Here is a 57,671-nt window from a genome sequence, read left to right as displayed (position 1 = left end):
TTTTGGTCCAATACCTGACACATAACTCAATAGCGGTGCACTTGCCGTATTTATATTTACACCCACGGCATTTACACAGTTTTCTACCGTTTGATCTAGTGATTTTTGAAGTGCGGTCTGATCTACATCGTGCTGATATTGCCCTACGCCAATTGACTTTGCATCTATCTTCACCAGCTCTGCCAGCGGGTCTTGCAACCTACGACCTATAGAAACTGCACCACGAACTGTCACATCATAATTAGGAAACTCATCGCGGGCGATCTTGCTTGCACTGTAAATAGAAGCTCCTGCCTCACTCACTACAAAAACTTCCATCGCATTCTTAAAGTGGATGCGTTTTACAAGTCGCTCGGTCTCGCGGGAAGCCGTACCATTACCGATGGCGATTGCTTCAATTTTATAAGCATCTGTAAGACTAGAGATTTTCTTTATAGCGCCTTTGTCATCGTTTTTTGGTGCGTGTGGATAGATGGTTTCATTATGTAACAACTGTCCCTGTGCATCGAGGCACACAAGCTTACAACCTGTTCTAAAACCTGGGTCTAGCGCAAGAATACGCTTCTCACCTAGCGGCGAACCAAGGAGTAATTGTTTTAAATTTTTTGCAAATACTTGGATGGCGGTTTCATCTGCAGTTTTCTTTGCTTCTGAGAGACGCTCATTGCTCAATGCAGGAAATAATAGTCGCTTGTAGGCGTCTTTTATGGCAAGTTCTATCTGGGTAGCGCTATCGCCACGTGAGCGTATGAGTTTGCGTTCTATTTTCTCTAGCGCGCGCTCATCGTCAATGACAACTTTGACACGAATGTAACCTTCATTTTCAGCTCTTAAAATGGCAAGTAGTCTGTGTGACGGACAGCGGCTCAATGCCTCAGACCAGTCAAAATAATCACGGAATTTCTGCGCTTTCTCATCGTTTGCCATTTTTTTAACCACCTTCGTCTCTATGGTGGCAAAACGTTTTAACTGCTCACGTATATTATTACGTATATCTGCACGCTCATTAATCCACTCGGCTATGATGTGACGTGCTCCTTCTAACGCACTTTGTGCATCTAGTATTTCGCTATTGGTATATCGATGCGCTAGTCCTTCTGGGTCTTGCGCATTTTGAGACATAATGATTTTGGCAAGTGGTTCTAGTCCATTTACACGTGCTGTCTCGGCTTTCGTTTTACGCTTTTTCTTGTATGGTAAATACAAGTCTTCTAGCGTAGTAAGATCTTGCGTTTTTTCAATCTTATCTTTGAGTTCGCTAGTAAGAACGTCTTGCTCTTCTAGTGATTTAAGAATTGATTTTTTACGTTTTTCTAAAGTCTCAAACTGCTCTTTAAGCTCGATAATCTTTCCTATCTCTACCTCGTCTAGTCCACCCGTCGCTTCCTTACGGTAGCGAGCTATAAATGGGAGTGTGCAGTCTTCGTTGAGGAGATCTAGTGTATTTTTTACACCTTTTTCTGATAAGCCTGAGCTTTTGATTACGTATTGTAAAACCTCCACACGCTTAACTTATCATATTCCCATTAACCACTCCTTCAGCAGCAGGATTTACAAACACCAACTTACCAGAGGCATCCTCTGTCATTAAGATCATTCCTTCACTCTCTACACCTCTTAATGCTCTTGGAGCCAGGTTTACAAGTACGGTTACTTGCTTCCCAATTACTTCTTCTGGAGTAAAGCTCTCTGCGATACCAGAAACGATGGTACGCACATCTATACCTGTATCTACTTTTAAGATGAGGAGTTTCTTCGTTTTCTTCATCTTTTCTGCTTCGATAATGGTACCTACTCGCATATCGAGTTTTGTAAAATCGTCAAAGGTAATCGTGTCCTTTTGTGGCTCTACAACTGCGTTTTCTGCAGCGGCTTCTGCTTCGTTTGCTGCTTTGCTTGCTTCTAGCTTATCTAGCTGTACTTGTATCTGGCTGTCTTCTATTTTTGAGAAGAGTAATTGAGATTTATTAATGGTGTGACCTGCAGATAAAGGCATCTCACTTGTAGTTTTACGTACATTCATAGATACCTCATCTCCTTCGATGCTGTTAAAAGGTTCTTCTGACTTTTTATAAAGGTTTAAATCTTGATCAAGATTTAAAATCCCTTTAAGCTTTGAACTAGTAAAAGGTAAGAAAGGCTCACTAAGACTTGCTAGTGCAGCTGCAATTTGTAAGGCTACATACATTACAGTTTTAGTACGCTCTTCATCTGTTTTGATCGTCTTCCACGGCTCTTCGTCTGCTAGGTATTTGTTTCCTAGACGAGCGAGATTCATAAATTCTGTTTGACTTTCGCGAAAGCGGTATTTTTCTATACTGCTACCTATCACTGCTGGATATGCAGCCATCTCTGCAAGAGTCTGTTTATCAAGCTCATTAAGCACTCCTGGGGTAGGGACAACACCATCATAATATTTGTGAGTAAGTACGGTAACTCTGTTAATAAAGTTTCCGAAAATTGCTACAAGTTCGCTATTATTTCTAGTTTGGAAATCTTTCCAAGTAAAGTCGTTATCCTTAGATTCTGGTGCGTTTGCTGTAAGTACATAACGCAACACATCCTGCTGATCTGGAAATTCTTCAAGGTACTCGTGTAACCATACTGCCCAGTTTTTTGAAGTAGAAAGCTTGCGTCCTTCAAGATTCAAGAACTCATTTGCAGGCACGTTATCTGGTAAAATATACTCACCGTGACCTTTGAGCATCGCAGGAAAAATCAAACAGTGAAAAACGATATTATCCTTCCCTATAAAGTGAAGTAGTTTTGTGTTTTCATCTTTCCAGTACGGCTCCCAGTCTTTGCCTTCACGTGCTGCCCACTCCTTTGTAGAAGAGATGTAACCTATAGGCGCATCAAACCAAACGTACAATACTTTACCTTCTGCTCCCTCTACTGGCAATGGGATTCCCCAGTCCAGATCACGAGTTACGGCGCGAGGTCGTAGTCCATCATCTATCCAAGATTTACACTGCCCGTACACATTAGTTTTCCAGTCTTTTTTATGTCCTTTTATAATCCACTCCTTAAAGAAGTCATTGTATTGATCTAGTGGTAAAAACCAGTGTTTTGTTTCCTTAAGTGTAGGTACAGCTCCTGTTATGGCACTCTTTGGGTTGATAAGATCTGTTGCGTTGTGCGACGTACCACAGCTCTCACACTGATCTCCATAGGCTTCTTCAAAACCACACTTAGGGCAAGTTCCCGTCACAAAACGGTCTGCAAGAAACTGGTTTGCCTCTGCATCATACAGTTGCTCGTTAGTCTCTTCTATAAACTTACCTTGATCGTACATATTCTTAAAAAACTCAGACGCAGTATCGTGGTGAATTTTTGCAGAGGTACGTGAGTAGTTGTCAAAAGTGATCCCAAAATCTTCAAAAGATTTTTTGATAATCGCATTGTACTTGTCTACCACATCTTGAGGGGTAACGCCCTCTTTTTTTGCTTTGATTGTGATAGGCACACCGTGCTCATCACTTCCACATATAAAAGCAACATCTGCTCCTTGCATACGCTGGTAACGCGCATAAATATCTGCCGGAACATACACTCCTGCAAGGTGGCCTATGTGTATAGGTCCGTTAGTATACGGCAGTGCCGCTGTAATTGTATATCGTTGTGGATTCTGAGACATATTGTGTTCTTTAAGAAGCGACAAAAATAAAGAAAAACAAGCAAGGAGTATCTATAAAGTATTCTAGCTTTAACTCGGTATTGTTATGCTAGGAGCGCTCCAGTAGTTGTAGGAAGCAGCTACCTCTTCCCGCTATTCATTACAATTCCTCACCTTGCTATCGCTAGGTTGCGGGATTTTCATTGCTATCGGGGCTATAGAGCATCGTTTTTGAGCTGTAGGCGTCTTTAAAAATCACCTATTTTGAAATACTAAGAGATTAAATTTTTCACCAAATTACCAGTTGGTTTAAAATCCAAACTGCCGTTAAGTTAGTATATTGAGGTGTGAAAAATAAATCAATGGTTACACCTCCATATCTTAAAAGCGGCGACAAAGTCGCAATCGTTGCTACGGCTCGTAAAATTTCTAAAGAAGAACTCAAAGACGGCATTGCTTTGCTCAAAAGCTGGGGCTTAGTTCCCGTGTTAGGAAACACCATTGGCCTCGAAGACAATCAGTATGCTGGGACAGATTTTCGGAGAGCACAAGACTTTCAGCAAATGATGGATAATACGGAGATTAAAGCCATCTGGTGTGCTCGTGGCGGCTACGGAACCGTGCGCATAGTAGATGATCTAGATTTTTACAAGTTTGTCAAGTATCCAAAGTGGGTAGTGGGTTACTCAGATGTGACGGTTTTACATACTCACATTCACAAAATAGGGTTCAAAACGATACACGCCACCATGCCTGTTTCTCTTGATGACAATACCGCTTTCGCAAAAGCGTCATTAAAACAATCGCTTTTTGGCGAGCAACCTAACTTTAGTTACAACACCACAAATAAGCTCAACAGACTAGGCACTGCAAAAGGGACGCTTGTGGGCGGAAACCTCTCTATACTTTACAGTCTATGTGGTAGTAGCTCTGATCTAGATACAGCTGGTAAAATCTTATTTATTGAAGACCTCGATGAGTACCTCTATCACATAGATAGAATGGTAGTCAATCTAAAACGCAACGGGATGCTAGATCACTGTGCAGGTATGGTTGTAGGTGGGATGACGAAGATGCACGATAACAGAATCCCTTTTGGGAAAACGGCTCAAGAGATTGTACTAGATGCTATAAAGGAATGTGACTTCCCAGTAGCGTTTGACTTCCCAGCAGGTCACGTAGATAATAATAATGCGTTGAAGTTGGGGAGTGAGATTACGCTTGAAGTAACAGCAACTAAAACAAGTATACAATATGAATAGAATTCTCTCTATACTTATAATGATGTTTTTGTTTTCTTGTGTGGATAAACCTTCTTGCAATTTTATAGAATCCTACTATCAAGATGTTTATCAAGCAGAGCTGGCATTTTATGAAGAAGACTATCAGAAAGCCTATGATATTTTTAAAGAGGTAGAAACTCGTTGTGGTCTATTGAACCAGACGCTCATTAGAGAGCCTGAAATGATGGCAAAACTCTCCATCAAAGTAGGTGAACCTCAAAAAGCCTTTCCTTATATGGAGCGTATGCTTAAGGAAGGAATGAGTTTTGATACTTTTAAAAACAATGAAATATATAATATCCTCAAGGAATATGAAGAGTGGGATTATCTGGCGCGTAACGCTGCTTCTTATGCAGATGAGTTTAACGCAAATATTAACCAAGATTTAAGAGCAGAAATAATTGCAATGAACCGTCTTGATCAAGAAGTAAGACAGCCTCCTATAGATTTTACAGAGATGGAGCGTGTAGATAGCATTCATCAAAAGAGAATCAAAGAGATTTTTAATCAATATGGATATCCTTCAACTCAACTTGTGGGTAAGGATAATTTCAATCAAGGTGAGCGTGTAGATATAAAAACATTGTTTTTTCATTTTGACGACACGATATACTTTAAACCAGTGCTTCTAAAAATGATTGAGGATGGTGAAGCTCCAGCAGACATATTAGGTAAAATGATCGACAGTAGACAGCGCTCTCGTGGTTTTTATGATTATGGGATTTATGACAATGTGGATAGCACCAATATTCTTGATTTTAAAAATGTTGACAAAAGGCGTGTTGCAGTAGGTCTTGCTCCTTGGAAGTTAAAAAAACGAGTTGATGCGCTAAGACGAGCTTATTATGGGTACTAATCACACAACTAAATTATGACCCCAAAAGAACTAGGCGAATACGGCGAAGAACTAGCAACCCTGCATTTAATAAAGCAGGGTTACACTATTCTTGAACGTAATTGGTTTTTTGGAAAAAATGAAGTCGACATTATCTGCCAGAAGGAGGAAGGCGTCCTCGTTGTGGTAGAAGTAAAGGCGCGTAACTCAGATTTCTTTGGCGATCCGCAGAGTTTTGTAAGTCCTGGAAAGCAGAAAACAATTGTCAAAGTAGCAAATGAGTATGTACTAGAAAATGATCTAGATGTCGAAGTACGTTTTGACATTATCGCAGTACTCAAAAACTCAAAGCAAGAACGCCTTGAGCATTTTGAGGATGCGTTTTACTTTTTTTAAAATGACAGTTCTTATTAACCTATTTGCTTTTTGATCATATCAATCGCTTTTAAAATAATAAGAATATTAAATACCTGTGCCACGATACTTAATGGCAGAGCTACAATGACCAGAATTATGGTGCAAAAGAAAACACCTAATATAATATACCCGATACCTGTGCCTTGAGACAAAGCCCCTAACCCTTTGAGCTTATAAAGCGCATAGCCAAAAACGAGAAATGCTATACCGTACAACACTGAGGTTATAATACCAAAAGCAATATCTGAGATATACGTGCCGTGCACATCTATAATGGTAATTAAGTTTGTTATAATCTCTACCGTGATAAAAACTAGTGCAGCCGCTTTTAGTATACTCGCCTTAAAGAGGTTTCCTATTAAAATGAAAGCCCTCATATGAAATATAAAAAATACGATTGCAAAAAGAGCTAGCAGTCTAAAACCTATATCTCCAGCAAAATATACATTTTCAGTCTCGTAGTAATAAGTGTCAAAAATTTGAAATATAAACACAATCATACTCAAAATACCAGCAACCCAGCCTATGTGAAGTTGTTTAAATAGATATGATACATCCTTACTTTCATCTATTTCAAAAAGCATTGCCTTTTTTACTTTGGCCTCAAAAATGGTGTCTTCTTGCAAGTCATCTAGATCTCTATCTAGCGCAGAGAGTATGGTTTTAATCGTATAAACACGTGGCATTGTTTCTCCAGCTTCTATGCGCTGTATGGTGCGCACAGAGATATTACATTGCGCTACAAGTTCTTCCTGCGTTAATCCCTTTTGCTGGCGCAGTTCTAAAATCTTTTGTCCTAATTCTGGTTGTTTCATCATAAATGTTTTGCCTTGTAATGATGCGCATCAAATGTACAAGAAGTTCTACACTGCAATAGTATGGCTCATTTATGATTTGTTTCATTTTTTGAGCAGTATTTAACCCGACATTTGCACGTCACTTCAGCAAATACAACGTTTTGCACGTTTTACGCTTTCGCGAAAGCGTACCCTTTAATACGTATCTAACCACCCAAAATGCTTCTCATTAAGCGCTGTTTTATGCTCCTCGAGGTAACTCACAAATGCTTGTGCGGTGGGAGAAAGCTGCTTGCTTTTTTGCCAGATGAGATTCCAGTGTGTGGTAATAGGCAATCCTTTGCTCGGGATGATTTGAGCATCACCGCTCGTAAGTGCATTTTTAAGTCCTACTAGGGGGAGTATAGAAATCCCTATTCCAGAAATCACTGCTTGCTTTACCGCCTCGTTTGAGGTAAGCTCTATCTTTTTACGAGTAGGAAGTTGTCTGTCTGCAATATAATTTTCCATAGCTGCCCGTGTTGCAGATCCTTTTTCTCTATACACCACAGGTAGTTTATCAAAATCCTTTTTTGAAATGGTTTTACCTGAGTACGTGTGCTGCCTACCTCCTACTAAAAATAGTTTGTTAGGGATGAGTCTCACTTTATCTATCGCGATATGATCTGGAACTACAGATACCAGTGCAAAATCTGTTTCGTTTTTTTCAAGATGACGTACCACTCTGGTCTTGTTTGTCACATCCATCTCTAGATCGACACCAGGATGCATATTCATAAAATCTGTGATGTAATAGGGCATCAAATATTTACCCGTAGAGACGATGGATATCTTTAATTTACCCGAGAGCTGACCTTGATAAGCCATCGTTTTGTAATTAATTGCATCTACTTCGGCAATTATTTTACGTGCTGCAGCTGCAATTTCCTCACCAAAATCTGTTACAAATAATTGTCTCCCCACAACCTCCGTAAGCGGAATAGGAAACTGATTTTGAAAGTTTTTAATCTGTATCGAGACCGCAGGCTGCGTGAGATGTAGCTCCTCTGCAGCTTTTGTGATGCTCTTAAATTCTGTGACCTTCAAGAAGACTTGAAGCTGGTGCAATGTATAATGCATTAAAATTATTTATGTAATTCATTATAAATATAAATAAAAATATATGAACTCTAGCCCACATCTTTGCACCATCAAAACAATGAGAACCTATGTTACAAAAACTAAAAATTGACTCGTTTAGAAATGACAGGTACACACCTCAAGAGATCAAGACCAGTATCACCATAAACTGGACGGCTCTATTTTTTGTCTTAAAAAATTTGATGCTACTTGCTATCCCTATGGTAGCCATTACACTCTCCATTTTTTCAGACTACCTGTTTCTTACAGAAATTCTATCTGCTAGTTTTTTAATAACCCTTCTAGTGTTTATAAACATTGCTAGTAGAGCATCTTAATCTCTTATTCATTTAAAAAAATCATTTACTATGAAAACATTACAAACAGAAACTGCAACAATGACAGATCAAAAAATCAACCTCATAGATGGAGTATTTACAGCAACCGAAGCTGGAGATATCTTACACGCAATGCTTGATAAGAAGATCAACTTTCACAAATTACAACGCTTAAGCCGCACCGAAGGTAACATAGATGATGCCTGTGAGTATGATAGTGGACGTATTATAGAGCTACTAGATGAGAAAGGAAAATTAAAAAGCTTTTTAAGTGACGTGCGTGCAGATCGAGGTAAACTAGAAATAAAAAGCACTGTAGAGATACGCATCAAAAAGTAATTACCACACTAAGACACCTAACTCTCCTTTATGGACTTACATCTACTGGTTGATAACTTGACCAACCCTGCACTCTTGTTTTTCTTTTTAGGATTACTAGCGGTACAACTCAAAAGTGACTTAGCCATACCGCCTAGTTCTTCAAAGTTTATTTCTCTTTATCTCCTACTTTCTATAGGGTTTAAAGGAGGACAAGAGCTCGCCCACTCAGCGTTTAATATGGAGATTGTCTGGTCATTAATTTTTGGAGTAGTCCTTGCTCTTTCAGTTCCCCTGTATGCGTTTTTTACGCTCAAAAAGCGCGTCGGAGTTCAAAATGCCGCGGCTATCGCCGCGGCATACGGCTCTGTAAGTGCTGTAACCTTTGTTACCACAGTCGCTTATCTAGATATGGAGCAAATTGCATATAGCGGGTATATGGTTGCGGTTATGGCCATTATGGAAGCACCGTCTATCATAATAGGAGTGCTTCTTATGATGCTATTTACGGCAAACAGAGACAAGACTGTCTCTATGGGAAGTATTATTAAGCACTCTGTGACTAATGGTAGTGTACTATTAATTATAGGAAGTCTCGTCATAGGTTTTATGGCAAGCGATGCACAAGCACAAGGCATTGCTCCTTTTACCACAGATATTTTTAAAGGTTTTCTAGCTGTCTTTTTACTTGATATGGGAATCTCAAGTGGTAAAAAAATAGGAAGCCTCAAAGAGTATGGCGCTTTTCCTTATGTATTTGCAATTGCCGTTCCTATTGTAAATGGTATTATCGTGAGTTTACTAAGTGGTTTTGTAACAGAATCTGTAGGTAACAGATTGCTCTTTGCCATACTTGCAGCAAGTGCCTCTTATATTGCAGTCCCTGCCGCTATGAAACTCGCTGCGCCTAAAGCAAACGAAGGCCTATACTTACCTATGGCACTTGCCATTACCTTTCCCTTTAATATCACACTGGGAATGCCGCTTTACCTCTGCATTATAAACTGGAGCTAATATATTTTTTAATCACGCTTTCGCGAAAGCGTACTCAAAACCTTACTTTATGATTCTCTCACAAAGCAACACCCTAACAGAAGATATAGCAGCAGCGAGAGTCGCAGGTTTTACCTCAGATTTTATGTATAGAGAGGGGCGTTTATTGTGTAGAACTAATAATCGCTGGTATCAAATAGAAGACCTCACACTTATAGAATATTGCAGGCACGAGGGAATGAATGACCCAGGGGATAGTTCGATTTTATTTTTGATAGAGACTAATGATTCTATAAAAGGTTGCCTTACGAGTGCCTATGGTAAAGATGCAGATACAGACCTCATAAGTTTTGTAATGAGCTTAGAAAAGAAAGAGAAATAGCTATCTTAACATAAAACCAAAAGGTATGGCAAAGATATTAAAATCACTTTCTGAGTATGTACAAATTGCTATAGGTATTGCTCTCGCGAGTATAGGCCTCAAAGCCTTCTTGCTTCCTAATGGGTTTCTGGATGGTGGAGCAACGGGTATCGCTATTTTACTAAGTAAAAAGTTAGATCTAGACATCTCCTTACTGCTCTTTATTGTCAGTATTCCGTTTCTGGTGTTGGGCTTTTATAAGCTTTCGCGAAATATTCTTTTAAAAAGCACGGTGTCCATCTTGATACTAGCAGTCCTTATAGGTGTTGAGTCATTTCCTATTATCACTGAAGACAAATTGCTCATTGCGATTTTTGGCGGTATGTTTTTAGGAGCTGGTATTGGCATCAGTATACGCAACGGTGCGGTACTTGACGGATCTGAAATTCTAGGAATTTATGTCTTTGATCTTTTTGGAATAAGCATAGGTAAGACCATCCTAGCATTCAATATTGTTCTATTTATTATCACTGCATTAGTACTTAGTGTAGAGGTTGCTCTGTATTCCATACTTACCTATATCGTGACCGCAAAGTTTATCGATTTTTTTATAGAAGGGTTTGAAGACTTTATAGGTATTACTATCATATCACCGTCATCTGAAGAAATAGAACAAAAGATTCTTAAAGAACTAGGCACTGGTATCACCGTCTACAAAGCGGCAGCAGGTTACGGCAGTACGGGTCAAAATAGTGAACGCCGCGTGATACAAACCGTGATAAACCGTATACACCTGCGCAAAATACACAAGCTCATAGACTCCTGCGATCCCGATGCTTTTATCGTAGAGTTTGATGTGAATAACGTAAAAGGAGGAGTTTTAAAAAGGTATCTGAATCCTCAAAGTTCAAAAAAGCTGGCTAGTCTTTAGGGTTTCTCCTAATCTCTACATTGTTTTATACCTCAAACACAATATTTTACAATACTAAAAGCATGTTAATTCGCTATTGATTGTGGATTTCCTTTTTTCTACTTCTGTTTTATGTGCTATTTTGCTGACTAACATACAAAATCACGCTATTACAGCTATGTTTTGTAGAGATGAGCTCAATAATCCACTAAATAAAGTCAGATGTTTTTAAAAAAAGTAATTGTTCTATTATCTGTTATTTTCTCTAGTACTTTATTAGCCCAAAACGAACTACATATTTTTGAATATGAAGCCCAGTATAACTTAGGTAAGTCATTAATAAAGAAAGGATATCTTTTTAAACATAATAACCAAGTACGTTATCAAACTAGCGCTCCTATCTTTCTAGAAAACCTACCAAAACTTAATCTAGATACCGCAGATGGAGTTCCAGAAATAAATATAAAGTTTGGTCACTCTAATGAAAACACAATCACAAATCTAGATGATAAAGTACTTCTTAATGTAAACTCTATAGGCAATGATGTGTATGTAACTGAAGAAGTTATAAAACCAAACAATTGGATACCTACAGGCCTTTCTAAAAACATAGCAGATAGAAATTGCACAGAATTTACAACCACTTTTAGAGGAAGAGATTACAAAGCTTATGTGGACCTTTCAGTACCTGTTAACTATGGACCATGGAAATTACAAGGGCTTCCAGGCCTAGTAGTTTATGCTGAGGCAGATGATGGAATTCTCAAATGGCAATTAACTACTATTACTAAGAAAAAGGTAACAGAACTCGAATCCTTTATGCAAGATCAAGATGCATTTATAACCTCTCATGAGGTCATCTCTTTAAAAGAATTTGTTTCACTAGACGATGAGTGGAGAGCAAATGGCTCTCCAGTGATTGCGTCTCGATTACCTAGAGAGTACAGACGCTCTGGTTCAAGAAGATCAAGAAAAAGAGGTGGTAAAGAAATAGCTTATGAATGGGAAGAATAAACACTTTATTATTTCTATTATTCATCCTTTGTACATCTATTACTTCTTTACGAGGACAAACATCTTTGAGAGGTAAGGTTATTGACACATCTGGACTAGAAATAAGTCAGGTTAATTTACTTCTATTTCAAAATGAAAAAATCATTAGTTATACTAGTAGTGACCTTAAGGGTGACTTTACTCTTAAAATCCCTAGCTCTGGCAAGTATATTTTAAAAGCAACTAGTTTGGGCTATAGCGCTTATGAAAAAGAGTTAAATATCACCGCTACAGAGACACTTTCTATTGAAATTTCTTTAATTTCAGAAACTACAAGTCTAGATGAAGTTGTACTTAATGTAGAAAAAAATATAGAAGTACGTAATGACACCCTCATTTTCAAAGCAGATGCCTTTAAAAGGAAAAGCCAAATAGTTCTTGAAGATTTATTAAAAAATATACCTGGGATACAGGTAGGAGATAGTGGTAATATCACTTTTCAAGGAAAAGCGATATCAAAGATAAAGATTGATAATGATGACCTCTTTGGTCAAGGTTATAAAATTTTATCTAAAAACTTAAACTCAGAGGTAGTTGATAAAATAGAAATTCTACAAAACTACAACGATAGCAAAATTTTGAAACAGGTTCAAAAAAACGACGAAGTAGCTATTAACCTCACACTTAAAGACGATAGAAAAAGCAGCTTGTTTGGTAACGTAGATGCTGGAGCAACCTTTAATGGTCGCTATAAAATCAAGTCAAATACAATCTCATTACTTAACAAAAACAAGGCCTATCTTTTTCAAGATTTTAATAATATAGGAGATGAAATAGCAGACAATATTGACGGAATCTTATCGCCTTCTTCCAACAACCGTCTGTATAATTTTGACACAAATGCTAATGCTACATTTTTTATTGATGTGGATCGAGTAAGACCCACCTTTGACGATCGTATTTCAAATAGAAACAATGCTCAATTTTTATCTCTAGCAGATATTTACACCTTTTCAAAAGACCTTAAACTTACCGTAAACGGAGTTCTTACCTATGATAAAAAACGCTATAATCAAGAAGAGTTTACCACATTTTTGGTGGAAAACCCATTTACACTAGAAGAAAGCTATGACATCCAACAAAAAGACAATCTAGCAGCTGGTAAGATAGCGCTAGACTTTAAGCGTAATAATGATGAAATACATTTTGATGCACTATACTATACAGGTGACCAGCGAATCAATAATAATCTAATTCAAAATGAAATAGACATACATGAACACCTTAAAAACAATGCCTCGGTGTTTCAGTTACAAGGAAATTACACCCGAAGTATAGATAGTAATAAAGCTATTGTACTCACCAGCGAATATAAAAAAGACAGTAAGCCTCAAGGATATAATATAAGCCCTAATATATATGGAGATTTTGTCACAGATAATGAAACGGTCTTAGGGATTGGTGCAAGAAGCAAAGAAGTTTCCGAGTTTGCTGGAGTACAAGCTGCTTTTGTGACTAATACTAAGAAGTCCAACTACGAATTTATCTTAGGAATAGACAGCCAAAATCAACACTTAACAAGTGATATAAATAGTGTTAATACTATAGATGAAGAGCAAGCATCAGATGCTATTTTTAATAATAATTTTACGCTAGAAAACCTGCAAACCTATGCCGGACTACGAGCCAACTATGATTTAGATAAGGTAGACATCCAATTTTCTATAGATGCTTCTCTCAAAAAAACAACTCAAAATGACAATGTAACTTCAAACAGTGAGCATTTCTTTCAGGTAAATCCCTTTTTGAAAATAGATCTTACTCCTATCAAAAATCACAAATTTGAAACAGTACTCGCAATTAATCAAAACACAGCTAGCTTAGGGAATTTATATACGGGATATGTCCTGAGAAATTATCGTGCTTTCATTCAAGGAAATGCAAAAAATAACATTATAAACACTTTTCAATCAAGTTTGAAATATACATACGGGAATTGGACCGATAGGTTTACTGCATCTGCCATTGCAGATTATAGTAGTACTAAAAACTTCTACTCGGTAGACGCTTTACTCTCCCCTCAATTTAATACCGTAACTGCCGTATCTGGACAGAAATCTGAACAATTTAAAGCAGAGGTTCACACTGATTACTTCTTAAAGTTTATGAAAACTAACCTCAAGCTTAACGGGCAGTTTTTGACAAATAATTATAACGACATTATCAATAATCAAGAAAGAAATGTCATTTCCCATCAGTTGGGCTATGGATTCTCTTTAAGGTCAGATTTTAATAGTATTTTTAATTACAATCTTGGTGTAAAATGGATTAAGACTGCGTTTGACATAGGCACATTTAAAAATAGCGTGACTAACAACAAAATGTTTTTAGACATTGATTTGAATATTAATGACAAGTTTAACATGTACTTCAAGAATGAAAAGTACTTCTTTGGAAACCTACCTAGAGATTCTAACTTTTACTTTAGTAGTATAGAGGCAGATTATGATATCATTCCAAAAACGTTAAGAGCTCACGGGAGAATTCATAACCTATTCGATAATGATTCATTTAATATTTCATCACTAACCGGAGTATCCACTTTCACATCTCAAACCCAACTTATAGGGAGATATGTAATGCTAGGTCTTGATTATAGGTTTTGACAGTTCTAAGCTCATTTCTCGCAATATCCAGTAATTCCCTTGTAATTCTGTTGATCTTTTTCATCAATTAACATGGAGATATACCGTATGACTATTGACTTTACAAATCCTGGTAACACCTCTGGATATAATAGACTATGATCTTATTAATGAAAGTAAATATTATGTGTTACTTATGCTTTCGCGAAAGCGCAACCCTACAAACTCAAGTAATACCCCAGATTTATCCAGAATCTATGATTTGCAGTAGCTTTAAGAAATGAATCCATACGGTAGTCTACGCCAACCTCTAGTTTATTTGCATCGTTTACATAATACCCCAAAGTAGGCACAAACCTGACTTCCAGATCTGTTGCATCTCCTTGAATGGAATATACATACTCGTTCCCTAGTTTTAAATACACTTCTCCTGGGTCTATAAACTCACCATTGAGCGATATATCTGAAGATAATCTGTATCGCGCTCTAAACTCAACTTTTTGCCTAGCATTAAATGTTTGATCTGTACGGAAGCGATGCCCCAAACGGAAACCAAAATAAGGTACAGTAAATGAGTACTGTTGTATCGCACGGTGTATAAGGTCCTTATCACGAAAACGAGCTAAATATCCTATCCCCACTTTTGCATCTACTCCCACAGTGCGCGTGGCAACCGTGGTGACATCTAGTAATGAGTAAAATACATCTGTATCATTAGCACCCTTAAAATCGCCTTCACTTACTTCAAAACGTGGCGCAAATTCTATATTGATGTTCCACAGCGCATTGATTTTTGTGCCAATGTTCACTTCTGGAAGTATACCCACTTCATAAAGCGATTGCCCGTAAAGCAACGCGCTCGTAAAAAATATGAGGATAAATGATGAGAATTTAAACATACTCAAAAGCGTAGAATATTATCACGTCGTATGCTTATTTGAGACCTACTTATGAAGGCTCCTTTCTCGTTAAAAAGAACTTCATAACGCTTTGATTTTTTACCAGAATTACGTGTTTTTACAACGACCTCATAATGCGGAATGAGTGATGAGGCTACGAGCTTTTTTGCAGTTCTATTTATTATTTCTTTTACCGTATTATTATACTGCGCTTGTATTTTTTCTACCTTAAAATAATCAAATTCTTGCGCAAAATAGCTGGTTATCTCTTGTTTAGTGTCTTCTGGCACATCTCCTAAGCCAATGACAATTTCTACATCTTCTAGCACACCATCTGTTGTAAACTCTACACTGTGACGTTGTCCTTTGTATTTAAACTTTGCTTCAATACTAGCGCCATCATCACCTACTTCTTGTAACCATTTTATAGAACGATTTATCTTAAAGGTGGTAATAAAGTCTTTTGCTTTTTGCGGTACAAGCTCGGGTTTAATTCGGTATTCTCTTTCGGTTTTTACGGCATCTTGTGCTTGCGCACGACTCACTGATGTCAGTAGCAAGACACAGGTACACAATAAGAAAAAAGAATACTTAGTCCACACGATCTTCCTTTTTTGAGTTAAATAACCATCCCAAGGGTAACCAAATCACAAAGAACAGAAACTTCCCAGTTACTAAACCTATAATGGTAATAATTGCAGCGATTACCGCAAGCAAAGTTTTCCAAGATTTACTCATCACCTACTGAGGTCTTTTCGGTTACTTTTTGAGTACTCGCTGGCATTAATGGTCTTAATAAAGCGACAACGTCATTTACAGTTTTTGCATCGTCAGATTTTAAGAGAAGTCTAAGTCCTTTCGACAGTTTCTTTTCTTTGATGCTCACGCGGTATGCATTTTCTTGTACAAACTTAAGCACACGACCAAAGGTAGGACTCTGGTAAAAAGAGCTCTGCTGGTCTGCTATAAAGAAGCCTGTGAGTTTGCCATTTTTCATTACTACTTTCTCTAGGCCTATCTTAGTTGCTACCCACTTAATGCGCACAGAGTCCAGCAAGTCTTCGGCCTCATCTGGTAAGGGTCCAAAACGATCTACAAGTTTTGCCTCAAAGGCATCAAGCTGTTCTTCGGTTTTTACATTATTCAGCTCAGTGTAGAGACTAAGGCGCTCTGTAATGCTATTAACATAATCATCTGGGAAGAGAAGACTAAAGTCGGTATCAAGTACAGTGTCTTTTACGTATTCTCTTTCTTCTTTCGCGAAAGCGGGATCATCTTTATACAGCTCTGCAAACTCATCTTCTTTGAGTTCATCTATGGCCTCATTGAGGATTTTTTGATAGGTATCAAAACCTATTTCATTAATAAAGCCGCTCTGTTCTCCTCCTAATAAATCTCCTGCACCACGTATCTCAAGATCTTTCATCGCGATATTAAAACCGCTTCCTAGTACAGAAAACTGCTCTAGCGCCTGGATACGTTTTCTAGCATCCTCGGTCATTACAGAGTATGGCGGTGTGATAAAATAACAGAAGGCCTTTTTATTACTTCGTCCCACACGACCACGCATCTGGTGTAGGTCTGAGAGTCCAAAGTTATTTGCATTGTTTATAAAAATGGTATTTGCATTAGGTACATCAAGACCACTCTCTATAATGGTGGTTGAGACCAGTACATCAAACTCCCCATTCATAAACGAGAGCATTTTTGCCTCTAGGGCTTTACCTTCCATCTGGCCGTGACCTACGCCTACTTTTGCATCTGGCACAAGACGCTGTATGAGGCCAGCGACTTCCTTTATATTCTCTATACGATTATGAATAAAAAATACCTGCCCACCACGTTGTATCTCATACGAGACTGCATCTCGTATCACCTCTTCTGAGAAGCGCACAACATTACTTTCTATAGGGTAACGGTTAGGTGGTGGCGTGGTGATGGTACTAAGATCACGAGCCGCCATAAGTGAGAATTGTAAGGTGCGAGGTATAGGTGTTGCTGTGAGTGTAAGCGTGTCTACGGTCTCAGAGATAGTCTTGAGTTTATCTTTTACGGCTACGCCAAACTTTTGCTCTTCATCAATTACTAGGAGACCTAGGTCTTTAAAAATAACATTTTTACTAGTGAGCTGGTGCGTACCTATCACAATATCTACCGCACCACTCTCGAGGCCGGCGAGCACTTCTCTTTTTTCTTTGGCTGTACGGAAACGGTTGAGATACTCTACCGTCACAGGGAAACCTTTAAGGCGTTCTTTAAACGTACGTGCGTGTTGATAGGCAAGTATTGTAGTAGGAACCAGTATTGCTACCTGCTTACCGTTATCTACCGCCTTAAACGCGGCACGTATGGCAACTTCTGTTTTACCGAAACCTACATCACCACACACTAGTCTATCCATAGGGCGATCGCTCTCCATATCGCGTTTTACATCTTCTGTAACGCTGCTTTGATCTGGAGTGTCTTCATATATAAAACTGGCTTCTAGCTCGTGCTGCATATGGGTATCTGGCCCAAAGGCATATCCCTTTTGCAGGCGGCGTTTTGCATAGAGTTTTATAAGGTTAAAGGCTATATGTTTTACCTTAGATTTTGTTTTGGCTTTAAGCTTTTTCCAGGCTTGGCTTCCTAGTTTATATACTTGTGGCGGCTTACCGTCCTTACCGTTGTACTTGGTGATTTTATGTAGTGAGTGTATACTCAGGTATAAGATGTCACGCTCACCATAAATAAGCTTGATGGCTTCTTGCATTTTACCCTCAACGTCTATCTTTTTGAGTCCGCCAAATTTTCCTATACCGTGATCTATGTGCGTGACATAATCACCTACACTTAGGTTAGTAAGCTCCTTGAGCGTGATGGCTTGCTTTTTTGCATAGCCATTTTTGATATTAAACTTATGGTAGCGTTCAAAGATCTGGTGATCTGTATACACCACCATTTTTGTATCATTATCTACAAAACCTTGATAAAGTGATAGCACAATGGTTTCATAGGACGATACAATAGCATCTGCATCATCAAAAATGTCTTGAAAACGCTTTGCTTGCTGCTCACTACTACAGGTGATAATATTCTTATAACCACGAGCGTGGTTATCATTTAAGTTTTCTATAAGGAGGTTAAACTGCTTATTAAAAGATGGCTGTGGCGCCACATCAAAGGTGATGCTATGTTCTATCTCACCTACCTCTGCACTACTGCCTAAATCTATAGTGGTAAAAGAGTCAAGTTGTTCTTTTAGATTTTTACCGTGACAAAAAAGCTCTTCTGGTGAGTTGCGTTTTACCTCTTGTGAGAGGTTTTCAAAAGCTTCTTCGGCTTTAGAAAAGTTTTGATCTGTACGGTCGTATAGCAAGGACCTGTTTTTAATAAAAACGACTGTCTTTGCAGAGATGTATTTTAAGAAACTAGCTCTTGTTTCTTCTAATGCCTTGTTCTCCACATTAGGCATTATTGATATTTTCTTTACTTGGTCTAACGACAGCTGACTCTCAACATCAAAGGTTCTAATACTATCTACCTCATCGCCAAAAAACTCTATACGATACGGCCTGTCGTGCGAAAATGAAAATACATCTACAATACCTCCACGCACCGAAAACTCACCCGGCTCTGTTACAAAATCTACTCTTTTAAAACGATACTCAAAGAGCATCTCATTTATAAAATCTAGCGATAACTTATCATTTACAGTAACCTTGAGCGTTTGTCTATCTAGCTCCTTACGTGTCACTACTTTTTCAAATAACGCATCTGGATACGTCACGATGAGAGCTGGCTTTTTACGTGAGTTTACACGATTAAGCACCTCCGCACGCAACAAGATATTTGCATTATCTGTCTCCTCAATCTGGTAAGGACGCCTGTAACTGCCAGGGTAAAAGAGTACGTTTTCTTCCTTGCGCAAGGCTTCAAGATCATTGAGATAGTAAGCCGCTTCTTCCTTATCATTAAGAATTAACAATACAGGGCGCTCTTGGCCTTCAAAAAGCTGACTTACAGCAAAAGATAATGACGATCCCGTGAGACCTTTTGCTTGTATACGTTGAGAATGGGCAATAGCTTCCCCTAGTTTCTGCAGTGGCAGAGACTGTGCAAAGTGCTGTGAGAGTTCTGATTTACTCAAGAAATAAGATTTTTTACAAAGATAGTCTTGAGTACGCTTTCGCGAAAGCTTAAAAAGTAAATGGTTTCTTAAATTAAACAAACGTTTTGAACAGAGTAAATAAAATAAATTAAATTATTTTTCTCTAATTGTGATTTATTGAAATTTCCTGCGAATAATAAGGTATACCCAAAATACGAAACAGCTTGAATAAGCAAATTACATTTATTGACATTGTCAAAAGGCACAGAGGCATTTTATATAAAGTGATCACAATGTACTGTACAAACGATGATGATAAAAAAGACTTAGAACAAGAGATTCTCATCCAGATTTGGAAATCTTTAAGCTCTTATAATGATAGCTATGCAATAACCACGTGGTTGTATAGAATCTCAATGAATGTTGCTATCTCACATTATCGTAAAACGTTCAAGAAAAAAAGTAACACTGTACGACTAGATACAAGTTTACTTGAATTCACTCCAGCTCCTGAGACTAGTGAAGGGAGTTATGAGCAGGAGCGTTTAAGAAAATTGCTAGCTGGTCTCAATGAATTTGATAAAGCCTTAATGTTTTTATATCTGGAGGATAAAGACTATGAGGTCATTGCAGATATTTTAGGTATTACAAAAACAAATGTAGCGACTAAGATTAGTCGTATTAAAAACCGATGGAAGCAGGAGCTTTCATCTGCTAAAAACTAATATTATGAATATAGACGATATAAAAAATATTTGGAAAGAGGATATGAACCAATTGGAGGCTCGTGTACAATTCAATGAAAATAAAATCAAACAACTTGAACTTAACAAATCTCAGAGTAGCTTTAATAAGTTTTTAAACATATCGCTCGCAGGAAAAAATATGGCTCTCATTTATGCGATAGCTTCACTGTTTCTTATGTACAAATTATGGGGGAGTGCTTTTTATGTAGGAATTGTAAGCATTGGTGCAGCAGCAATGATTTTCTCATACATACAACACAGTCCTCTCAAAAAATTAAATATTGAGAGTCTAAGTATAATTGCACTTCAAAAGGAGGTAAGTAAATTTAGAATTCACACTGCAAAGACCGCTATTTATGACCTATCAATAGTGGGTATATGGATGGCTACCGTAGGAGTGGGCTTTTATGCGTGGACTTCTGGAGGTAATCACACCCTTAATCTCGCAAAGGGAATATGGATTAGTGTTGCAATCCTTACTTGGTTCATTGTCGCTTATTTTGGAAGCAAATTCATTTATAAAGACATAGATGAAAAATTAAAAGAAAGTGAAAATATTCTTGCCAATCTGTCTAAGTACGAAACGAGCTAGTGTACTTGAACATATGCTAAAACCCAATACTGACTAGTATTGGGTTTTTTGCTTTCGCGAAAGCGCTATTTACTTTTTACCATTTTCATAACATTACACCTCTCTTCTATTTTCTACTTTTAAAGTATGAAACATTGGACAGATCATCAGCTAGCATTTGTAATCGCGCGTATTACCATAGGAATCAACTTCTTATTGCACGGGGTAGTGCGACTTCCTAAAATGGAAGGCTTTGCTAGCGGACTATCAAAAGGTTTTGAGGGAACAATGTTACCACCCGCTCTGGTGGAGCCTATCGCTTTTGGACTACCTATTGTGGAGCTTGTACTGGGCATCTTATTAATTATAGGGTTTAAAACACGTATTGCCGCAGCACTAAGTTTTGTATTAATCACATTATTAATGGCGGGAACTTCTTTTAAGGAAGACTGGGATCTGGTAGGCTCGCAAATGATTTATGTGATTTTCTTCTTCATCTTTATTAAAAATTTACGTCACAATACGTTTGCCATAGACGGCACTGCTAAAACGGTAGTAGACGGATTTTCAAACCAGCAGTAATAACATTTTTTACAGATTTTATAAGAGTTGTGAGTACGCTTTCGCGAAAGCGTGATTAAGATTTTACAATTTCCATAACACCCAAAGGCAGATTACCGCACTACCTTTATAAAAAAAAGAAGGTATGGGATTTGAACATTATGACGTTTTTGTAATAGGATCGGGCAGCGCAGGTAGACAGGTGGCAACACGTTGTGCTAAAGAAGGAATGAAAGTAGCCATTGCAGATAATCGTGAGTATGGCGGCACCTGCGCAAATAGAGGTTGTGACCCCAAAAAAGTACTCCTTAACGCCAGTGAAATCATTGCTAGAACAAGCGATATGGCAGCGGTAGGCGTGACCGAAATCCCAAAAATAGACTGGCAAGCGCTTCAAAAATTTAAAGAAAAGTTTGTCTCTGCAATGCCCATAAAAACCGAAGAATCGCTAGATAAACTAGGGATTACAATGTACCACCAGTCGCCTCAATTTATAGAGGAAGGTCTTCTAAGCGTTGAGGGTAAAAAAGTAACGGTAGATAAGGTCGTTATTGCCTCTGGTCTTATCCCTAGACCGCTACACTTTGAAGGTGCTGAGTTGTTTAAAACCTCAGACGATTTTCTTGAATTACCAGCCCTGCCAGAGAGCATTATCTTTGTGGGTGGAGGTTATATCGCTATGGAGTTTGCTCATATCGCGGCACGCTGTGGTGTAGATGTAACAATTATAGAACGTGGGGAGCGTGTTTTAAAAATGTTTGATGCTAGTATCACGGGTCTCTTAGAAGAAGAGTCTAAAAAAATAGGAATCAACTTTATTTTTAATGCAGATGTTATCCGCGCCGAAATGCTTCAAAAAAATACACGCGTTTTTTATACACGTGATGGCGAAGAGCAGAGCGTAAAAGCCGAAATGGTTTTTAATACCTCTGGACGTGTACCCTCTGTAGATATGCTTGCGCTTGACAAAGGAAATGTAGCAACTACCCCTAGAGGTATTAAGGTAAATGAGTATTTACAAAGCACTACTAACCCTAATGTATATGCCTGTGGTGATGTAGCAGACTCTGGTTCTCTGCCACTCACACCACTGTCTAGTAAGGAAGGTAGACACGTAGGTGTACAGCTGGCTACTGGAACACATACCAAATATAATTTTCCAGCAATACCGACAGCAGTCTATACAACACCACAGCTAGCAATGGTAGGACTCACAGAAGACGAAGCAAAAGAGCAAGGCATTTCTTATAAAGTATTAAGTGAGCACGTTCCAGACTGGTTTAGTGTAAAGAGATTAAACTCAAAGAACTATTGCTACAAAACGCTTAAGGGTGAAAATGATGAGATACTTGGCGCTGAGATTCTAGCGCCAGAGGCGAGTGAGATGATCAACTTATTTGCAATGGCAATACAGCAAAAGTTAACCTGTACACAGTTTAGAGAGACGATTTTTGCATATCCTACATTTGCAAGTGATATGCAGAGTATGGTTTAATTATCAAGAAACCGTTCCTTGAATTTTAAATGAGGAGCGGTTTCCTTATTCTTAAAAGCGTGTAGCATAGTAATTATTACTAATACTACTGCTCCTAGTAAAGCGTAGTAAGCGATGCTCTCATATTGATCTTTATGTCTTATGAATATCGCTACAAGTGCCCACACAGCAACCAGCGCAAACTCTCTCATATTACGTAACCATACCATAAGTACATTTATAAGTACAGCCACAGTAATCATTACCATAGTCCACACAACCTCGTTAAGCTCTGTACCCTTTAGGTCTATACTAGAAAAGAAAGCAGAGAAGTTTGCAATAGTAGCAACGGCTATCCACCCAGAATAAATACAAATAGGCCACCACACAAGTCCAATGACCTCAATGGGAGCATCCCAACGTTCCATATTAGTGCGCCAGATTACGAGTAATAAGCTCGATAAAATTCCTAGCATAATAAGTACAGATAATCCTATATAATCATACGTAAATGCAACCACCCAAGCTGCGTTAAGAAAATTTGCAATGGCAAACCACCAGCCGGTCTGTATAATAAACGGTGATTCTTTCTTACTAAAAAAGGCACGACGTATTTGAAAAAGCGAATATCCTATGAGCATTAAGAAAATCACCCCCCAGATAGAAAATGCATATCCTGCTGGAGTAAATAAGTTCTCATACTTATCTGAAGCTTCACCTATCGTAGTATTATTCCAGCGCTGGGCTTGTGAAAGTCCGTTTACTGCGAGGACTAATAACACAGAAAGAAAATTAACAATCGCATAGGTCTTTTTCATAATCACTGATTTTTAGTAAAGTTACATAGGCTACTATGTTCAAACACCCCTAGCTACTGCTAAAATATTCACAAAACCGAAGCTTTCCTTATCCTAAGATCTCATCTGCAAATTTTTCGCAAAGTGCTAGAGTATCTTTTACATCGTCAAAAGTAGTACGTGGATTAATCAAACACATACGAAGCACTACTTGCTTATTGAGAATTGTAGTTACAAGTTGAGCCTCTCGAGATGCCGTCACCATCCCAGAAATTTTCTGATTAAGTTCATCTAATTTCTTCTCTGAAAAATCAGTACCTAAAGGATTATATCTAAAATTAATAATCGCTAGCGTAGCTGGTGATACAATCTCCCATTTTTTACTTTTACGAAGTAGCTTCTCGGTCTTTTCGGCTATTTTGATGTTATATGTGATAGCGTTTCTAAATCCTTCTAGGCCAAATGTTTTTAAAGACATATAGAATTTAAGTGCTCTAAAACGTCTTGTAAGCTGGACACCGTGATCATAAAAGTTAATCTCAGATTCATTGCCTTCTATATCTCTTAAATACTCTGGCTTCTCAAGAAAGGTACTTTTCAAGTATTTGTGATTGCGTATTAATAAACAACCCATCTCGTAAGGTTGGAAGAACCACTTGTGCGGATCTACAGTGAGAGAATCTGCTTTAGAAATTCCTTTTAAAAGTTCTTTGCCATTTTTTGCAAGAATTGCTGCTCCTCCGTATGCTCCATCTATGTGAAACCACAGTTTCTCTTCTTTACAGATTTTTGAAATTTCAGTAAGAGGATCTACTGTTCCCGTATTTGTAGTTCCTGCAGTAGCAATTACACAAAACGGATTGTAACCTTCCAGTCTATCACGAGCAATAGCACTACGAAGTTTTATAGTAGAAAATTTAAATTCTGAATCTGTTGGTATTAATCGTATTTGATCTTTTGTAAAACCTACGATACGTAGCGCCTTAATATTTGAAGAGTGCGCTTGATCTGAAAGATAAATGACTGCATTTGCAAAGTCTTCTCCGCACATCACGCGACGAGCAGTAACAATGGCAGTAAGGTTTGCCATAGATCCACCACTGGTAAAGAGACCTCCTCCTTTTTTTACTGGTAATCCAAAGATTTTAAGCAACCAACTTATCGTTACGATCTCAAGCTCTGCTGCTGGTGGTGACTGTGACCATCCGCCAGAAAATATATTAAAACCTGTAGCTAGTGTGTCAGACATTGCACTCACGTAGTTACTTGGTCCGGGAACAAATGAAAATGACTTAGGATGTGTAATGATTGCACTTTGCTTCATCACCTTCTCTATCACAAACTCCAGCACTTCTTGTGGATCTGAAGCTTTTTCTGGTGCTTCTTCTAGAAACAAGGAATCCATTTCCTCTCGTGTTCCAGAAGCTAAAGGAAACTTACTGTTTTGAGTTTCAAAATGTTCTACTACAGCATCTACTATACGATATCCGTATGCTGTCATTTCTTCTTTTGAAAGTTCTAATTTATCTCTATCCATCACCTGTTGTATTAAGGCTGCAAAGTTAGACTATTGCTCAGACCATTAAAAATGTGTGCCATAGTAATTAGAAATAAGATCCTAATTAATAGTACTTCTATAAGATAGCTAATAAACTATAATTCAATTAAGATAACTTCCTCCGGAGTTAGCACAAATACCTCATCACCTTCTTCTGGTTCTAATAAATAATTACCCGTAAAAGTGCCAAAAGCTGGCAATATGAGCTGACTTTTTTTCTTGAAAAAGCAGGGCATTTTTAGCGCTTGTCTTCCCATACCTTGTAGTCGAACTCCAGGATGAATGTGACCACAAAAATTATATTGTCCATCTCGTTCTTCGGGATGGTGTGTGAGTAAAAATTGATTGATATGTCGTTCCTCGTAGATGGTGATGCCCAGTTTTTCAAATCGCAACGGAGAGATGATATCATGATTTCCAATCACCAGTGTGAATCTTACAGTTTGATCGCTTATCCATTTTTCAAAATAAGCCCACTCTATATTAAGGTCAGAATGAAATAAGTCTCCTAGAAAGCAAACCTCCTTAGGGTTGTAACAAGCAATTGCTCTATCTAACTGTTCAAAATTAGTTTGTATCGCCTCTTGAGGAACGGCACTACCATGTTTTCTAAAATGAGCTACTTTCCCAAAATGTACATCGGCGATGAGTAATATATCTTGCTCCTGCCAATACATTGCGCCAGTAGGATGTAGTAAAAATGTATTATTAAAAATTGTAGTTTGAGTCACATGGTAAAGTTACAAATGACACTACTTCTTTTACAACTTCCGCGTATCTTTATCATGTGCAAAATCAATACGACTATATTATTCTAGGTGCTGGTCTTTCTGGACTAACTACAGCGCTTCGTATGTCAAGAGACCCCTTTTTTAAAAATGCGTCTATTGCTATCATCGATCAAGATCTCCATAAAAAAAATGATCGCACTTGGTGTTTTTGGGAGACTACTCCAGATCTGTTTGAAAGCGTCGTTTCTTACTCTTGGCCTTCGGTATTAATTAAAGGAAATAAACAAAGTACGACCATAGACATATCTCCATATACCTACAAAAAGGTGGAGAGTGAGCAATTGTACGCTTTCGCGAAAGCGGAATTATCGCAACATAGCAATATCACGTTTATACAAGGTGAAGTAACACATATCACCGAAAAAGAAAACGGAGCAATTGCAAAAACTATTGATCACGAATATCATGCTGCCACAATTTTAAATAGCATTTACAAGCCAGAGCAGCTAGAAAATCAACAAGAAGCTGTGGTATTACAACAACACTTCGTAGGCTGGTTTGTAAAGACTGACAAGGCTGTTTTTAACCCTAAAGTAGCAACGTACATGGATTTTAGCGTAGCTCAAAAAGGTAATTGCAGATTTATGTATGTACTTCCTACTTCGCCTCACGAAGCTCTTGTAGAGTACACACTGTTTTCTAAAGATTTACTCCCAAAGGAAGAATACGAAAAAGCTATAAAAGATTATTTAAATAATCTTGGAGTGACAGATTATGAAATCACAGATCGAGAGCTAGGGAGTATCCCTATGACCACTTATAACTTTGCTCAACATAATAGCAAGCATGTGCTACATATAGGTACTGCAGGCGGGTGGACAAAAGCGAGTACAGGATATACGTTTAAGCATACCTTAAAAAAATCGGCGGCGCTTATTGACTTTTTAAAAAGTGGTAAACCTTTAAAAAACTATAGCCTTAAAAACCGTTGGACTTTTTATGATGGCGTATTACTTGAAGTGCTTGCTGCGCACAATGAACGTGGTGCAGAGATTTTTACACGCATGTTTAAAAAAGGAAAAGCCGCACACATCTTTAGATTTCTAGATGAAGAATCTTCATTAAAAGACGAGCTTGAAGTTATTTTAAGTGCGCCTAAAATTCCTTTTATAAAAGGAGCATTTAAGGTGTTATTTAAAAAGTAGTAGCTTATTTATTTGAGAAGATGTCTACCAGACCATCGAGTGTATCAACAATATAATCGGGCTTTTGAGCTAGTGGATACATTTGTTTACCTGGCCTGCTTATAAACGTAGTTTGCATTCCTGCCTTTTTTGCACCAGTAATATCCCAACCGTGAGCAGCAATCATCATAGCATCCTTTGCATCTACATTCAATTTTGAAAGTGCCCAACTATAAACTTCTAAGCTAGGTTTAAAAGCTCCTACAGTCTCGCAACTTAGCAAGGTGTCAAAGTTATCTTTTATTTCAGCATATGTTAACTTCTCGGCTAGTCCAGAAATTGATGAATTTGTGAGCGCAACGAGCTTGAAGCCTTGATCCCTGAGCGCCTCTAGTGCTTGTTTTACTTCTTTATAAGGCGTCAAACTTTTGAAGGGTTTAATTACCGCATTTTCGGCTTGCTCTTTTGTGATGGTTATGTCATTACCTGCGGCTACCATTTGCAATGCTGCGACACCTATCTCGCTAAAATCTTTATAATCTCCTGTTACGTTTTCAACTAGTGAGTAATGTAATAACGTGCTGAACCATAATGGTACAAGCTCCTCCCTCCCATTTAAAGCAGTAGTGACACTCTTCTTCAAAGCTGTAAGCTCTAAAAGAGTCTCGTTAACATCAAAAAATAATACGGAAGGCGTCTTCATAACGTTGTTTTGTTACAAAGTTACTAAGCGCTATACACAATGTATCTTAAAGAAATAGTAAGGTTATACTAAGAAAGACGTTAAATACCTCGTTCTTTTTGAATCTGCTCGTATGCTTCTTGCACGTTTCTAAACTTCTCCTCGGCACCTTTTCGGTAGGCTTCATCCATGTCCATAAGTTTATCTGGATGATATTTTTTGGCCATGGTTCTAAAGGCTTTCTTCACCTCATCATTGGTGGCAGACTTATCTATCTCTAGTATTTTATACGCACTATCTGCTTTCTTAACAAACATGTTTTTAATACTCTCAAAATCCTGATGGTTGATTCTAAAATATCCTGCAATAGTCCCCAGTACATTTACTTCTGGCTGACTTATTTGCCCATCTGCTCCTGCGATACCAAATAAGAAGTGCAAAATCTGTAATCTAACCTCATAACGCGTTCTAGCATTAAGGTATGTACATATCTTTGATGCCGAAATCTCACGATTTTTAATTACATCATTAAAAGTTCTAAAGGTTGCATTTGCACGCTCCTTTCCATACGCTCTTACAAAGTATGCTCTAGCATAGTCTAGTTCTGTCTGGCTTATTTTTCCATCTGCCTTAATCACAATAGATGCTAGTGAAAGCAAGTTAAGTTCAAAATCACCAGGTGAGACATTCTGCTGTGTGGCTTGCTCAAAAACATCCTTAAAGCGTTGGCCACGAGACCCACCCTTAGATGCTCCCTTATTTGTACTCATCATCATGTCTATCACATTGCCGATAATGTAGCCTATTAAAGCTCCAAAAAATCCACGTCCCAAAAACCAACCTACTACGGCTCCTATATATTTAATCATAAGTAATTCTCAATCTTTTAGAACTGCAAATCTACGAGTTCTTAAGATTAGACGAGGGCTCATATCCTTTGTTACGCTTTTGTGTCATACTTACAGCTTGTTATAAAAGCGATAGGAAATTATAGTAAGAATCTGACATATTTTCCGTCATACAAAGGAGGAACACTTTTTGTACCTTTGTTATCAAAATATATTGATTATGTATCCACCAGATTTAGTAAAACCTATGCGTGAAGACCTTACCAGAAATGGCTTCACAGAATTACATACAACAGACGACGTACACGCTGCAATGAAAAAAGAAGGAACGACCCTTATGGTTGTAAACTCTGTTTGTGGTTGTGCTGCTCGTAACGCACGCCCAGCTGCTGTACATGCTACAGTAAACGGGAAGACGCCAGATAACTTATTTACTGTGTTTGCAGGAGTAGACGGCGAGGCAACAGATCTTGCACGTTCTTTTATGGTACCATTTCCTCCATCAAGCCCTTCTATGGCGCTTTTTAAAGATGGCGAGTTAGTACATATGTTAGAGCGTCACCACATTGAGGGAAGACCTGCAGAAATGATTGCAGAAAACCTTATGGATGCTTTTAACGAGCACGTAGAGTAATCTGCAAACTTTAGTCGCTAGACGGCAATAAAAATAAGCCACTCTTTTTAGGGTGGTTTTTTTATGCGTATGCATTTTGTTTTCAGTGCGCTTTCGCGAAAAAGTAACATTTCAAACTACATGGTTTTGCCATAAGTAACCTTGTAGGTCTGAAACAAACTGCCGACATTTGAGATTATAATCTATTCTACCTCTTCTGAAGATGACACAAGAACACCAAGAACTCATAGACAACACCATCACCTTTGTAAAAACCACCCTTGCAAATGCCGAAGGTGGTCATGACTGGTTTCATATAGAACGGGTGTATAAAAGCGCCGTAAAGATAGCTCAAGGAGAAAAGGTAGATCCTCTCGTTGTAGCGCTTGGCGCGTTATTACATGACATTGCAGATTCGAAATTTTTTAATGGTGATGAAACTATTGCTCCTAAAATGGCAACAGAGTTTTTGTTAAACCAAAACTGTGATAGTACCGTAATTGAACATGTTGTACAAATCATTAAAAACATATCCTTTAAAGGCGGAAATAAAGCGCAAGCGTTTACATCGCCAGAGCTAGATGTTGTACAAGATGCAGATAGACTAGACGCAATAGGAGCCATAGGGATTGCACGCACCTTTAACTACGGAGGGTTTAAAAATAGAAAACTCTACGATCCAGCAATAGCACCTCAGCTAGCTATGACAGTAGAGGAGTATAAAAAAAGTACCGCTCCTACCATCAATCACTTTTATGAAAAGCTATTGTTATTAAAAGATAGAATGAATACTAAAACAGGTAAGAAGATGGCAGAAAAACGCCACCAATATATGGAAGGCTTCCTAGCCCAATTTTATGCCGAGTGGGAAGGTTTAAAATAGGAAATTATACCTCATTAAAAACCCTGAATGTCAAATGACATTCAGGGTTTTTTTATTCAAATTTTCGCAAAAGCGTACATTGTAATCTACTTTTTAAGAGTAACAACTTCTTCTTGTTTTAAGTGCTCTGCAAAAAAGCCCATCATTGCTTTATACAACTCCAACGTGTTTTCTTCTTTCCCAAAACCGTGACCTTCATCATACTTTACCATGTATGGCACCTCGACTCCGCGAGCTCTTAATTGCTCAACAATTTGGTCTGCCTCGTCTATATTTACTCGAGGATCATTTGCTCCTTGTACCACAAATAGTGGCTTTACAATCTTGTCTACATGAAGAGCTGGAGAAATCTCATCCATGATTTTCTTCTCCTCTGGCTTGTTTGGATTGTACCAGATGGTATGTAACATATCACGGTACTTCTCCCAGTACGCCGGGATAGTTTCCATAAAGGTATGTAAGTTACTCACACCCACATAATCTACACCACAAGCATATTTTTCTGGTGTTTTGGTCATTCCGCGTAGCACGGCATATCCACCGTGACTTGCACCATAAATGGCAACTTTATCTTTGTCAATCTGTCCGAGGGAAATTGCATAATCTACACCATCTTCTACATCATCCATCGCTTTACGACCTATTTGTCCAAAACCAGAGGTGTAAAATTCTTTACCATATCCACCAGAAATTCTAAAGTTTACGGCTAGCGTAGCATATCCACGGCTAGCAAATAATTGTGCTTCTGGGTTAAAACCCCAGCTATCACGTATCCCTTGCGGTCCTCCATGCGGATTTACAATCATAGGTACTTTTTGACCTTCTTTTACCCCATTAGGCATGGTAAGATACCCGTGTAAAGTAATCCCATCACGACTCTTAAAACTGATAGGAGTCATTGCAGCCATATCTTGCTCCTCAAGCTGAGGAAGAATTTTATACAGCAACGTTACCGTATCCTCCTCCACATCATAGAGGTGATACTCGCCTATAATGCGATCGCTCGTTACCACAACCATCATTTTACTTTCATCATCTGTGCGTCCTACTACATAAAAATCTTTCTCGCCAAAATCTTTCTGCAAACGCTCTTGTACCTTTTTATAGGTATCACTTACAGGTACGATAACCGCTTTCTCACCATTGTGCGAAAAATAATCAATCTCGTAGTTACGCTTTCGCGAAAGCGTAATTCCGCTCACGTCATACGTCTCATCCTTGTACATGGTTGCCAGCACCTTATTTGCTCGCAAATCATAACGCTGAATCTCGATTTTATCTGTCTCAAGATTAGAAATCACATAAGCCGCATCTGGATTATCTGAAGCATAATCAAAACGACTGATACCGAAAGTTTCTCCAAAAGGGACTTCCATTATTTTTACAAACTCACCATCAATATTGTAAAGCAACTCCATGTCTACGCCATTGATAATTCTTGAGATTGCACGTAGGTTTCCATGCTTGTCAAAATCGTATCCTGCTACCGGTGCATCTCCCTCATGTACGGTGTACAGCTTCTCAATAGCACCCGTGTTGATGTTTAATTTATAAGGCTCCTCTTGTGCAGGGTTATCCTTATTCATCTGCACGATAACGTGATCCTTGTCTTCTTTAAGAACGGCTAGTACAGCTACGCGCACCTCATCAAAAGGTGTTAACTCTTCATTACCACTGCCGTCTAGATTTACTCCAAAGAGATGGTAATTTTCATTACCGCCTTTATCTTGTGAGTACACAATGCGATCTTCGCTCGCCCAGAAGTAGCTACGTATTAAATCTTCTTGCTGTTCTACAAGCTTGATTTCTTTTTGAGTAGTCGTATTTTTTAGAAAAAGATCTCTTTTTCCATCTTCTCTACGCTTCATGTACGACAAGTACTTTCCATCTGGTGAAAGTTTAAAAGCATACGCCTCTGGCGTCTGGAAGTAATCTTCTACTTTATATTTAAAATCTCCATCTTCTTGTGTAATGAGTTTTGCAAGTGCAGCGCTTGATGATGGTAATGATGTATTTCCTGGGAGTGTTTTTTCTGTTTTCATTAATTGTAATGGATAGTCAGTACCTAGCTGAGTGTAGGTTCCTGAGATGTTATCATTTGATATAGTCCCAAGATACCTCATTTTTAGTTTTGCACTTGTTATAGAAATCTTATTTTCTTCAAGTGTGGCGCTATCCATAGCTATTCCAGACGCTCCTTGCATAGGTACATCCATAGTAACCGTAAGATTGCCATCTATAGTTTGAAAATTAAAAATAAGTTCAATTTCAACTCCTTGAGCAGTTATAGTCCCTGCATAAGATCCAGTGAGTTGTTGTGCAACTACTTGCTGTGCACAAATGACTATTAAGAGACTGATGATATACTTTATTATTGAGGTCATAATGATTGATTTTAGTAATTAGAAATATGAATAAGGAATAGTATCGCTAAGCCTGTGAGGACTCCTATAGCGAGTTTGCCCATTTGTGCAAACCGCTCTGCATTCATTGTTGGTTTCATAATTGTTTGTTTTGATGATTGATTTTCTTTAATTGAATGATCTCTTAAGCGTGTTATCGCCAACATTAATTATTGTATTACTCCATTTTTTATAGTGATGGTTTCGTGCTTATCTACACCTACAAATTCTAGTTTAAGAAGGTCAACTTCTTCGTAACCTTCTACTTCTTCTAGTAGTGCAAGATTGAGACGCGCTACTTCCTTATACAAATTATCGTAAGTACAATTTTTGAGTTCGTATTCGGCTGTTTCCTTAGATACACCATCTTCTTTGCTAAAGTGGATTCCCTTTGTATAGATAAAAGAAGTTACAGACTCGCACTCGCAGTGATCTAGAAGCACTGCTTGAATTGCGTCAGATTTATCTGCACTTAAAGCATCTTTTACTCCGCTTATCGCTCCTGCGATAAATACCCCTGCAAATAATCCAACAACTAGTAAGAGTATATACTTAATTACTTTTTTAAATGATGTCATAATTTTCGGTTTTTAGAATTGATATGTGATTGATTTCTAAAACCAAAGATGTGTTAAGATTGACCTATTTAAAAGAGTAACCGCCCGATTTTAGGAAAATTAGGGCAGTCTATAATCGCCGTAAAGTACTGCTATTACTAGTTAAAATGGATATATATACGCTTTCGCGAAGGCAAAAAAAACCTCACCCCAATTTTATAAATTTAGGGTTTGATTATAATCAAAAAGTGAAATTTTAAGATGCCTCGTTGAGCTTTTTAATGTAGAATGAAGGAAGAAGTCCTGTATCCTTTTTGAAGTACTTTGTAAACGAATCTGCACTTTTATAACCCAATTCTGTAGCTATCGAACTAATGGTATAATTACGGAATTTTGAATCTTGCTTCAATCTTTTGATAGCATAATTAATGCGCAAGTCATTTATATATGTACTAAAATTTTTACCAAAATGCGCATTAATCACCTTAGAAAGATAAGTGGTATTTGTTTTGATACGCTTTGCCACATTAGGAGCGCTACATGCTGGATGTAAGAAATAGTGTTGCTCCTCCAGTTTTTTAAGACCGTCTAGTATGAGCTGTGTGGTCTCTGGATTTACATCTGAGGTAGTTTGTTCTTCTAGCACCTCATCCTTAGTGTCAATAATATTTTCAGACTCCTTTGCCGCCGAAACTTTAGCCTCAAGAATATTGAATTTGTCCTCATTTTCTTTTCTCTTTTTATTGCTGCGAAAGAGACCATAAACAAGTACGAGAATAATAAGTGCTCCAGCTATACCTCCATACAGAAGTAGGTTCTCCTTTTGAGATTTTTGCTTTGAAAGTTCAATAAGCTCTTTTTGAAATTCTTTAATTTCCTGTTTCCTAAAAGAGTTTGAAAGTCCGCTTCTCAGGTCATTAGATTTGCTAGTGGTATTGAGGTGCTTCTCAAGAAAATAGTTTGCGCTATCTACCATACCAACGTTTTTATAAGCCTTAGCAAGTGTTTTATAATAGTCTGCCATAAACTTCTCCTCTGCAGGAGTAACCCTATAGGTTTTCAACCCTTTATTTAAGACGTTAATTGCTTCTTTGTATTTTTTATTACCCAGATATATCGCTCCCTTAGTATTACTCCATCTCAAACTATCTAAGGCAGACTTTGGACGGCAGTATTCTGTTGATTTCTTGAGATAAATACTTGCTTCATCAAAATTGTTTTTATCTACTAGTGTATTTGCTTTAAGTTCAAAAGCGGTACTTATGTAACAACTATCTACAGGTAAAAAAATAATTTCTTCCGCTCGATTTATATATAGCAATGTAGAGTCTAAGCGACGCGCATTACGATGAGCCATGGCAATATTAAGATTAAAAGATATTTTGAGTTCGCGTCTTGTAATAATCTTCTTGTCTATTCTAATATTCTCGTCAGATACGCTGCGCAGTCCTCTTCTTAATATTTCTATGGCACCGTCATAATCTTCCATGTTGCCTTTTATCCAGCCCAGGGTATTAGTAATACCAAATGCTGTTGCATAATCCTCTTCTTGATACGCTAGCTCTAATGCTTTGTAATAAGAATCTATGCTTTTGGTAATTAGAAAGTTTGAATCATAAACAACCGCTTTAGTAACATGAGCTCTAAGTGCAATTTCGTTAAGCTCATTAGCCTCTGCAATAGTAATGGCTGTGTCTAATGCTGCAATACTCTCTTCTACCTCTCCCTTAATCCCAATGAGAAAACCATATCGACCATACCCAAAACTAATTTCTTCTTGATTATTTTCTATAATCGCTCGGTTTTTATGGTACTTAGTAACCTCTATCGCGCGCAGAGTATCCTTTTTATCCTTCAACTCGGTTAGTATAACCTCTCTCAACTCATCATAACTAGTGGTAGCAAGAGTGTCCTGCTGCGCAATAGACGCGGAAGCACTAAGAGTAAGTACAAAAGAAAATAGAAGGTGCAAAGACTTAGTCATATGGTATGAGTGTAACAAGGCTTAACAATGTTACAACATCTCAAATATAAGTAAAGCTTAGGGTATCCATTTACACAAACCGAACTACCACTTATCTGTTTCAAAAAGGCATGCTTATTCTACAAAAACCTCATGCCTTAAAGAGCAGATCTGACAACCACTTAAAATCTCTTTTTAGTTTCCGCTTTCGCGAAAGCGCCACATCCCCAATTAAAGGTTACATCCAATTGATTTTTAATATCTTTAAGAGAGATTCAAAAAAGCAACCCTTATGAAACGTCGTTCCTTTATCCAAAAAAGTGCTGCAGCTAGCGCAGCTTTTACAATCGTTCCTAGCTTTGTGTTAGGCGGAAATCATGTACCTCCTTCTGATACTTTGTATATAGGAGCAATAGGTGTAGGTGGTCGCGGAGGTGGCGTGGTGAATGATCTTACAAACTATGGTAAAGTGAAGTTTGTAGCTATGTGCGACGTAGATGATAAGATGGGTGCTGCAAGCTATGCCATGCATCCTAAGGCCAAAACGTACAGAGACTTTAGAAAGTTATATGACAATCATATTAAAGAAATAGATGCGATAATGGTGGGAACACCAGATCACACACATGCTACCATCGCATTACCTTTTATGCGTGAGAATAAACATGCCTATGTAGAGAAGCCTCTTACGCATAACATTTATGAAGCTCGCTTAATGGCAACCGTAGCACAACAACAAGGCATTGTAACCCAGATGGGGAACCAAGGAGCTTCTGGTGATGGGATTAGAGTAGCGCAGGAGTGGATTGACGCAGGGGTAATTGGTACTGTCTCCCGTGTAGACTGCTGGACTAATCGCCCCGTGTGGCCACAAGGATTTAAACATATTACAGAAGGACATCCAGTGCCCGAAAACCTAGATTGGGATTTATGGTTAGGACCCGCTAGTTACAGACCTTATAATGAGAATTATCTACCGTTCAAATGGCGTGGCTTTTGGGATTTTGGTACAGGAGCAATGGGTGATATGGGTTGCCACATTATGGAAACTCCATTTAAAGCATTAAATCTAGGCTTTCCTTATGAAGCCGAAGCTAGTTGCACGAGCATCTGGTCTGGAGATTTTGTGGAGGCAGATTACCGCGAGGCTTGCCCACCAAGTTCTATAGTACGATTAAAGTTTAACTCTCCTACGCAAGGTGACGTGGGATTAAACTGGTATGATGGAGGAATTATGCCGGATTTACCTAGCGAACTAGGAGAAGGTGAGAAGCCGGGAGATGGCGGTGGTGGTAGCATTTTTTACGGTAGTGATGGCATTATGGTTACAGATACTTATAGTGCAAACCCTCGACTACTACCTAGCGAGCGTATGAAAGATATGGCTGCAGTTCCGCAAACAATTAAAAGAGTGACTACTGGACACGCTGGAGAGTGGGTTGAGGCGTGTATTAATGGTGGTACTACATCATCCCCATTTTCTTATGGAGGGCCGCTTACGGAGGCTGTACTTATCGGCAATCTTGCAATTAAAGCCTTCCAATACAAAGAATTAAAAGAAGGTAAAAAATCAGGAGACTGGGATCCATGTAACTATCCTGGTCGTCGTACGATTAAGTGGGATGGTGATAATATGCGAGTGACTAATTATGAGGAAGCAAATGCATGGGTAAAACGTGAGTATCGCAAGGGATGGGAGATTTAAAAAACAAAAAAGTCTGTAACCTAATAGCTACAGACTTTTTTATTTTATAGAACTTTATCTGATCTAAAACTCAGCCTTTCTTTTTTCAAGAAATGCTGTGGTTCCTTCTATGAATTGGTCGGTTCCAAAGCAACCTCCAAATTCTTCAATTTCCGTGTCATAACCATCTACACCGTCTTCAAATCCGGCATTTACGGCGTTAATTGCTGCTGCGATTGCCATAGGTAAATTACGCATGATTTTACCTCCTAGCTTCTCTGCAAGTGGTAATAATTCTTCTTGTGCAACAATATGATTGATAAGACCGTAATCAAGCGCAGTATTTGCATCTATCATTCCTGCAGTCATGATCATCTCCATTGCACGTCCTTTACCTACTAGTTGTGGTAGGCGTTGTGTACCACCATAACCTGGTATCACTCCTAAGCTCACCTCTGGAAGCCCCATGCGTGCATTATCACTTGCAATTCTAAAATGTGCCGCCATCGCAAGTTCTAGTCCGCCGCCTAGTGCAAAACCATTAATTGCAGCAATGACAGGTGTACCCATATCTGCTACATAATCAAAAAGCATTTCTTGTCCTTTACGAGCAAGTTCGGCTCCTTCAGATTCTGAGAAATTTGCAAACTCTGAGATATCTGCTCCTGCTACAAAAGCTTTTTCACCAGAACCGGTTATGATTGCAACGCGTACGGTTGCATCTTCTTCCGCTTTCGCGAAAGCGTTATGAAGTTCCTCAATAGTCTCTTTGTTCAAAGCATTGAGCTTAGATGGACGATTGATTGTGATAGTAGTGATACCGTTTTCTGTAGTTGAAAGAATATTATTGTACATAGTACTATGTTGATTTTTAAAATTGGTTCTTATATAGCAGTAATAGCCACGATTTAAAACTTCTTATTTTGGAAAAACAACTTTAAATACAGTTCCTTTTCCTTCTTCTGAAGTAAAGGTAATACTTCCATTATAGGTCTCCATAATATTTTTTACCATTGCTAGTCCTAGGCCCATTCCGCTAGATTTGGTTGTGAATTTAGGCTCAAATATTTTTACTTCATTCTCTGCTGAAATCCCTATTCCATTATCTGTCACGGTAATCTCAACCTCCGTTTCTAGCTCTTGTACAGCTACAATAATATTAGGATGCTCTGTAGTCTTGGTTGCTTGCACTGCATTTTTAACCAGATTTGTAACTACGCGAATTAACTGTGTGCGGTCAAAATTTGCATAGAGCTCTTCCTTTTCACTAGAAAAGTAGATGTAACGTTCATTAAATATATCTACTGAAAGCTTTACAATATTGGGCACATTAAGTATTTCGCTTTGCTGTGCAGGCATGTCTGCAAAGTTTGAAAATGCACTCGCAATACTACTCATTGTATCTATTTGCTGTATGAGCGTCTTGCTGTACTCCTTTATTTTATCGTGAACCTCTGGATCTTCTGGGTCAAAACGGCGCTCAAAACTCTGTACAGAGAGTCGCATAGGCGTAAGCGGGTTTTTAATCTCATGTGCTACTTGCTTTGCCATCTCTCTCCAGGCCGCCTCACGCTCGTTTTGCGCAAGCTTCACCGCACTACCTTCTAGCTCATCAATCATACGATTATAAGCGTTTACTAAGGTTGTAAGCTCTGATGGAAGCTCTGTGGTATCAATTTTCTCGTTACGTTTGTCTAGTTGGGTTTCTTTTATGTTATCCTCTACCGTTTTAAGCGTTTTTGTAATATACCTCGCCAGAAAATAAGCGAGTAAAATTGCGGTTAATACCATAAGGATATTTACCACCACCAGACGCCACAATATCTCCCTGAGTTCCTTATTAATAAAAGCCTCACTATCTTCATACTGTATCTCAAGTATGGCGAGTGGTCTATATTTAGGGTCATTTATATAGCTATATGAGAGTTGTTGAGACACCTCACCATCCAGCTGATTTACATAACGTTTTTCTTCAGATTTTTCTAAGTTTTCTAAGGTCTCAAGACATAATTTCTTTTGCGCGGGACTATCAAATAATTGATCTGTAGACGAGATAAGAGGCTCCCCATCTAGATCATACATTGTGAGATTCTCACCCTGTATACTTGCGATTTCATATATTTTCTCCTTAAAGATATATGGGATTTTTTCGGTCTTGAGTTCATAACTAGTATTATTCAACACAAAATCTATCGTCTTTTTTATAGAAGACTCTTTGCGTTCTAATCGTTCCTCATTATAGTCTCTTATTTGCTCTTTGTATTGAAAGTAAGTAACAGCAGCAATCATCAAGAAGGCAATCAATACCAATGCAAGCATTGAGGTAAAGATTTTTGTGCCGAGGGATGTACGATTAAAAGTGAGCATTAGGCATCTGGATTTTTATCTTGTATTTTCTTATACAGCTTTATGCCTAGCATCAATAATACTGCCAGACCTACAAGACCTAACATTCCAAAAATCCAATTGGTTGTGCTTTTTGTGACTGCTAGAAAAACAACCGCAAAAAGTATAAGCGTTGCTCCTTCATTCCAAAGACGCATTTGTCTAGAGGTGTATTTAAAATGACCTGCTTGAAATGCCTTGTGTATACGCCAGGTTTTCCAATGATATAAAAACAACAACACAATAAAAGCAAGTTTAATATGCATCCACGGAGCACTAAAAAGACCTGGATTTATATAAAACATCAGACTCCCAAAAATCACCGTGAGCACCATAGAAGGGCCTGTAATAATCTTCCATAGGCGGTTTGCCATTAAGCCAAGTTGCTTACCAAGTATCTCTTTATCTGGTGATGGTTTTTCACTAGCTTCAACTTGATATACAAAAAGACGCGGCATATAAAATAAGCCAGCAAACCAAGTGACCACAAAAATGATGTGTAAAGATTTGAAATAAGGGTAGTATTCTGCCATAATGGTAAAGATACGAAGCAAGACAAAACATAAAGGCGCAGAATCTCTTCTGCGTCTTTCTAATAGGAATATTACTTTATTTACTCCTTTGCATCTTCTACAAAAAGATAATCTAACTTCAAGCTATTAAACTCTTCGTTAAATTTTGACACCTCTGCATCTAGCATTGTGTCAAAGGCATTGAGTTGTGTATTGATTGCTGCCGTAAGTTCATTTTTTACAGCTACGTCTTGGTCTGTAGGTCCAAAATCTCCCATACCCACAAGGCTGTTTAAATGCCCTAATTTATTAGTCAACTTAATCGGGAAGTTAAGCGGATCTTGACCAGAACGGTTCTTAGTCTGATAGAGTTCTTTCTCAATCTTACCAAACTCTTCCTGCATTGTTTTTGCCTTTTCACGCAGTGCTTCTGTACGTGGGTCGTCTTTATATTGCGCAGTAAATGAATTAAGTTGCTTATTGATTTTTCTAATCTTTTTGATACTCTGGTGCGCTCTGTCTACAGATTTATTTACATCAGAAATAAAATCGTGTTGCTTCTGCATATCTGCCACTGTCGCCTCTGCATTAGGATTTGCAACAATCTCAAAGGTCTCTGTTTGCACATCCCCATTTACATTAAGTGACACTTTGTAATTACCAGGTACTGCTTGTGGTCCGTCAAGACTTGCCCACCATAATATCATACCATCTAGACGCTCTGCGCCGTCTATTCTAGTATTCCAAGCAAACATATTTCCGCCTTTTTTGGCTTTCAGCTTTTTCTTTTTACTACCTGTATTATATGATTGTAAGGTATCACCCGCCATACTCATATAAGTAAGGGTCACGGTATCCTTTTTCTTATCAAAATCCTTGAGGTTAAAATAAGTCATCACACCACCTGGATGATTAGTTCCAGCTGTAAGGCTCGATCTACCACCACGGCCGCCCATTCGGTACGTTTTCTTAGGTTTAAACAATTTATTTGTTCCCGCTTTCGCGAAAGCGGACTGATGCAACATTCCCAGATCATCTATAATCCATAGGCTACGTCCCTGTGTTGCTACAATGAGGTTGTTATCCTTAATCGTAAGATCTGTAATAGGAACGATAGGCAAGTTGAGTTGGAACGATTTCCAGTTTTCACCATCGTCAAAACTGATGTACATTCCCGTCTCTGTACCGGCGTATAATAACCCTTTTTGTTTTGGGTCCTCACGTACTACGCGTGTAAAATGCTCTGCAGGTATACCACTTGTAATCTTTTTCCACGACTTACCGTAGTCTGTAGTTTTGTACAAATAAGGAGCAAAGTCACCTAATTTATAACGTGTTCCAGCCACGTAAGCCGTTCCTTCTTCAAAAGCAGATGGTTCTACACTGTTTATCATCATATTTTCTGGCATTCCTTTAGGAGTTACGTTTTCCCAAGATTGCCCTCCATTACGAGTAACGTGTACAAGTCCATCATCACTACCTACCCAGAGAAGTCCTTCCTTAAGAGGAGACTCTGCCGCTGCAAAAATGGTACAGTAGTACTCTACAGAGGTATTATCTTGTGTGATAGGTCCTCCAGAAGATTTCATTTTTTCTGGGTCGTTAGTCGTAAGATCACCACTTATTACTTCCCAGCTTTGACCTTCATTTTCACTCACGTGCACGCTTTGTGAGAATGTGTACAATCTGTTAGGATTATGTTTTGAAAAGATGATAGGAAAATTCCACTGGAAACGGTATTTCATATCCTCCACACCGTGACCCATTGGGTTATCTGGCCATACAGATACGCTACGTACCGTGTTTTTCTCGTGATTTACACGCGTTAAGAATCCGTCGTAACTTCCTCCATAGACAATCTCATTATTTTCTGGATCAACAGCTATATGTGCAGACTCACCACCGGCGGTACTCTCCCAGTCATTTTCTGTAATGCTACCACCTTCTGTGCGGTGCGGAATGCGTATTGTGCTATTATCTTGCTGTGCTACATAAATTCTGTATGGAAACGCATTATCTGTAGTCACACGATAAAACTGAGCCGTAGGCTGGTTCATATACGTACTCCAAGAGCGACCACCATCATAAGAAACTTGTGCGCCACCATCATCACCTATAATCATACGGTTAGGGTCTTCTGGAGCTATCCATAAATCGTGGTGATCTCCGTGCGGTGCGTTATGTGTACTGAAGGTTTTACCTCCATCTGTAGATTTGTGGTAACGCACGTTTAATACATATACCGTATTCTCATCCTTAGTATCTGCATATAGACGTGTGTAATACCAAGCACGCTGGCGTAGCTTACGCTCATCATTGATTTTTTTCCAAGTCGTGCCTGCGTCTGTAGAGGTATATAAACCTCCTTGCTCTTGGTTTTCTACCATTGCATACAGACGATTACTGTTTGCTGGAGAAACAGTGATTCCCATAATCCCTAGTATACCTTCGGCAAAACCATCGTTTGTAGAAATCTCTTTCCACGTCTCACCACTGTCTGTACTTTTCCACACAGCAGATCCTTCTCCCCCAGAACTTAAACTGTACGGAGTCCTACGAGCATTCCACGTAGTAGCGTACAGTACTCTTGGGTTGTTTGGATCTATAATTAAGTCTACGACACCACTATCTGCGTTAGAAAAGAGTGTTTTTCTCCACGTCTTACCACCGTCTGTACTTTTATAAACGCCACGCTCTTGTGTAGGTTTATAGATGTTACCTAAAACCCCTGCATATACAATATCAGAATTAGTAGGATGTACACGTATTCTTGGCACGTGACGGCTGTTTTTAAGACCCGACTGTATCCAAGTTTTCCCTGCATCTTCAGACTTCCAAATACCATATCCAGAAGATACGTTACCTCTTAATGTTTTCTCACCACCACCTACGTAGATAACGTTTGGGTCGCTTTTTGAAACCTCAACGGCTCCTATACTTCCTCCAAAATAGCCATCTGAGATATTTTCCCATTCTTTACCACCATCTGTAGTGCGCCACACGCCACCACCTGTACTCCCCATATAAAATAGGTCTGGTTGTCCCGGCACTCCAGTAACGGCAGCACTTCGACCACCACGGAAAGGACCAATGAGTCTATATTCTAAAGCTTCGTAAGTAGAGGGGTCTGGTGTTTGTGCAAACGTATCAAAAGATAATACTGAGCACACCGCCAGTAATAGGTAGCATAATTTTGTCTTCATTTGGATTGTGTTTGTTATAGCTAAGAAAATTACACAATTCTCTATGAAGTAAGAAGCAAGGATGAATTTTTAACGCTTTCGCGAAAGCGTATACCTTATAATCTCTATAAAATTAACGTCATTATTATCATCTCAACAAAGGAGGAAAAAGAAAAGCAATCGTCATCTAGACAAAGGAGAGATAATACATCAAGCTCAGAAAACCAATAAACATTCAACAGCGACCGCTCACGGATATGTGATTTCTCGATAAGCTCGAAATGACAAGCAATCGTCATCTCGACGAAAGGAGAGATCACACTTCAAGCTAAGAAAACCTATAAAAATTCAACAGCAACCGATCACAATTATGCGATTTCTCGACAAGCTCGAAATGACGAGCAATCGTCATCTCAACAAAGGAGAGATCACACTTCAAGCTCAAGAAAATCTATTAATACTCAACAGGAACCGCTCGCGGAGATAGGATTCTCGGCAAGCTTGAAATGACAGAGATACGTTTTGTAGTGCTTCACTTTTTCGCGAAAGCGCAGAAATACTACTCTTCTATTACTACAAGATTATTTTTTACATCACGCCTTAAATAATAACCCGTAACTACGGTAGACAATACATCTGCAATAGGAAATGCAATCCATACTCCCCAAACACCAAAAAAGTTAGGTAGTATGAGTATAAGCGGGATTAAGAAAAAGCCTTGTTTCGTAAGGCTGAGCAGTAAAGCTGGTATCGCTTTACCTATGGCTTGAAAATACACAGCTCCTATTAACTGTATTACAATCACTGGCGTTGCAGCAAAAACAGTGCGTAGTGCATTAGGGGTGCGTTCCATCAATACTTTATTATCTGCTACCGCCTGGGCTTGTGCATTACTATCGCTTATAAACCAAGACACAAAAAAATCTGGCACCGTCATAATGATTATAAAAATAGCTAGTGCAAGACCGCCTGCATAAAGAATGGACGTCTTGATAGTTTCTCGCACGCGCGCATATTGGTTTGCTCCATAATTATAACTCGCGATAGGCATAAATCCTTGTGTGACCCCTATCACAGGAAACAATGCAAACATTAACATCCTGCTTATAATACCATAACTAGCGACGTCAAGGGCATCTCCATAATTAATAAGTACATTGTTAAGTAATATAGTAAGCACAGAAATTACTCCTTGTCGCGCAAGTGTCACAGAACTCAAACCAGAAATTTCTGAGACGATTTTTCTTGTAAGCACAAGGCATTTAGGTACAATTCTAAGTTCGCTCTTAAAAATGAAAAACCATACGATAAAAGCAAAACACACCGCATAACTTGCAAACGTTGCCCAGGCAGCACCTTCCATCCCATAGCCTAGCACATTGATAAGAAGGTAATCCATCCCTATATTACCTATGGCTGGGAGAATCATCGCATACATCGCAAATTTAGGTTTACCCTCTGCGCGTATCACGTTGTTACCCATCATACACATTGCAAGCATTACAATACCGTAAAGTACAATGCGGTAATAGGTGAGCGCCATATCTTTAAAAGAGTCATCTGCTCCAAAAAACTCTATGAGCGTATTTTGAAAAACGAGTCCTAGAATTGCTAGTAATCCCGATACTAAAAATGTGAGTGTTATTTGATTACCAAAAACTCGAAGCGCCTTATCATCATCACCAGAACCTAAGGCTCTAGACAGTACAGAACTACCACCTATACCTACGGCGAGGCCTATAGCTGCTATAAAAAAGGTTACAGGTATAACTACTGTAATGGCACTAATGGCAAGAGGACCTATCCATCTTCCTACAAAGATGGTATCTACTATCATATTGAGCGACATCACGAGTATCCCTATAGATGCGGGTACAGCTTGCTGTACGAGCAATTTTGATATGGGTTGTGTGCCTAGTGCTGTAGATTTTTTATTTGCCAATAGATATTTGCTAGTTTATTATATAATGAAACGTTATCAAAGTTTTAACGTAAGCTAGGTAATAGATTATTTACTTTTGCCACGTGCAACATACTGTATAACAGTAAATTAATGTTCCCCAAACATCCTCAGATATGAGTAATTTAATTCAAGTTAAAAACCTTCCTTTTGCAACTATTGAGTTTTATAAAACTTTTATAATATGCAAAATGAAAGAAGGAATCGTATTAGATATTTCAAAAACCATAGAACTTCACGAGCAATCTCGCGCATTTTATAACGGGCTTAAATACGGTTTCATCTTTGACAGAACAGTAGACTTTACAATAGACCCCATAGTCTATATGAAATGTCCGTACTACCCAGACATAAATGCATTACACATTGTAGCAGATAAAATTACTACGAAGAAAGTAATTCACTTTGAGCAGAATTTTACAAAATATCCTATTAAGCTTTTCAGTACTATCTACGAAGCAATAAGCGCTATGAACGACGTTCCCTTTGGAGAAAAGTCAACCTTCTCTAAAAAAGAAGGGACTATAAACCCAAGGCAAAATAAACTGCGCTCTAAAGCTTAAACAACTTAACTACGCTATAGCCTTACCAGCCTCTACAAGCGCCCATTCATTTATCCACCCTGCAACAACACCTGCCCAGTCATCACGATCATTGATACAAGGAATGGTATGGAAGTCCTTTCCTCCAGCCTCGTGAAAGATTTCTTCACCCTCCATCGCAATTTCTTCTAGCGTCTCAAGACAGTCTGATACAAATGCTGGTGTTGCAATTGCCATTTTCTTAAATCCTTCTTTACCCATACGTTCTATTGTACGGTCTGTATACGGCTGTAACCACGGGTCAAAACCTAAACGTGATTGAAAGGAGGTAGAATAAGTAAGTGGCTCCATCCCTAAATATTCGCCTACTAGCCTTGTAGTCTCATAACACTGGTGACGATAGCAAAACTCGTGTGCCTTAGATTGTGACATACAGCAAGAACCATCTATTTTACAATGCATACTCGTCACATCACTCTTACGTATGTGCCTTTCTGGCACACCGTGATAAGAAAATAACAGATGTTCATAATCTACACCTTTAAGGCTATCTGCAATAGAGTCTCCTAGCACCTTGATGTACTCCGGCTTGTTGTAAAATGGCTTTACATCTGTAATCTTCATCTTAGGGAAAAACTCAGCACGTATCTCTTCGGCTAGTACTAAGATGGTTTCTGTAGTTGCCATTGCATACTGAGGATATAATGGTAATAGCATTACCTCATCAATCCCTTGATCGTGTAATTTTTGAAGTCCTTCTTTTATAGAAGGTGTACCATATCGCATTGCGATTTCTACAGGGAGTTTTGTGTGGCTTTGCACTTTTTTCTGCAAGCGTTCTGTAAGAACAATTAACGGTGATCCTTCATCCCACCATATCTTACTATAAGCCTCTGCACTCTTTTTAGGGCGAGTATTTAAGATGATACCTTTTACTAGCAATGCTCTTGCTGCATAAGGAACATCTATTACGCGCTCGTCCATTAAGAACTCGCCTAGGTATTTTTTTACGTCTTTTGGATCTGTACTATCTGGTGATCCCAGATTGACCATTAAAACTCCTTTGTTCATTTGTTGGCAATTTTTCTTTAACAAAAATAAGGTTTAACCTTCTTTTAAATGTTATGATTGTTATAAGACTTTGTGATAATGGTATTAGTTTTTACGCTTTCGCGAAAGCGTACCTACCCCAAGCTCATTAAATACTTTTTTGGGGTGGTACCAAATTTCTTTTTAAAAGCAGCTATAAAGTGACTCGCCGTGCTATAACCCACTTTAAGACCTACCTCATTTACATTATGGGATCCGGTCTCTAGCAACTGGCGTGCGACTTCCATTTTATAGTCAAATAAGAAACTAAACACAGAGTCACCATAGATCTGTTTAAAGCCTTCTTTCAATTTACTGAGTGAGAGACCTATCTCATCTGACAATTCGCTTAGTGTTGGTGGTGCATCCATTCTTGCAATGATTATTTGCTTAGCACGCTTTATTTTTTGCACATTATCCTCATCTACTAGAAAAGGGCACTGTTCTATATCTACATCTGCAGGTCTATTAAAGTAGAGGCTTAATAGCTCATAACTTTTTCCTTTAAAATATAATTGCATTATGGAAGGATGCAAGCTATAATTCATTAACTGGTTAAGTACAATCGCCATACTAGGTGAGATGCTGCCGTCTTTGTAGTACTTTCTATCTTTATTTTCATCACTTAAGAAGTGCATAAAATTTGCCTCGCTTGAAAATAAGCTATGAAATTTCTTGATGGAAATAATGACACTCACCAGCCAGGTCTCTGGTGCGAGTTCTAGATTCATAGGTAAATCACGCTGCGGGTTATATAGTAACAGCGAATTCTCATCTGTAATAGAAAGTTGATAGGCTCCATTATTAAAATTAAACACCGCAGAGCCTTTGATACAAAAATGAAACTGTATAAAGCTACTATCTACCTCTCGCTCCACTTGGCTCACATTAGAATCATTGTTATCAAAACGTAAGACATAAAAACCGTCTTCTATTTTAATCTCTTGAAGCAAACCTTGAGCGTTACTTTTTTTATTTAATTCCATTTTATTAATCTCTCTTTTATTTAGAATCACTCTAAATTAAGATGGGCGTATTCCTTTGCCACTAGCAGTCATAACGATAGCTTACACAAATTTACGGTTTATTACAGACGTGATAAACCGCTCTCGACACAAATGATTCTTCTAGCGTTATTTTTTAAGGAGAGTGACCTTTATTTTTGCACTCCCTCATATTTGGGATACAAATAGAATTATACTTTTGAATAGAGAGCAACAGTTTTATGCCATAGGTCTGAGCTACAAAAAAGCAGACGCGACTACGCGTGGGCATTTTGCAATATCAGAAACAGCACAAGCCGCCATACTTAATGGCGCTCGCGATGAAGGCGTTACGGCTCTTACCGTAATATCTACTTGTAACCGTACAGAGTTATACGGCTTTGCACCAGACGCGATTACACTAGTTAAAATTTTATGCGAGCATACGCACGGAACTATAGAAGAGTTTCTAGACGTAGCATACTTGCACAAGGGAGATGACGCAATTGCCCACCTCTTTAAAGTAGGTACCGGTCTTGATAGCCAAATACTAGGCGATTTTGAAATTATAGGTCAGCTTAAGATTGGTTTCAAGCGTTCTAAAAAACTGCAACTTATTAATCCTTTTATGGAGCGATTAGTAAACGCCGTTATACAAGCCAGTAAGCGCATTAAAAATGAAACCGAGATTTCTAGTGGTGCAACTTCTGTGAGTTTTGCAGCGGTACAATATATAATGGCACGCGTGCCTTATATGTCAGAAAAGAATATTCTTCTTTTTGGTACTGGTAAAATAGGTCGCAACACTTGTGAAAATTTAGTAAAGCATACTAAAAATGAGCACATCACACTCATCAATAGAACTAAAGAAAAGGCAGATAAAATCGCTGGTAAATTTAACTTACTAGTAAAAGAGTATGCCCAGATAGAAAGTGAGATTGCACAAACAGATGTACTCGTTGTAGCCACAGGAGCTCAAAAACCTACGGTAAGCAAAGAGATTATCCATTCTAAAAAGCCACTTCTTATACTAGATTTATCGATACCTAAAAACGTATCTAATGATGTAGAAGAGCTAGAGAATGTCACACTCATACATCTAGATCAATTATCAAAAATGACAGATGCCACACTCAAGCGTCGTCAAGGATATATCCCACAGGCAGAAGCCATCATAAAGGAAATTACAGATGAGTTTAACGCTTGGTTACAAACCAGAAAGTTTGCTCCTACCGTAAAGGCTCTCAAGGCAAGACTTAAAGAAGTACAAGCCGCAGAGCTAGAAAATGTACGCAAGAAAACTCCAGATTTTAGCGAGGCAACAGCAACAGCTATGAGTGATAAAATCATTCAGAAAATCACAAACCAGGTAGCACATCACCTACGTCACGCAAATGGAGAAACCGAAGAAAGCATTGCCTTAATTTCCACTATTTTCCAACTAGATCAACATAATGTCTAAAACGATACGAATAGGCACTCGAGACAGTGAGCTCGCTCTCTGGCAGGCAAAAACAGTTCAAAAACAACTAGAAGATCACGGCTATACCACAGAGCTCGTACCTGTAAAATCTACAGGAGACCTCATACTTGATAAGCCGTTATATGAACTAGGTATCACTGGCATTTTTACAAAAACACTAGATGTTGCAATGCTCAATGGTACGGTAGATATTGCCGTGCATAGTATGAAAGACGTCCCTACGGCATTACCTATAGGGATTGTGCAAGCTGCAGTATTACCTAGAGCAGAAACCGAAGATATTTTAGTACACAACGGCGCGCCAGATTATAAGCAAGCCTGCACCATCGCGACAGGTAGTTTAAGAAGGCAAGCCCAGTGGCTCAATCGCTACCCTAACCACAAAACCACAGATATACGTGGTAATGTAAATACACGCTTACAAAAGCTAGAAAAAAGTGACTGGACGGGCGCCATTTTTGCAAAGGCAGGCCTTAAACGCATTAATGTACTTCCAGAAAATTATGAAGTACTTGACTGGATGATTCCTGCGCCGGCACAAGGAGCTATGCTCGTGGTAGCGATGGAAGAAGATACATTTTCTAAAGAAGCTTGTGCAAAGCTTAACGATCGCACGACAGCATTGTGCACACATATAGAACGTGAATTTTTACGCACGCTAGAAGGCGGTTGTACCGCACCCATAGGTGCACTAGCACAAGAAATAGATGGAGCCATACGTTTTAAGGGAGTCCTTTTTTCACTAGACGGCGCGACAAAGATTGAAGTTGAGCAAGTAGTCTCAACAGAAAATGCACTAGGTTTTGGTACAGACTGTGCGCTAGAGGTTCTTGATAATGGTGGTAGAGCATTAATGAAGGAGATCAAGAGTAGTTTGAAAAAATGACCGTGCTATCCACAAAAAAACTAAAGCCTAACCAGCGAGAGCTACTTCTCAATGCAGGCTTACAATTTGTGGAATACGATGCGATACGTACACAAGAGGTTGCTTTTACGCTTTCGCGAAAGCTAAAAAATATCATTATCACCTCTCAAAATGGAGTACGTGCTTTATGTAACAACCTTTCTAATGAAGAATTAGAAAGTATAGAAAGTTGTTTTGCTGTTGGCATAAAAACAACAGCACTTCTAGCCGAAAATGGCATAAAAGTGACAAAAACAGCTCAAAATGGAGAAGAATTGGCTCATTTTATAGCCAAAAACCATAAAAACGAATCGTTCACTTACTTCTGCGGGAGACAGCGTAGAGATGAGTTACCTACATTACTCAAAGAAAATAATGTAGCGTGCGAAGAAGTGATGGTTTATGAAACTCATCAAATAACACAGTCCTTTGACCGTACATTTGATGGTATATTATTTTTTAGTCCGAGTGGTATGAACGCTTTCGCGAAAGCGAACAAAAACACACGAGCAATAGACAGCATAGCGTTTTGCATAGGCCAGACCACTGCCACAACAGCAAGATTACACTTTAAAAAAGTAATCGTGTCTAATGCAACAACTATAGAAAGCACCATTGCTAAAGCGGTGAAAATATTGAAAGAATAATCTAGAACATAAGCATCTAGAAAAACATAAAATTGTCCCCTCGAGCGCAGTCGAGAGGTTCATTATAAGAGTACAATTAAGTTCTCGACTGCGCTCGAACAGACCTAGAGATATGAGCATAAAAAACGACCTATTTTTAAGAGCACTTAAAGGAGAAACTGTAGACCGTCCACCAGTATGGATGATGCGTCAGGCTGGAAGATACCTTCCAGAATTTATGGAAATTAAAGCAAAGTATGACTTCTTTACACGCTGCCAGACGCCTGAGCTTGCGAGTGAGATTACCGTACAACCTATACGTCGTTATGGAATGGATGCTGCTATTTTATTTTCTGACATCTTAGTGATCCCACAGGCAATGAATATTGATGTAGAAATGAAGCCTAATGTAGGGCCGTGGTTGCCTAACCCAATACGATCTGCAAAAGATGTGGAACAAGTGATTGTTCCAGATATCGATGAGACGCTAGGCTATGTGATGGATGCCATTAAAATGACTAAGGAAAAACTCAATGACGAGATTCCGCTTATAGGTTTTGCAGGATCACCGTGGACGATACTTTGTTACTGTGTACAAGGTCAAGGGTCAAAAAACTTTGACAAGGCAAAGGAGTTTTGTTTTACACAACCACTAGCCGCGCACGCTTTACTTCAAAAAATCACAGATACTACCATTGCTTATCTTAAGAAAAAGGTAGAGGCTGGTGTAAATGCAGTACAAGTTTTTGATAGCTGGGGAGGGATGCTCTCACCGGTAGATTATCAAGAATTCTCGTGGCAATACATACAGCAAATTATAGACGCACTTAAAGATGAGGCTCCCGTAATTGCCTTTGGAAAAGGGTGCTGGTTTGCACTTGATAAAATGGCAAAGTCTGGAGCATCTGCACTAGGTGTAGACTGGACGTGCTCTGCACGCAACGCTCGCTACCTTACTGGTGGTAATATCACGCTGCAAGGTAACTTTGACCCTACTCGATTATTCTCACCTCCTAGCGAGATCAAGAGAATGGTGCACGAGATGATTAATGAATTTGGCAAAGACAAGTATATTGTAAATCTTGGTCACGGTATTTTACCTAACATTCCTATAGAAAATGCTGGTGCATTTATAGAAGCAGTAAAAGAGTACAAAGCATAATGAACGTCTGGGCTGTTGTCAAATCTATGGATTTTAAACAGCTGTGGAGCCTTTTTTGGCTCAGTGCACGCCACCCTAGATTTGTGATTCCTACTATAAGAGGAACTCGCAAAACGGTTGCTATATGTAATAAACATTATGGCAAAAAACAGCACCTCAACGGCCCAGAAAATGCTTTTAGACACGCCCTGTGGAATATGCTTATCGTACACCTTAGTGTGCAACGAGGCTTGCCACTGCAGCGCTCGCTGGCGTGGGCAAAACGGTTTACAGACTGGCACGAAGATTTCTCTCCTAACGCACCTTTAGAACGTGCGATGGACTTGCATAATAACCGCGTGGGGCGCGACCTCATCACTAGTCTTTGCGGGCAAGACGAAGAGCAACTGGTGACACAATTGCTGGAGATGGTCCCGCTTTCGCGAAAGCGTACTACTCTAAAAGAAATCAAGCGTTGTGATACAGTACTAGTTCACTTAGGGTGATAATTTAACCATATGTAAACAGGCTATGGAGGGCAAAACAAATACTTTTGAGTATAATTTCTAGCTATGAGAACATTCTACAACAAGCTGAGTTTACGATACACCGCACTTAAAAGGAGTTGGACGCCGCAGCAAAATTTATTTTATGGTTTTCTAACGTATGTTTTAGTAGGAACTTTACTCCTAAGCTTGCCTTGGTTACAAAAGACGAGTGCCTCCATACTAGATCATCTATTTATTGCAACCTCTGCAGTGAGTACTACGGGGCTGGTTACGATGTCTATTTTTGACTCATATAACATAGGAGGACAATTTGTTATAATGGCACTTTTCCAGCTGGGAGGTATAGGTTACTTGACCTTTACTACATTTATGCTGCTATCTACTACCCATAAAATAACACCCTGGCATAAAAGTATTCTCAATACAGAGTTTACATTACCCGTTACTATACGTATCAAAGACTTTTTAAAATCTGTAGTACTGTATACGGTAATTATGGAAGTTCTAGGTGCCATATTATTCTTTATTGCTTTTAAGTCAGATGGTATGGGAACGGGAGAGGCTATCTGGTCATCTATTTTTCATAGTATAAGTGCTTTTTGTACCGCTGGTTTTAGTCTTTTTAATAGTGGATTTACACCTTACGTGGACAACGGACTCATAAACTTTACCATATCAATGCTCGCTATTTGCGGTTCCCTAGGTTTTATTGTGATTACAGACGTGGGCTTATGGATAAAAAACAGAACACACTCGCTTAGCTTTACAACAAAGATTGTCGCAATAGGTTCGCTTATACTTCTCGCTTTTGGATACTTATTTTTTTACTTCTTAGAGCCGTCCATCTCAAGTTTGAGTGGGTCTGCTCGAGTGAGTGCTGCATTTTTTCAATCTATGACCGCGATGACTACAGTAGGTTTTAATACTATTGACTTTGGTACTTTTGTATTACCTATGCTGCTCGTAACTATATTTTTGATGTACATAGGCGCCTCTCCTTCTGGTACAGCTGGAGGTATGAAAATTACGACACTTACTGCCGTATTTGCCATAATGAAAAGCCGACTCAAAGGATCTAAAAACATCACCTTCTTAGGAAAACGCATTCCTTATGAGCGACTATACGTAGCAACATCATCTTTTATATTTTATACAACACTTATTTTTGTAGGAACGTTTGTACTCACCTTCTCAGAAGATTTTGATTTTGAAAATATTTTATTTGAAGTGGCCTCTGCACTTGGTACTGTGGGTGTGAGTACAGGGATTACTGGAGATTTAAGCAGTATAGGTAAGATTATTATCATAATCCTTATGTTTATAGGTCGACTAGGTGTACTTACCTTTGGCCTCGCTATTTGGTCAAAAAGTATTACAAACGAAGACAGAGAAATTCTCAAAGAAGATATAGCAGTATAATATGATAAAAGGCATCTTAAACGGATTACAAACGTATAGAACATCATTTGGGTTAATCTCAAAGCTGGGGCTTTGGAAGTATTTTGCCATCCCAATGGCTATAAGTCTTATTACTGCCTCAATGATTGCAGCATCTGCCTGGGGTTTTTCTGATAATATAGGTCACTGGGTAGAGCAAATCTGGCCTTGGGAAACGGGAAGACACGCCTTTTTTATATTTGCAGAGATAGTAAGCGCACTACTCATTATCGCCATAGGCCTTATCTTGTATAAACACATTATAATGGCACTGAGCGCGCCATTTATGAGCCCTGTTTCAGAAAAAATAGAAGCTCACCTTAAAGGAGAAAATCACACCCACAGAGACACCTCAAACACCGAACAACTTATACGAGGCATACGCATAAACGTGCGTAACTTGGGTCTAGAACTGCTTATCACACTACCTATCTTACTGCTCAATTTTATCCCAATTATAGGGAGTATTGCTGCCACTATTTTACTATTTCTTACACAAGCATACTACGCAGGTTTCGGTAATATGGATTACACACTGGAACGTCATTTTAAGTATAGAGAAAGCGTAGATTTTGTGAAAAGAAACAAGGGCCAAGCCATAGGTAACGGTATTGTATTTATGCTGTTTCTTATCATCCCACTTGTGGGAATTATACTCGTTTTACCCATATCTGTAACTGCAGCAACGGTACAAACCATAAAATTGCTTGACAAGGATCATCACACTAGCCTGACTGCATAGGTCACCACCTAAAAAATATATAATGAAAGAACAATTTGTAACCTACATACTCAACCTTCAAGATCAAATTACTAGCACACTAGAGCAACTAGATGGTAAGGCCAGCTTTCAAGAAGATAACTGGAAACGTCCAGAAGGAGGTGGTGGTCGCACACGCGTGATTGAAAACGGAAATATCTTTGAAAAAGGAGGTGTAAATACATCACAAGTGCACGGCGATCTACCAGAGGCAATGCAAAAATACTTTGGTGTAGAAGATGCAAACTTCTTTGCCTGCGGTCTATCTCTAGTGCTTCATCCTAAGAGCCCTATGGTGCCTACGGTGCACGCAAACTGGCGTTATTTTGAGATGTATGATAAAGAAGGAAACATAGTAGACCAATGGTTTGGTGGAGGGCAAGACCTCACTCCTTATTACCTTTTTGATGAAGATGCAACGCACTTTCACCAGACGTGTAAAACCGCTTGTGATGCACACGATGCCAACTTTTACCCAAAATACAAAGCACGTTGTGATGAGTATTTTTACAACGCACACCGCAACGAAGGTCGCGGTATAGGAGGTTTATTTTTTGACTATTGCAAAGCCACCACAGAGCGCTCTATGCAAGACTGGTACAACTTTGTGACCACTGTGGGCGACAGTTTCTTAGAGGCATACGTCCCTATTGTTGAGCGTAGAAAGGATACCGCTTTCGCGAAAGAACAAAAAGACTGGCAAGAGGTACGCCGTGGTCGTTACGTAGAATTTAATCTTGTACACGATAAAGGAACCCTCTTTGGGCTAAAAACTAATGGCCGCATTGAAAGTATTTTAATGAGCCTACCACCGGTAGTACAGTGGAAATATGATCACCACCCAGCACCTGGAAGCGAAGAAGAACGATTAATAAAAGTACTACAGCAACCGAAGGAGTGGGTTTCTTAAGAACCAAAATCACTTATTGGTCATAAATTACCGTGTGTAAGTTATGACCAATAAGCATTCACATTTTCGCGAAAGCGAAAAACCTCTTACCTCCATATAGCACTCGCCTTGGTTTTGAGACCATTCTCGGTATTCAAATAGTGAAAACGTGCTTTAAGTAATTGCTTCCTTCCATCCCGTGTTCTTGTAAATGTAAGTCGTGCGTCATCACTCACAAAAATTTTCCAATATTTATAAAATAGAGAGGCATCTTTCTTATTTGTTGTAAAGATGGAGGGTACGCTGTAGTAGCTTGCCAGTCCAAATTTCTCTTGAAACCACCCAGACTGCTCAATCATATAGCGTGCATTATCCACAGGCTCTAGTAGTTCTTGCAGGCAGTTTACAAAGAGTATTTCCTCCTTTGCCGTGGCGCCTGTGAGAAAACAGGCAATCTCCCCGTTAGGTAAATACTCTACGCCAAGCTTCAGTTGTTGTAGTTGGGTGGTAATGAGCAATTGCTCTCTCAATGACTTTAATACCACTTGCCCCATTTTATACACTTGCTTATCGATACGCCCGAATTTAAGATACTTGACAATCGCCTTATACGTTTTAGGTGCTAACACGAGAACAATAGAGCCAAGAGTAGCATAAATAAAAAACAGCATCCCTTTAGAAAAATAGCTTCCTACATTATTAATAATCACCTCTGGGATAGTCATAGTTATGACAGCCCCTAGCTGCATGAAACTATACTTTACAGCATCTTTATAATAGACCTTTTGTGTTTCGGATTCTTTCTTCTTGCTCATTGGGCTAAAATCAAACTTTAGTTCTCTCACAAGTAACTTTCCAGTCCCTATAGCTTTATTCCAGCGCTCTTTAATATGGCTTCTGTTTGCTGCTAGCTGAAGCATTTTTTCATTAATCGTCTCCTTGTTGATTGTGGTCGCAGGAAGTGCAAATCGGTCGGCGCCATTTTCTATAAAAGGATCATTTTCAAGGGACACTCCACAAAAGGCGTCAAAACGTTTTACGAGTTTTGCCACGTCTTCACCACCGCCATCTATGGTAGGATCTATACACGCGAGATGCCAGATGGAAGCCACTTTATCTGGATTGTCAGATTGCACGCGTATCGCACGACCACGCATCTGATTAGACATTACAAAAGAACTCACGTAAGAACCAAGTACTAAAGTATTAATAGCAGGAGCATCCCATCCTTCCCCTAGCAGGGCAGCGGTACCTACTAGAATTTGTATGTGACCATCTGTAAATAACTGAGTAATCACACTCACAATTACATTTTTTGCACGCTCCTTTGTTTTTACAACAAGAAATTGAGTTCCATCAAGAGGCGTGATGGTATAATCATCATTTGAAAGTACTTTGATGATTTCGCTTTCTAAGCCTTTATGTATAATAACAAGTGTACCTGTGAGAACAGCCAGTTTATCTAATTTGTTTATTCCGTTAGAGCTTTCTACTACTTGTGCAAGCGATTGTCGTAGGTGATGAAAAATAGGAACTACACCAAGTTTATTTACATCTGCTAAGTCTTCATTTACGCTTTCTAAGAATTCTTTACGTACATAATCCGTGAGGATTACTGCACGTAAATCTTCACCCATTTCTTGGGATTCAAAATTTATGATCTCGCAAATACTTTTAAGTTTATTTGGACTTTGCGCAAGTGATTTATAGAGCTGTCGCTCTCCTTTAAAATTCACTCGGTTATTATCAAAGGCGCCAACTCTACGCAGCTGCTTTTCTACATCCATTAGCATCTCCTCATCTTCTAGAAAAAGCTCTCTGTCTGTAACAAGTATAGGCTGCAATAATCGCTCTGCCCATTCTTGATTAAAAAGTGGCAATTGAGCCTTCTCGGTATCTACTCCCAGTACCTCTATTTTCTCTTTTGGGATCTCATGACCACGCGCTTGAAGATACACGAGAATGGCAACGTAAAAATCTGGTTTCTCATAGATAGGATCTAGTAATCCATCTGTCAAAGTGTACAAAGTATGTTCTAGAACGAACGTTCCAAAATTATCATTTTCTACCAATGAATCAATGAAACCCTTTGATTTTACTCGGTATTTAAGAATGTATTGAATTTGAGCTTCGTCTGGTTCGGAGAAATAAATGTAATCTTGGTGTGCGCATAGATTTCCCTCTCTTACTAATTCTGGAACGCTTATTTCAATATCTATCGGGCCGCATAATTGGAAGTATTTGGCTATTTCTCGTTGCTCACTATCATAGGGTGGTGTGGCGGTCAATGCGGTGAGCGTTCCTTCCAGTTTTTTGAGTGCAAAAAGTGGTTTCCACCACTCATTTTTAAGGTGATGTGCTTCGTCTAATACAATTTGTTTGATGCCCGCTTCCGCGAAAA

The 57,671-nt window shown here is 38.7% G+C and carries 51 protein-coding genes (2 of these 51 cut by a window edge); 27 read left to right on the top strand and 24 right to left on the bottom strand.

What is annotated here, in order from left to right; genetic code table 11:
• On the bottom strand, positions 1 to 1,503 hold the 5' portion of the coding sequence (locus SJY23_RS05720; protein WP_396597789.1) for a Tex family protein. Its footprint begins 621 nt before the window's first position; only the first 1,503 of its 2,124 coding nucleotides appear in the window; the start codon lies at positions 1,501 to 1,503; the stop codon falls past the left edge of the window.
• Between the two features lie 4 nt (positions 1,504 to 1,507).
• Entirely contained in the window at positions 1,508 to 3,637 is a 2,130-nt protein-coding gene (gene metG / locus SJY23_RS05715; RefSeq protein ID WP_396597788.1) for a methionine--tRNA ligase, read from the bottom strand.
• A gap of 341 nt (positions 3,638 to 3,978) precedes the next feature.
• Here metG and SJY23_RS05710 point away from each other — a divergent pair, with 341 nt between their 5' ends.
• The 3 genes from SJY23_RS05710 to SJY23_RS05700 are packed head-to-tail and all read left to right on the top strand — an operon-like array spanning position 3,979 to position 6,130.
• Positions 3,979 to 4,878 carry an LD-carboxypeptidase gene (locus tag SJY23_RS05710; protein ID WP_396597787.1) on the top strand — a complete coding sequence of 300 codons (900 nt, stop codon included), beginning with the start codon at positions 3,979 to 3,981 and terminating at the stop codon, positions 4,876 to 4,878.
• Positions 4,871 to 5,755 (top strand): hypothetical protein, encoded by an 885-nt coding sequence (locus tag SJY23_RS05705; protein WP_396597786.1) that lies wholly within the window; start codon positions 4,871 to 4,873, stop codon positions 5,753 to 5,755. Before SJY23_RS05710 ends, SJY23_RS05705 begins: the two co-directional genes overlap by 8 nt.
• Positions 5,756 to 5,770: 15 nt before the next feature.
• The gene (locus SJY23_RS05700) at positions 5,771 to 6,130 is read left to right on the top strand and encodes a YraN family protein (protein ID WP_396597785.1); all 360 of its coding nucleotides are present in this window, start codon (positions 5,771 to 5,773) and stop codon (positions 6,128 to 6,130) included.
• A gap of 14 nt (positions 6,131 to 6,144) precedes the next feature.
• Here the strand turns inward: SJY23_RS05700 and SJY23_RS05695 are convergent, their stop codons facing one another.
• Together SJY23_RS05695 and SJY23_RS05690 are read right to left on the bottom strand one after the other, a co-directional pair.
• On the bottom strand, positions 6,145 to 6,966 hold the full coding sequence (locus SJY23_RS05695; RefSeq protein WP_396597784.1) for a helix-turn-helix domain-containing protein: 822 nt from the start codon (positions 6,964 to 6,966) through the stop codon (positions 6,145 to 6,147).
• Positions 6,967 to 7,143: 177 nt separating this feature from the next.
• A complete protein-coding gene (locus tag SJY23_RS05690; protein WP_013750505.1) occupies positions 7,144 to 8,067 on the bottom strand; it encodes a LysR family transcriptional regulator in 924 nt (307 codons plus the stop codon).
• 89 nt (positions 8,068 to 8,156) lie between these two features.
• Here SJY23_RS05690 and SJY23_RS05685 point away from each other — a divergent pair, with 89 nt between their 5' ends.
• From SJY23_RS05685 to SJY23_RS05655, 7 genes are all read left to right on the top strand, one after another.
• Positions 8,157 to 8,405: a hypothetical protein gene (locus tag SJY23_RS05685; RefSeq protein ID WP_013750506.1), complete on the top strand. Its 249-nt coding sequence runs from the start codon at positions 8,157 to 8,159 to the stop codon at positions 8,403 to 8,405.
• 30 nt (positions 8,406 to 8,435) lie between these two features.
• Entirely contained in the window at positions 8,436 to 8,744 is a 309-nt protein-coding gene (locus SJY23_RS05680) for a hypothetical protein (protein ID WP_396597783.1), read from the top strand.
• Positions 8,745 to 8,774: 30 nt separating this feature from the next.
• Positions 8,775 to 9,737 carry a sodium-dependent bicarbonate transport family permease gene (locus SJY23_RS05675; RefSeq protein WP_396597782.1) on the top strand — a complete coding sequence of 321 codons (963 nt, stop codon included), beginning with the start codon at positions 8,775 to 8,777 and terminating at the stop codon, positions 9,735 to 9,737.
• Positions 9,738 to 9,786: 49 nt separating this feature from the next.
• Entirely contained in the window at positions 9,787 to 10,098 is a 312-nt protein-coding gene (locus SJY23_RS05670) for a hypothetical protein (RefSeq protein ID WP_035326020.1), read from the top strand.
• Between the two features lie 25 nt (positions 10,099 to 10,123).
• Positions 10,124 to 11,008 carry a YitT family protein gene (locus SJY23_RS05665; RefSeq protein ID WP_396597781.1) on the top strand — a complete coding sequence of 295 codons (885 nt, stop codon included), beginning with the start codon at positions 10,124 to 10,126 and terminating at the stop codon, positions 11,006 to 11,008.
• 201 nt (positions 11,009 to 11,209) lie between these two features.
• Positions 11,210 to 12,001 (top strand): GLPGLI family protein, encoded by a 792-nt coding sequence (locus SJY23_RS05660; RefSeq protein WP_396597780.1) that lies wholly within the window; start codon positions 11,210 to 11,212, stop codon positions 11,999 to 12,001.
• A complete protein-coding gene (locus SJY23_RS05655; protein ID WP_396597779.1) occupies positions 11,989 to 14,646 on the top strand; it encodes a carboxypeptidase-like regulatory domain-containing protein in 2,658 nt (885 codons plus the stop codon). Before SJY23_RS05660 ends, SJY23_RS05655 begins: the two co-directional genes overlap by 13 nt.
• Positions 14,647 to 14,843: 197 nt before the next feature.
• Here the strand turns inward: SJY23_RS05655 and SJY23_RS05650 are convergent, their stop codons facing one another.
• From SJY23_RS05650 to mfd, 4 genes are read right to left on the bottom strand one after another with little or no spacing between them, the layout of a single operon-like run.
• The gene (locus SJY23_RS05650; protein ID WP_396597778.1) at positions 14,844 to 15,524 is read right to left on the bottom strand and encodes a DUF2490 domain-containing protein; all 681 of its coding nucleotides are present in this window, start codon (positions 15,522 to 15,524) and stop codon (positions 14,844 to 14,846) included.
• A 2-nt stretch (positions 15,525 to 15,526) separates the two neighbouring features.
• Entirely contained in the window at positions 15,527 to 16,069 is a 543-nt protein-coding gene (locus SJY23_RS05645) for a hypothetical protein (RefSeq protein ID WP_396597777.1), read from the bottom strand.
• 46 nt (positions 16,070 to 16,115) lie between these two features.
• Entirely contained in the window at positions 16,116 to 16,262 is a 147-nt protein-coding gene (locus SJY23_RS05640; RefSeq protein WP_396597776.1) for a hypothetical protein, read from the bottom strand.
• Complete coding sequence (gene mfd, locus SJY23_RS05635; RefSeq protein WP_396597775.1) at positions 16,255 to 19,653, bottom strand: transcription-repair coupling factor; 3,399 nt, start codon at positions 19,651 to 19,653, stop codon at positions 16,255 to 16,257. Before mfd ends, SJY23_RS05640 begins: the two co-directional genes overlap by 8 nt.
• Positions 19,654 to 19,838: 185 nt before the next feature.
• Here mfd and SJY23_RS05630 point away from each other — a divergent pair, with 185 nt between their 5' ends.
• From SJY23_RS05630 to SJY23_RS05615, 4 genes are all read left to right on the top strand, one after another.
• Positions 19,839 to 20,339, top strand: a complete 501-nt coding sequence (locus SJY23_RS05630) for an RNA polymerase sigma factor (protein ID WP_035334941.1) — start codon at positions 19,839 to 19,841, stop codon at positions 20,337 to 20,339.
• A gap of 4 nt (positions 20,340 to 20,343) precedes the next feature.
• The gene (locus SJY23_RS05625) at positions 20,344 to 20,952 is read left to right on the top strand and encodes a hypothetical protein (RefSeq protein WP_035334942.1); all 609 of its coding nucleotides are present in this window, start codon (positions 20,344 to 20,346) and stop codon (positions 20,950 to 20,952) included.
• A gap of 126 nt (positions 20,953 to 21,078) precedes the next feature.
• Positions 21,079 to 21,513: a DoxX family protein gene (locus SJY23_RS05620; RefSeq protein WP_396597774.1), complete on the top strand. Its 435-nt coding sequence runs from the start codon at positions 21,079 to 21,081 to the stop codon at positions 21,511 to 21,513.
• 124 nt (positions 21,514 to 21,637) lie between these two features.
• A complete protein-coding gene (locus tag SJY23_RS05615) occupies positions 21,638 to 22,987 on the top strand; it encodes a dihydrolipoyl dehydrogenase family protein (protein WP_396597773.1) in 1,350 nt (449 codons plus the stop codon).
• Here SJY23_RS05615 and SJY23_RS05610 read toward each other — a convergent pair.
• From SJY23_RS05610 to pdeM, 3 genes are all read right to left on the bottom strand, one after another.
• Positions 22,984 to 23,784 carry a tryptophan-rich sensory protein gene (locus SJY23_RS05610; protein WP_396597772.1) on the bottom strand — a complete coding sequence of 267 codons (801 nt, stop codon included), beginning with the start codon at positions 23,782 to 23,784 and terminating at the stop codon, positions 22,984 to 22,986. The two genes, SJY23_RS05615 and SJY23_RS05610, sit on opposite strands and share 4 nt — an antisense overlap.
• A gap of 88 nt (positions 23,785 to 23,872) precedes the next feature.
• Positions 23,873 to 25,300, bottom strand: a complete 1,428-nt coding sequence (locus SJY23_RS05605) for a pyridoxal phosphate-dependent decarboxylase family protein (RefSeq protein ID WP_396597771.1) — start codon at positions 25,298 to 25,300, stop codon at positions 23,873 to 23,875.
• A 116-nt stretch (positions 25,301 to 25,416) separates the two neighbouring features.
• The gene (gene pdeM, locus SJY23_RS05600) at positions 25,417 to 26,052 is read right to left on the bottom strand and encodes a ligase-associated DNA damage response endonuclease PdeM (protein WP_396597770.1); all 636 of its coding nucleotides are present in this window, start codon (positions 26,050 to 26,052) and stop codon (positions 25,417 to 25,419) included.
• A 56-nt stretch (positions 26,053 to 26,108) separates the two neighbouring features.
• Here pdeM and SJY23_RS05595 point away from each other — a divergent pair, with 56 nt between their 5' ends.
• Positions 26,109 to 27,257, top strand: a complete 1,149-nt coding sequence (locus tag SJY23_RS05595) for a lycopene cyclase family protein (RefSeq protein WP_396597769.1) — start codon at positions 26,109 to 26,111, stop codon at positions 27,255 to 27,257.
• A 4-nt stretch (positions 27,258 to 27,261) separates the two neighbouring features.
• Here the strand turns inward: SJY23_RS05595 and SJY23_RS05590 are convergent, their stop codons facing one another.
• Both SJY23_RS05590 and SJY23_RS05585 read right to left on the bottom strand, forming a co-directional pair.
• Positions 27,262 to 27,939, bottom strand: a complete 678-nt coding sequence (locus SJY23_RS05590; RefSeq protein ID WP_396597768.1) for a haloacid dehalogenase type II — start codon at positions 27,937 to 27,939, stop codon at positions 27,262 to 27,264.
• 80 nt (positions 27,940 to 28,019) lie between these two features.
• The gene (locus SJY23_RS05585; protein ID WP_396597767.1) at positions 28,020 to 28,787 is read right to left on the bottom strand and encodes a TerB family tellurite resistance protein; all 768 of its coding nucleotides are present in this window, start codon (positions 28,785 to 28,787) and stop codon (positions 28,020 to 28,022) included.
• Positions 28,788 to 28,986: 199 nt separating this feature from the next.
• On the opposite strand from SJY23_RS05585, the gene SJY23_RS05580 reads away from it, so the two are divergent.
• Both SJY23_RS05580 and SJY23_RS05575 read left to right on the top strand, forming a co-directional pair.
• Positions 28,987 to 29,400 (top strand): BrxA/BrxB family bacilliredoxin, encoded by a 414-nt coding sequence (locus SJY23_RS05580; RefSeq protein WP_035334951.1) that lies wholly within the window; start codon positions 28,987 to 28,989, stop codon positions 29,398 to 29,400.
• Positions 29,401 to 29,602: 202 nt separating this feature from the next.
• Entirely contained in the window at positions 29,603 to 30,262 is a 660-nt protein-coding gene (locus SJY23_RS05575; protein ID WP_396597766.1) for an HD domain-containing protein, read from the top strand.
• An 86-nt stretch (positions 30,263 to 30,348) separates the two neighbouring features.
• On the opposite strand, the gene SJY23_RS05570 is transcribed toward SJY23_RS05575, so the two are convergent.
• From SJY23_RS05570 to SJY23_RS05560, 3 genes are all read right to left on the bottom strand, one after another.
• Positions 30,349 to 32,646 (bottom strand): prolyl oligopeptidase family serine peptidase, encoded by a 2,298-nt coding sequence (locus SJY23_RS05570; RefSeq protein ID WP_396597765.1) that lies wholly within the window; start codon positions 32,644 to 32,646, stop codon positions 30,349 to 30,351.
• Positions 32,647 to 32,834: 188 nt separating this feature from the next.
• A complete protein-coding gene (locus SJY23_RS05565; RefSeq protein WP_396597764.1) occupies positions 32,835 to 33,242 on the bottom strand; it encodes a hypothetical protein in 408 nt (135 codons plus the stop codon).
• A gap of 235 nt (positions 33,243 to 33,477) precedes the next feature.
• Entirely contained in the window at positions 33,478 to 35,205 is a 1,728-nt protein-coding gene (locus SJY23_RS05560) for a helix-turn-helix domain-containing protein (protein WP_396597763.1), read from the bottom strand.
• A 271-nt stretch (positions 35,206 to 35,476) separates the two neighbouring features.
• Between SJY23_RS05560 and SJY23_RS05555 the strand changes: the two genes are divergently transcribed.
• Entirely contained in the window at positions 35,477 to 36,889 is a 1,413-nt protein-coding gene (locus SJY23_RS05555; protein WP_396597762.1) for a Gfo/Idh/MocA family protein, read from the top strand.
• A gap of 63 nt (positions 36,890 to 36,952) precedes the next feature.
• Here the strand turns inward: SJY23_RS05555 and SJY23_RS05550 are convergent, their stop codons facing one another.
• The 5 genes from SJY23_RS05550 to SJY23_RS05530 form a co-directional block, all read right to left on the bottom strand.
• A complete protein-coding gene (locus tag SJY23_RS05550) occupies positions 36,953 to 37,723 on the bottom strand; it encodes an enoyl-CoA hydratase/isomerase family protein (protein ID WP_396597761.1) in 771 nt (256 codons plus the stop codon).
• 63 nt (positions 37,724 to 37,786) lie between these two features.
• Entirely contained in the window at positions 37,787 to 39,187 is a 1,401-nt protein-coding gene (locus SJY23_RS05545) for a sensor histidine kinase (RefSeq protein WP_396597760.1), read from the bottom strand.
• A gap of 47 nt (positions 39,188 to 39,234) precedes the next feature.
• Positions 39,235 to 39,786: a CopD family protein gene (locus SJY23_RS05540; protein ID WP_396597759.1), complete on the bottom strand. Its 552-nt coding sequence runs from the start codon at positions 39,784 to 39,786 to the stop codon at positions 39,235 to 39,237.
• An 80-nt stretch (positions 39,787 to 39,866) separates the two neighbouring features.
• Positions 39,867 to 42,968, bottom strand: a complete 3,102-nt coding sequence (locus tag SJY23_RS05535) for a WD40/YVTN/BNR-like repeat-containing protein (RefSeq protein WP_396597758.1) — start codon at positions 42,966 to 42,968, stop codon at positions 39,867 to 39,869.
• A 538-nt stretch (positions 42,969 to 43,506) separates the two neighbouring features.
• Positions 43,507 to 44,889 carry an MATE family efflux transporter gene (locus SJY23_RS05530; protein ID WP_396597757.1) on the bottom strand — a complete coding sequence of 461 codons (1,383 nt, stop codon included), beginning with the start codon at positions 44,887 to 44,889 and terminating at the stop codon, positions 43,507 to 43,509.
• Positions 44,890 to 45,023: 134 nt separating this feature from the next.
• Between SJY23_RS05530 and SJY23_RS05525 the strand changes: the two genes are divergently transcribed.
• The gene (locus SJY23_RS05525) at positions 45,024 to 45,470 is read left to right on the top strand and encodes a hypothetical protein (protein WP_396597756.1); all 447 of its coding nucleotides are present in this window, start codon (positions 45,024 to 45,026) and stop codon (positions 45,468 to 45,470) included.
• Positions 45,471 to 45,479: 9 nt separating this feature from the next.
• On the opposite strand, the gene hemH is transcribed toward SJY23_RS05525, so the two are convergent.
• Both hemH and SJY23_RS05515 read right to left on the bottom strand, forming a co-directional pair.
• Positions 45,480 to 46,520 carry a ferrochelatase gene (gene hemH / locus SJY23_RS05520; protein ID WP_038597988.1) on the bottom strand — a complete coding sequence of 347 codons (1,041 nt, stop codon included), beginning with the start codon at positions 46,518 to 46,520 and terminating at the stop codon, positions 45,480 to 45,482.
• A 113-nt stretch (positions 46,521 to 46,633) separates the two neighbouring features.
• On the bottom strand, positions 46,634 to 47,524 hold the full coding sequence (locus SJY23_RS05515) for an AraC family transcriptional regulator (RefSeq protein WP_038597990.1): 891 nt from the start codon (positions 47,522 to 47,524) through the stop codon (positions 46,634 to 46,636).
• 217 nt (positions 47,525 to 47,741) lie between these two features.
• Here SJY23_RS05515 and hemA point away from each other — a divergent pair, with 217 nt between their 5' ends.
• The 8 genes from hemA to hemF all read left to right on the top strand — a co-directional run bounded on the left by hemA (position 47,742) and on the right by hemF (position 55,291).
• A complete protein-coding gene (gene hemA, locus SJY23_RS05510) occupies positions 47,742 to 48,983 on the top strand; it encodes a glutamyl-tRNA reductase (RefSeq protein ID WP_225969333.1) in 1,242 nt (413 codons plus the stop codon).
• Entirely contained in the window at positions 48,976 to 49,890 is a 915-nt protein-coding gene (gene hemC, locus SJY23_RS05505; RefSeq protein ID WP_396597755.1) for a hydroxymethylbilane synthase, read from the top strand. Before hemA ends, hemC begins: the two co-directional genes overlap by 8 nt.
• A gap of 2 nt (positions 49,891 to 49,892) precedes the next feature.
• Entirely contained in the window at positions 49,893 to 50,555 is a 663-nt protein-coding gene (locus SJY23_RS05500; protein ID WP_396597754.1) for a uroporphyrinogen-III synthase, read from the top strand.
• A gap of 112 nt (positions 50,556 to 50,667) precedes the next feature.
• A complete protein-coding gene (gene hemE, locus SJY23_RS05495; RefSeq protein ID WP_035334967.1) occupies positions 50,668 to 51,696 on the top strand; it encodes a uroporphyrinogen decarboxylase in 1,029 nt (342 codons plus the stop codon).
• A 26-nt stretch (positions 51,697 to 51,722) separates the two neighbouring features.
• A complete protein-coding gene (locus SJY23_RS05490; protein ID WP_160164958.1) occupies positions 51,723 to 52,181 on the top strand; it encodes a DUF6973 domain-containing protein in 459 nt (152 codons plus the stop codon).
• Positions 52,182 to 52,247: 66 nt separating this feature from the next.
• Positions 52,248 to 53,603, top strand: coding sequence for a TrkH family potassium uptake protein (locus SJY23_RS05485; protein ID WP_396597753.1), 1,356 nt, complete (start codon positions 52,248 to 52,250; stop codon positions 53,601 to 53,603).
• Position 53,604: 1 nt separating this feature from the next.
• Positions 53,605 to 54,363 carry an EI24 domain-containing protein gene (locus SJY23_RS05480; RefSeq protein WP_035334970.1) on the top strand — a complete coding sequence of 253 codons (759 nt, stop codon included), beginning with the start codon at positions 53,605 to 53,607 and terminating at the stop codon, positions 54,361 to 54,363.
• A 22-nt stretch (positions 54,364 to 54,385) separates the two neighbouring features.
• Positions 54,386 to 55,291 carry an oxygen-dependent coproporphyrinogen oxidase gene (gene hemF, locus SJY23_RS05475; RefSeq protein ID WP_396597752.1) on the top strand — a complete coding sequence of 302 codons (906 nt, stop codon included), beginning with the start codon at positions 54,386 to 54,388 and terminating at the stop codon, positions 55,289 to 55,291.
• An 86-nt stretch (positions 55,292 to 55,377) separates the two neighbouring features.
• Here hemF and SJY23_RS05470 read toward each other — a convergent pair whose 3' ends face one another.
• On the bottom strand, positions 55,378 to 57,671 hold the 3' portion of the coding sequence (locus tag SJY23_RS05470) for a DEAD/DEAH box helicase family protein (protein WP_396597751.1). 370 nt of this gene lie beyond the right edge of the window; 2,294 of the gene's 2,664 nt are visible here — the last part of the coding sequence; its start codon lies beyond the right edge, outside the window; its stop codon occupies positions 55,378 to 55,380.

The organism is Dokdonia sp. R86516, assembly GCF_044596715.1.
Classification (GTDB): Bacteria; Bacteroidota; Bacteroidia; order Flavobacteriales; family Flavobacteriaceae; genus Dokdonia.
This window is presented reverse-complemented; position numbering and strand designations above follow the sequence as displayed.

Bases quoted from the DNA above. Each gene is read 5' to 3' on its own strand.
- SJY23_RS05485 (WP_396597753.1), top strand. From the start codon at position 52,248: ATGAGAACATTCTACAACAAGCTGAGTTTACGATACACCGCACTTAAA.
- SJY23_RS05700 (WP_396597785.1), top strand. From the start codon at position 5,771: ATGACCCCAAAAGAACTAGGCGAATACGGCGAAGAACTAGCAACCCTG.
- SJY23_RS05585 (WP_396597767.1), bottom strand. From the start codon at position 28,787: ATGATTAAATATATAGGAGCCGTAGTAGGTTGGTTTTTGGGACGTGGA.
- SJY23_RS05590 (WP_396597768.1), bottom strand. From the start codon at position 27,939: ATGAAGACGCCTTCCGTATTATTTTTTGATGTTAACGAGACTCTTTTA.
- SJY23_RS05535 (WP_396597758.1), bottom strand. From the start codon at position 42,968: ATGAAGACAAAATTATGCTACCTATTACTGGCGGTGTGCTCAGTATTA.
- SJY23_RS05565 (WP_396597764.1), bottom strand. From the start codon at position 33,242: ATGACATCATTTAAAAAAGTAATTAAGTATATACTCTTACTAGTTGTT.
- hemH (WP_038597988.1), bottom strand. From the start codon at position 46,520: ATGAACAAAGGAGTTTTAATGGTCAATCTGGGATCACCAGATAGTACA.
- SJY23_RS05710 (WP_396597787.1), top strand. From the start codon at position 3,979: ATGGTTACACCTCCATATCTTAAAAGCGGCGACAAAGTCGCAATCGTT.
- SJY23_RS05695 (WP_396597784.1), bottom strand. From the start codon at position 6,966: ATGAAACAACCAGAATTAGGACAAAAGATTTTAGAACTGCGCCAGCAA.
- hemF (WP_396597752.1), top strand. From the start codon at position 54,386: ATGAAAGAACAATTTGTAACCTACATACTCAACCTTCAAGATCAAATT.
- SJY23_RS05640 (WP_396597776.1), bottom strand. From the start codon at position 16,262: ATGAGTAAATCTTGGAAAACTTTGCTTGCGGTAATCGCTGCAATTATT.
- SJY23_RS05685 (WP_013750506.1), top strand. From the start codon at position 8,157: ATGTTACAAAAACTAAAAATTGACTCGTTTAGAAATGACAGGTACACA.
- SJY23_RS05625 (WP_035334942.1), top strand. From the start codon at position 20,344: ATGAATATAGACGATATAAAAAATATTTGGAAAGAGGATATGAACCAA.
- SJY23_RS05665 (WP_396597781.1), top strand. From the start codon at position 10,124: ATGGCAAAGATATTAAAATCACTTTCTGAGTATGTACAAATTGCTATA.
- SJY23_RS05570 (WP_396597765.1), bottom strand. From the start codon at position 32,646: ATGACCTCAATAATAAAGTATATCATCAGTCTCTTAATAGTCATTTGT.
- SJY23_RS05540 (WP_396597759.1), bottom strand. From the start codon at position 39,786: ATGGCAGAATACTACCCTTATTTCAAATCTTTACACATCATTTTTGTG.
- SJY23_RS05580 (WP_035334951.1), top strand. From the start codon at position 28,987: ATGTATCCACCAGATTTAGTAAAACCTATGCGTGAAGACCTTACCAGA.
- SJY23_RS05615 (WP_396597773.1), top strand. From the start codon at position 21,638: ATGGGATTTGAACATTATGACGTTTTTGTAATAGGATCGGGCAGCGCA.
- SJY23_RS05690 (WP_013750505.1), bottom strand. From the start codon at position 8,067: ATGCATTATACATTGCACCAGCTTCAAGTCTTCTTGAAGGTCACAGAA.
- SJY23_RS05490 (WP_160164958.1), top strand. From the start codon at position 51,723: ATGGATTTTAAACAGCTGTGGAGCCTTTTTTGGCTCAGTGCACGCCAC.
- SJY23_RS05560 (WP_396597763.1), bottom strand. From the start codon at position 35,205: ATGACTAAGTCTTTGCACCTTCTATTTTCTTTTGTACTTACTCTTAGT.
- SJY23_RS05675 (WP_396597782.1), top strand. From the start codon at position 8,775: ATGGACTTACATCTACTGGTTGATAACTTGACCAACCCTGCACTCTTG.
- SJY23_RS05670 (WP_035326020.1), top strand. From the start codon at position 9,787: ATGATTCTCTCACAAAGCAACACCCTAACAGAAGATATAGCAGCAGCG.
- SJY23_RS05525 (WP_396597756.1), top strand. From the start codon at position 45,024: ATGAGTAATTTAATTCAAGTTAAAAACCTTCCTTTTGCAACTATTGAG.
- SJY23_RS05650 (WP_396597778.1), bottom strand. From the start codon at position 15,524: ATGTTTAAATTCTCATCATTTATCCTCATATTTTTTACGAGCGCGTTG.
- SJY23_RS05605 (WP_396597771.1), bottom strand. From the start codon at position 25,300: ATGGATAGAGATAAATTAGAACTTTCAAAAGAAGAAATGACAGCATAC.
- SJY23_RS05515 (WP_038597990.1), bottom strand. From the start codon at position 47,524: ATGGAATTAAATAAAAAAAGTAACGCTCAAGGTTTGCTTCAAGAGATT.
- SJY23_RS05620 (WP_396597774.1), top strand. From the start codon at position 21,079: ATGAAACATTGGACAGATCATCAGCTAGCATTTGTAATCGCGCGTATT.
- SJY23_RS05610 (WP_396597772.1), bottom strand. From the start codon at position 23,784: ATGAAAAAGACCTATGCGATTGTTAATTTTCTTTCTGTGTTATTAGTC.
- SJY23_RS05555 (WP_396597762.1), top strand. From the start codon at position 35,477: ATGAAACGTCGTTCCTTTATCCAAAAAAGTGCTGCAGCTAGCGCAGCT.
- metG (WP_396597788.1), bottom strand. From the start codon at position 3,637: ATGTCTCAGAATCCACAACGATATACAATTACAGCGGCACTGCCGTAT.
- hemE (WP_035334967.1), top strand. From the start codon at position 50,668: ATGAGCATAAAAAACGACCTATTTTTAAGAGCACTTAAAGGAGAAACT.
- SJY23_RS05550 (WP_396597761.1), bottom strand. From the start codon at position 37,723: ATGTACAATAATATTCTTTCAACTACAGAAAACGGTATCACTACTATC.
- SJY23_RS05545 (WP_396597760.1), bottom strand. From the start codon at position 39,187: ATGCTTGCATTGGTATTGATTGCCTTCTTGATGATTGCTGCTGTTACT.
- SJY23_RS05705 (WP_396597786.1), top strand. From the start codon at position 4,871: ATGAATAGAATTCTCTCTATACTTATAATGATGTTTTTGTTTTCTTGT.
- SJY23_RS05660 (WP_396597780.1), top strand. From the start codon at position 11,210: ATGTTTTTAAAAAAAGTAATTGTTCTATTATCTGTTATTTTCTCTAGT.
- SJY23_RS05655 (WP_396597779.1), top strand. From the start codon at position 11,989: ATGGGAAGAATAAACACTTTATTATTTCTATTATTCATCCTTTGTACA.
- SJY23_RS05575 (WP_396597766.1), top strand. From the start codon at position 29,603: ATGACACAAGAACACCAAGAACTCATAGACAACACCATCACCTTTGTA.
- SJY23_RS05680 (WP_396597783.1), top strand. From the start codon at position 8,436: ATGAAAACATTACAAACAGAAACTGCAACAATGACAGATCAAAAAATC.
- hemC (WP_396597755.1), top strand. From the start codon at position 48,976: ATGTCTAAAACGATACGAATAGGCACTCGAGACAGTGAGCTCGCTCTC.
- SJY23_RS05480 (WP_035334970.1), top strand. From the start codon at position 53,605: ATGATAAAAGGCATCTTAAACGGATTACAAACGTATAGAACATCATTT.